Raw genomic sequence first — 57,671 nt, forward strand, 5'->3', positions numbered from 1 at the left:
AATTTGTTAGAAATTATGTCCCAGCCTCATTTTATTTACAATACTGCGTATTGTTGACTCGCTTTCTTAGGGCACAGCTTCAGCCTGTAGTCTTTAGCATATCCTATTGCCTCAAGAGTCTCACCAAAACACTTTGTATTTATATGTAATTTTACATTGAATTATTTTTAAAAAACAAGGCCCTAAAACCCTTTCGTATAATTTAAAGTCAATACATATAATTTATATCATATGTATTGACTTTTATTATAAATCTTAAATATCTTCTATGTGCTGTGCTTCAGATAAAAATTCAATGGTTTTTTTACTTTCTTCACGTCGTTCTTTTCTTCGTTGAACACGTTTTGGTGCTCCTTCATAGAACCACTTTTCTATTTTAGTTTCAGGGTACACTTTAGGAATACGTGTTGGTTTTCCATTTTCATCTAGGGCAACAAATGTTAAAAAGCTCAATGCTGCTAAATGTCTTTCCTTATTTAGCACATCTTCAATAATAATTTGCACACAAATTTCCATTGAACTTGATCCTGCGTAACTTACCATTGCTTCATAAGACGTAATATCCCCTGTTTTTATAGGTCTTAAAAAATCCACCGAGTCAGTAGAAGCAGTAACCACTTGTGCATTCGCATGTTTCATAGCTGTAATTGCAGCTATTTCATCAATATTAGCCATCAATGATCCACCAAACATTGTATGGTGATGATTGGTATCTTGAGGAAATACTTGTCGTGTTTTAATACTTTTTGATTCAGACATAGATTTTTTATTAACTTGAGAATTTGACATACTTTATTTCTCCTATTCCTAATTTAAATGAGTTATTGTGCCCAATTCCCATTTTCGAAAACTAATTCTTTAGAGCCGTCTTGTAAAATACCATATATCGTTAGATCTGAACTTCCAATCATAAAATCCACATGAACATTAGAATCATTTAACCCACTTGCTATTTTTTCTTCAGTAGACATTTCTGTGCCACCTTTAATATTAAACCCGTAGGCTGAACCAATAGCAAGATGACAAGATGCATTTTCATCAAATAGAGTATTATAAAAGATAGTATTACGATTTGAAATTGGCGAATCATCTGGAACTAGAGCAACTTCTCCTAATCGCTTAGAGCCTTCATCTGTGCTAATTAAATCTTTTAAAACTTCTTCACCTTTTTCTGCTTTAACATCGATAATTTCACCATTTTTAAATGTTAAAGTGAATCCATCAATAATATTACCATTATAACTTAATGGTAATTTATTAGTTACATAGCCATCTACATGATTTCTATCTGGTGCAGTAAATACTTCTTCCGTTGGGATGTTAGCAATAAATGGTTGTTGATTTCCATTTACATAGCTTGTTGCATCTTCCCAAATATGTCCTTTTGGTAGTCCTACTGTTAAATCAGTGCCTTCAGACATATAATGTAATGCCTTATAATTTTTTTCTTGAAGTTTATTTGCATGTACACTTAGAGATTTCACATGTTGCTCCCAATTTGTTATTGGGTCATTTCCATCCACACGTACAATTTCGAATACTTCATCGATAAATTGACTGTATGCTTCTTCTTCAGGCAAATTAGGATATACACGTTTTGCCCATGCTTTAGATGGAAATGCAGCTACTACCCATGGAAATGCATTTTTTTGGCTACCTTCCATATACCCTTTGAATGCTTGTCCATAATTAAACTGAGACGCTTTTAATTTTTCTGCATCAATGCCATTTAATAAATCTGGATCACCGGAAATAAGTGCTAAATTCGCTGCTCCTCTACGAGCATAATCCATACGCTCTTCAACATCATAAGCTTTAACAGCATGATTTTCAAAATAATCAACAGCTTCATTTTCATATTTTAAGCGTTCTAAAATAGGATCTGTATATACCACTCTTACATCTGAAGCGCCTTCTTTATAGGCTACTTCGACAATTAAGCGCGTTAATTCTATAGTTTCTACAGAAGTTCTTATAAACACAGGTTGATTTTGTTGAACGTTCATACCTACCTTTACTAATAATTCTGCATATTGTTTTAATTTGTCTTGATAATCTTGATTGGCCATTTAAATTCTCCTTACTCGTGACGTAAATTACCTAATTCATCAGCAATTGCTGTAATTTCACTTGGTGAAAATGAATCTTTAGACATAACAAAATCATGAATGTCTTTAATATCCTTTGTATCTGTATCTTTAAATTTTTCTGGATTAATTAAAGATTGATTTACAATATTTAATTTTTTTCGAATATTTTTAATCATTTGTTCATTATTCTGTGCCATTTGTTTCACCTCTTTATTATCATATTTTATCAAAGTATAAAAATTTATTAAACTTTTATAGAAATTAGTAAAATTATGGCTTTATAAATGTTAAAAATAACTATAAAATAGTTTATATATTAAAGTTTGGAGGAGTACAAGATGGTAGATGTAGCTTTTGTATGTCTTGGAAATATTTGTCGTTCTACAATGGCTGAAGCAATCATGCGTCAACGATTAAAAGAACGCGGTATTTCTGATGTTATTGTACATTCTAGGGGTACTGGACGTTGGAATTTAGGTGAACCTCCTCATCAAGGTACTCAAAAAATTCTGAAACAACACCATATACCTTTTGATGGTATTGTTAGTGAATTATTTGAACCTGATGATGATTTTGATTATATTATCGCTATGGACCAAAGTAATGTGGATAATATTAAATCAATTAATCCCAATCTTAAAGGTCAATTGTTCAAATTGCTAGAATTTAGTAACATGGAAGAGACTGATGTGCCTGATCCTTATTACACAAATAATTTTGAAGGTGTATATGACATGGTACAATCATCTTGTGACAATTTAATAGATTTCATCGTTAAAGATACTAATTTGAAAGAGGGGTAACTAAAATGGAAAACAAATTTGTTCCAGGTATTATTATTGGTGCTATCGTTGGTGGAGCTGCTACTTTAGCAGATAAATCAACACGTAATGCATTAGTACAATCATTCAAAGACATTAAAGAAGGTAATCGTTCTCGTAAACCTTCTAAAATTACTTCAATTAAAAATGAAGTATTGTATTGGAAAGATACGATCGAAGAAATTCGTCGTAATAATCCAGAATTAGAAAAATCAATTAAAGATGCTAAAGATACATTTGTAAATCGTAAAAACAATCGTCTTAGCTAATCAAATATAATTGACAGAAAATAAAGGCAAAATTCCTTTTTACTTAGGTAGTTTTGCCTTTATTTTAGAATTAATTTTTAAGGAGACGTCTATGTCAAAAAAAAATCAATCAAACTCTAAGTACCTTAACTCTATTAAGGAAAAAGAGACAGAAAATAAAGAGAAAATAAAGGTTGATCGTACATACGTAGAACCTCAGGAATTTCAATCAAAGAAGTCTAAAAAAGATAAACAAGTTTTTTTCGTTTCTAGGTTGAATAAACCTGCAAAATACACTAAAAATTCTAATTTTTTATCTTATCTTATTTATCGTATTGGTAAAGATGATGCTTCAGGTTTAGCGGCTCAAATGACGTATCACTTTGTATTAGCTTTATTCCCAATGTTAATCTTTTTATTAACTTTATTACCATTATTCCAAATTGATCCTCAGCAAATTAAAGACTTAGTTAGTCAAAATGCTCCTGCTGAGACTGCTGACGTTGTTACTAAAATTTTTAAAGATATTACAAGTAACTCTAGTGGTAGCTTATTATCAGTTGGTTTGATTTTAGCTATTTGGTCAGCATCAAATGGTATGACAGCAATTATGAATTCATTTAATGTTGCTTATGATGTTGAAGATGCTCGTAATCCTATTGTTCTTAAATTATTAAGTATTTTGTTTACAATTGTTATGGCTATTGTATTAGCTATAGCTCTAACATTACCTACATTTGGTAATTTTATTAAAGATCATCTATTTGGTCCGTTAGGTTTAGATCAACAAGTCGCTTGGATATTTGATTTAGTGCGTATATTGTTACCACTTATTGTTATTATTATTTTATTCTTAACATTATATTCAGTAGCACCTAACGTTAAAACTAAGTTTAAATCTGTATATCCTGGTGCAATCTTTACTTCTATTGTATGGTTATTAGGATCATTTGCATTTGGTTGGTATTTATCTAACTTTGGCAACTATTCTAAAACATATGGTAGTCTTGCTGGAATCATCATTTTATTACTATGGATTTACATTACATGTTTCATTATCATTATTGGTGCTGAAATTAATGCAATTATTCATCAAAGACATGTCATTAAAGGTTCTACACCTGAAGAAGCTGCCTTAAAACATGATGATAATAATGAAAATCATTACAATGAGAATACAAAATATGAATACGATTCTACAGCATCATCTAAATATGAAAAAAATTATGATGTGGATCCTACACCCAATGATAAACATAGTGAACAAGACTCTTTTGTTGATAAAATTAAAGATAAATTTGATAAAGATAAATAGCTATAGAAAAGAAAACTTTTAACGAAAAACCTCCTTATGAGATAGTCATTTTTTGACTTCTTTATAAGGAGCTTTTTATTATTGAATTAAATTATGTTGGAATGCATAAATAACCGCTTGTGTTCTATCTTGTACCTCTAGTTTACTTAAAATATTACTCACATGTGTTTTTACTGTTTTAATTGTAATATGTGAAGCACTGGCAATTTCTTGATTAGAATAGCCTTTAGCAATTAATAACAATATTTCCATTTCACGTTCAGTGAGCATTTCATATAATTCTGCTTTCTTCTTCATTCTATTTCTCATTTTTACTAAAACTTCTGGCTCGAATACAGATTCTCCACGATATGTTTTTCTAACTGCTTCTGCAATATCACTGGCACTTGTCGTTTTTAATATATAACTATCAACCCCTGCATCAAGTGCTCTATATACTTCTTTATCTTCTATAAAACTTGTTAACATGACTACTTTGATATGAGGCAAATCTTTTTTTATTTGTGTCGTCGCTTCTACACCGTCCATATCATTCATTAACAAATCCATTAAAATTAAATCAGGATTTAACGTATGTGCTTTTTCAATTGCCTCTTTTCCTGATGATCCTTCTCCTACTACTTCAATATCAGATTGAGTAGATAAATAACTTGAAATACCAATTCTAACCATTTCATGATCGTCTACAAATAATACTTTAATCGTCATATTAACCCTCCTCTTTCGTTAAAGGTGCTTTTACCTCTATTCTAGTTCCTGAATCTGGTAGAGATACGATATGAAACGTTGCACCTATTTCTAATGCACGTTCTCTCATATTTTTCAATCCATAACTTTGTTCTACTTTTTCATCTACGTTAAAGCCTTTACCATTATCTTGAATTCTTAATAATAAATAATCTTGATGATTAAATAATTCGACTGTCACTTTAGTTCCATCAGAATGTCTTAATGTATTTGAAATTGCCTCTTGTGTAATTCGAAATAGATGATCTTCAATTCCTTTAGGCACTTTAAAATCTTGTATATCATAAATGACTTTCATAGGTACTTTCTTTTGTAAATCAATGACTAAATCTTTAATACCTTCCCCTAATGATTTATCCTTGAGTCCTAAAGGTCGCAAATGTAGTAACAGCGCTCGCATCTCTAATTGAGATTCTTGTATCATTTTCTCAAGTACTGGAATTTGTTGGTTAAGGGGTGGTTCTAGTTCTGTTTCTTTTATCGCTGATAACATCATACTTGCTGCGAAAAGTTGTTGACTTACTGAATCGTGTAATTCCCTTGCTAAACGCTGACGCTCATCTTCTATAATTTTTTTTACTTTAATGTCATTCATATTGTAGTTTTCATTTGTTAAATTTTGAGTTTTGATTCTTAATCGCTGTAATTCTTGATTTAAAGGCACTAACATTTGATAAATATCAATTGTTTCATTATATAGTTCTATGTTTTTATCATTAATACCTACCGTTTCACCTTCAATGGCGTGTTCAATTTGATTCTTTATCCAATCATTTTGCTGATTTATTTTATAAGCTAATACAGAGCCAACGATAATACAAAGTAAAATAATCACTAAATTAAGAAATAGAAACACAGGTATACCAAATATTTGAGTATAGAACATTCCTTGAAAATATATAATATTTACAAAAACTTTATCTATAAATAAAAACGCAGTTAGCATGCTATACACTAAAATAAGCATGGATCCTATTGCTCTTAAATAGTGATTCATCGATAAATCACCTCAACATCACCAATAAATGTTGATACATATATATTTACACTATAATTTTCTTCTTTCGGTTTTTCTTCTACTTGGACATGATTATTTTCTACTTTATATGCTTCTCCATTTATATAAGCGGTACCATAAAATGATGCCATGTGAAGATTAATATTATAATTAACTGGAACAATCAGTTGTACTTTACCTAAAATATGTCTAACTACAATCGTATTATTTTCTTTGATGTTTGCTGCTTTTGTCATATCAATATGAATATCTCCAACCCCATGTTGAATTTGCACATCTTCCCATTTATATACATATACTGGAGTACGTTGTTCACCTAGCCAACGTTGTTTAATAAATTGAGGAGAGGTCACTTCTTCTTCCGAGGCCACAATCTTCAAAGGTTTAAATTTAAAAACTAAGTATCTAATAATGATTATTACTAAAAATATAAATAAAATAATAATCGTATATTTGTTGGATAACAAGGTAAACGCTATGAGTAGTGCTCCTATCCAAAACGCCAATAACCCTCTTACTTTATGAAAGTAAAGGTACCCTACATAAATTAATATACATCCTAATAATAAAATAAATAAATATCCAATTTTTTCAAAAAAGATGTAATAAAAGTTAGCGATAATCATTAGCGCTGTAAAAATAATTAATAATTCAGTAGATATATATTTACGTGTCAATGTGTCGCCTCCTGATTTTAATTAAGCTACATAACTCATTTGTTCAATTATTGCATATTGTTCTTCTGCAGCAATACGTTCTTTCGTACAACGATGAATACTAGCTTCAATTTTGGCATAATATGCTTCAAATTTATCTAATCGTTGTTTTAATAAATCTATTTCATTATTATGAACTTCCTGAGCATTCTTTATATTGTACATATTTATCATATCAATATACTTATTCTCTAGTGTAGCAGATAAACTGTCAATTAAAGTATTGATTTTTTCTTTTTTATTTTTTAAATATTTTATATATCGTTCCATACTCTGAAGCTTATCATCTAATAATGAACGATAATCATTAATATTATTTTTTATAATTATTTTTAAAAAGTGTTGTAAATATAAATCTAAATAATTCATAGAACCACCTCGTTGTTTACTAAACTTTATTATAAATGAGTGGAATCTTACTTAATATAGTCCTAGGAACCATTTTCTTCTCATACTTAAGTACGATTAATTTTAATTTAAAAATAAGGATATGAGTTGAATACTATTGAAAAGAGTGATTTAAGGTGGTATCCATATATCTTAAACATTTTTTACTTCACATGTTCAAATTTAGTTTTTCATTTATCGCTGATACTAACTATTTATTATTTGGTGTTGTGTTTTTAAAGTCTATTCTTTTAGGTGTTTCAGTAAAATGTGTATTTTGTAATATTGTTCAGTCGATTCGCTTTGACTAATTAAGCTATTTTTTGGTAGCTTTATTTTTGATTACATGTTTTATGTCCACTCTTATTTGGAAATTTGGCAAAGTAGAACAACGTTGGTCATAAAAAAGCCTAAGACATCATTGTTGTCTTAGGCATAGAAATTGTCTTTTTTCATTTATCCAGAAACTTTATGTTCCGGACTCTTTTTAATATACTAATAATTCTTGAAAATACATTTTATCACAAGTTTTTTCAACATCATCAGAGACGCTGAATCCCAACATAGAGACGTTCTTTATGGAACATCTCTATGTTGTGGAATCATTATCAGTATGGGACGACGACATCAAAATGACTTCTTTTCAACTTCATTTTTCTTAATCAATTTTTGTTGTTAACATCGGACCATCTTTCGTAACAATGACAGTATGCTCAATTTGGGCCACAAAGCTTTTATCTTTAGTTTCAAATGCCCAGTCATTTTTGCCTTCAGTAACAAATGTTGCTTTAGATGAAATAAAAGGTTCTACTGCAATGACTACGCCTTCTTTTAAAAGCGTCTTATCTTTAGGATCATAATAATTCATAACATGACTTGGCGCTTCATGTAAAGATTGTCCTACACCATGACCTGTTAAATTTTTAATAACAGTTAAATCATTTTTACGTGCTGTAGCATGTACCGCTTTACCAATATTACTTAGTTTTGTACCTGGTTTTACTTTAGCCATTGCTGCATCAAATGCTTCAAGTGCTACATCACATACTTTTTGTTTTAAAGGGTTATCCGCTTCTCCTACTACAAAAGAAATGCCAGTATCTGCATAATATCCATTTTTTAATGCTGAAACATCTATATTAACTAAGTCCCCTTCACGAATAACACGTTTACCAGGTATTCCATGAGCGACTTCTTCATTAACACTAATACAAGTTTGACCTGGGAATTTTTCATCATGAATAGGTGCTGAGATTGCACCATGTTCTTCAAATAATTCTTTAGCGATATTGTCTAATTCTTTTGTAGTAATACCAGGTTTAGTTGCTTCTTGCATTGTATCTCGCACTTTTGCACATATATATCCTATTTCTTTTAACGCTTGTAATTCTTCATCTGTTTTTACAATCATATTATCCCGTTCCTTTTTAAAAAATATTCCACCTTATTATACCAAAAATTTTTTGATATACTAAATAAGAAATGTAATATCTACTGACTTGATGTCTCACTACATCAAACTTGATATTAAACTTATTCTAACATTATAATCATCACGTTCGTTCTTTGAGAGGATTTAACAATATGAATCAATGGTATAAACATATTATAGGCGCTAGAACAATAAAAACGGGTCTAGCTACTTTTCTAACAACTTTATTTTGTTTACTATTAAACTTAACTCCTATATTTGCTATTTTAACAGCAATTGTTTCGATTGAACCAACTGCTAAAGCTTCTTTACGAAAAGGTTATCGTCGACTTCCTGCTACCGTCATAGGTGCATTGTTTGCAGTTATTTTTACTTATATCTTCGGCGATCAATCTCCATTTACTTACACCTTTAGTGCTATTTTTACTATTTTAGCGTGTACAAAATTAAATCTCCAAGTTGGTACAACTGTTGCAGTATTAACTTCAGTTGCTATGATACCTGGTATTCATGAAGCCTATCTTTTTAATTTTTTCTCAAGACTCTTAACAGCTTTAATTGGTCTAGTAACTGCTGGATTAGTAAATTTTTTCGTATTACCGCCTAAATATTATCATCAAATCGAAGAGAACTTAATTCATTCAGAAAATAATTTGTATGAACTATTCGCTTCTAGATGTCATGAATTATTATTAGGAAAATTTGATTCAGATAATAGTAATACATCATTAGCAACCTTATCTGATATGAATAAAAAAACAGATACTTTAATGAATTATCAACGAGATGAATTACGCTATCATAAAAATAACGAAGATAAATGGAAACAATTAAAAGATATGTCAAATAGAGCATATATTGATAGACTTCTTGCTACACATTTATCAAATATTATTTATTTACCAAAAAACGTAAATATTTGTTTTACTACTGAGGAAAAAATGGCAATTATAAAAATTAGTAATAGTATCAACAATATTCCTTTAGATGGAGTTTTTAAAAGAGAATCTAAGTCTGTATCTACTTTAAAATCTTCAGTCAAAATATTAGAAGAATTCGATAAGAATCAAATTAAGAGTCATGTTATTTATGAAATTTTACTTATCTATAATTTACTAGATAATCGATTTGTTAAAGCATAAAAAAAAACGTTGGATGAATTGAAATAATTCAAGTCATCCAACGTTTTTTTATTTTTCTGAACGTTCAATAATAACATATTTCGCAGCTTCTTCTTCAGTATTATCTAACTGTTTAGGTGTAAATGGAATCCCTTTACGTTCACATGCCTTCTCTAATAAATAATCAGTAAGTTCATGATTTTTCGGTAATATAGGGCCATGCAGGTAAGTTCCTAATAAGTTTTTATAATGAATACCTTCTTTTTTATCATCATCATTATTTCCATACCCAGTTACCACATGACCTAATGTATCAAAGTTATGATATGTACGACCACCGTGATTTTCAAAACCTACTATTGTTCCAAATGTATCACTTTTAATTACGATATCCCCTGTTAAACGATCTGTTTTTGATTTTGTATAAAAGTCTAAAATTCCAAGTCCTTCTAACTCTGTACCATCAGGAGTAATATATTTAGTACCTAAAAATTGATATCCACCACAAATGGTTAAACCTGGCATTCCATCTTCTATTGCATCTTTTAATATTGTTTTAATTTTACTTAACTCTTTAGTAGCGATACTTTGTTCTCTATCACTACCCCCACCAATAAAGAAAATATCGCAATTTTCTAATGTAACTCCCTCAGTTTCATTAATTTCGATAACTTTTAAATTAATATTGCGTTTTTTTGCTCTCTGTTTTAAAGCAATAATATTTCCTATATCACTATATAAATTTAATTTGTCCGACATAAAATGAAAAACTGTTAATTCGTACATATCTAACGTCCTCCTGCAAATGAGCGATTAAGTTGTTCTAACATAGGTGAAAGTGACGTATAATTTGGAATCGCTACTGTAAAGCCTGCATAATTCATAGTTAAAGCTGTAGCTTTATAAATATCTTTCTCTAAAATAATTGGAACATCTACTTCAGCTAATTTCAGTCTAAGTTGTAATTCTTCTGCTCTTGTACCCGTTACAATAATTTTTTCTATATTTTGATTACGTAACTTTTCAAAATCCGCATCGTAAATCCAAGATGTATCTCTGCCATCAGCAGCATTATCATTCAGACTGATAACATATACTTTTTTTTCTTTAAGTTGATCTCCGACTGATAGACTCACATTCATGCCAGCAGGATTTTTAGCTAAATTAATCATTGCTTCTTTTTGACCACGCTTAAAGTATTGCATTCGACCATTATTTGAAGTGTATGTTTTAAATCCTTTACGAATTGCATCATTATTTAAGCCTAACTCTTTTAATACTGAATATGCAGCAAGTGCATTAAAAGCATTAAAATCACCAGCAATTTTCATTTCAAAGTGCGCATCGTTCACATCCATATCAATAAATGGTTGCACCTCAAATTGTGAAACTTCATATTTAGGTGTTTCACGCTTAAATCCACATTCACAATGATAATGTCCTAATTGATTATAATGGGTATAATCATAAGTTAATAATCTACCACAATTCGGACAATATTTACTTTCATTCATAGTACTTTGTTCAAATTCATGTGCATGGGCTTTCATTCCGTAATATACAATTGTATCACTCGCTATTTTCAAACGACTTACAAATGGATCATCGGCATTTAAAATTAATTTAATCCCTTTATTACTAATTGATTTTGCAATATTATTAACCATAATATCAATTTCACCAAATCGATCCATTTGGTCACGAAAGAAATTAGTAAATACCATCATTGAAGGTGTAACTTCTTTTAATACTTTTGGAATTGAACCCTCATCAATTTCAATGACCGCTACTTTAATATCTTTTACATTTTTCATGATGAATGCCGAAGTAATTCCAGCAGCCATGTTAGCACCTTCATTATTATGTATAATTTCAATATTATTTGCTTTTAAAGTGTGCCCAATCAAATTAGAAGTTGTTGTTTTACCATTTGTTCCACTGATAAAAACAATATCATCAACTTGTGAAGCTAACTTTCGTAAAATATTTTGATCTACTTTGCGAGCAATTTGACCTGGTAAATCAGTTCCTTTTTTTCCTGCTGCGATACTTATCTTGCGTGCTAGTTTAGCCAAGTGTGTTGCTGTCCATTGTCTCATGTCTTTCCTCCTCGCATAATTCACTCGAGTAATTATATCATGTATCTAAAGTAACAAAAAATATTCTCAATTAAAAGTAACAAAATACACTTCTAATTATAACTTTTTCCCTTTAAATTCCGTATCTATTTTTTACTCTGTTATCTATAGATTATGAAAAAAGCAATTATTTATATTTAAATCGTACTTTCTGTTAAACTGTGAATAATTCATTTTAAATATTTAGAAAGGAATATAGAATGCTTAAAAATTCATTTATAGCTTTGGATTTTGAAACTGCAAATAAAAAAAGAACAAGTATTTGTTCTGTTGGCATGGTAAAAGTAGTAGATAACGAAATAGTCGAAACGTTTTACACGCTTGTTAATCCTCATGACTATTTTTCGGAAACAAATATTCATGTTCATGGTATTCATCCTGAGGATGTTAAAGGTGCGCCAGATTTTAAAGAAGTCTTTCCATATATGTTGCAATTTATAAATCAATTACCCGTAGTGGCACATAATGCTGCTTTTGATATGGGTGTATTACATCAAAGCTTAAAACATTTAAACATAGCTGTTCCCTCACTTACCTATTTCTGCTCATATCAACTTGCTAGACGTACGATCAAAGCTTATCGATATGGATTAAAACATCTAATGAACCATTACAACTTAAATTTTCATGGCCATCATGATGCCCTGAATGACGCAAAAGCTTGCGCAATGATTACTTATAGATTATTAAAACACTATGATAGCTTACAAAGTGTGCTTCAATTTCATGGTAAAAATTTAAAAGATAGAAATAGATAATTTAAAACATCTTATCTATTTCTATCTTTAAATGAAATCATAAATGGTCATATTTTGATATGTTGATTGCTCTAGATGACCTACTGTAACACCAATTAATCTGATAGGTACATCAGGGTCTTTTAATTCATGATATAAATCATAAGCTATATTATAAATATCAATGTCTTTACTTACCGCTTCTCTCAAACTTCTTTGTTTAGAATAAGTTTCAAAGCGATGCGTTTTAATTTTGACAGTAACTGTTGTGCCAGACTTTTGCAATTGAGTTAATCGTTCAGATGTTTTACGAGAAAGTTCCCATATTTTTTGTAGAATCTCTTTATCATCATTAATATCTGTTGAAAAAGTACGTTCGGTTCCTACTGACTTACGAATCCTACTTACTTTTACTTCACTATCATCAATGCCTCTTGCTTTTTGATAAAGTCCTCGTCCTTTTTTTCCAAACCAGCGAATCAATTCAAATTCCGATTTGCTATATAAATCTTTACCAGTATAAATATCATGTTCATGCATGATTTTTTTAGAAGCTTTTCCAACGCCTGGAAAATCACCTATATCTAAGTTCATTAGTATGTCATGCACATTCTGATAATGAATAACCATCATTCCATTAGGCTTATTCATTCCACTAGCTAATTTAGCTAAATATTTATTATAAGAAACACCAGCAGAAGACGTTAAACCTGTTTTATTGAAGATATCTTTACGTATGTTTGAAGCAATTTTTGATGCTGATCGATGAGGTTTAACTAAATGAGTAATATCTAAATACGCTTCATCTAGTGCTAAAGGTTCTACAATTTCAGTATACTGTTTAAAAATTTCCATTATCTTACTTGAAACTTCACGATATACATCAAATCTTGCTCTAACATAGTACCCATTTGGACATAGTTTATGTGCTTGCGACATAGGCATTGCTGAATGAACACCATATTTACGTGCTTCATATGAAGCGGTTGAAACGACTCCTCGATGACTTGCTTTTCCACCTACAATGACAGGTTTTCCTTGTAATTTAGGATTATCTCTCATTTCTACCTGAGCGTAGAAACAATCCATATCAATATGAACGATTCTCCTTTCTGTCATTGTCTCACTCCTTTTTAAATAAAATAAGCCTCAATACTATTATACTGCACCCTAAAAGAAAACACTTTATAAATGCATTTATAATAATATTAAGACTTATGCAGATGTTTATTCATAGTCATTATTTATAGATATAGGCAAATGATGATACATAAAGATACCTTCATCAGTAGAACGAATATATTTAAATTTGTTAATAATTGTTATACCTGCTAGATATATATCAATCAAACAATATCCGATGTGTATGCTTGATATAAATATAATAGAAGAGTAAGCAAAGTGGTAAAATGAAATCATTAACCCTATTGTAATGATTACTAATGGTGCAAGCATGACTGCACAAAATTGCCATTTATTAAAGTATTTAGATGACAAATAAATGAGCAAAATTCCATTTTTATATTTAAATTGTGGTTTCTGTCCTTTAGAAAAGATAAAAAATAAACATTTATGTATTAATTCGTGAATAATTAATACTCCAATAAAACCAAGTATTCCATAAATGACATTTGTCAAAAAACGTTGTTCAATAATATCAACATAATTAACTGCCCACTTATATGTAAATAAAATTGCAAATAACATCATAACAACTTGAATGGTAAGTAATTTTGATATTTTGATTCGATTGTGTGATAAATCAATTTTGTGCATCTGTCAACCTCCACTCATTTCACTAAAACTCTTTCATAGTATACATGTAGAAGTGTTAGAATGAAAGCGATTATAAATAACTTAAACCCTTTGTAATCTTATTTTAATAAACTTCTCCTCATTTACTTTAATTTAATTACACTGTTTTTCTTTCGAATAAGGCCACAGTTTCAATATGTGTTGTATGTGGAAACATATCGACTGGTGTTATTTCTTTTAAATGATATAGATTAGCTAAAAGTTGAGCATCTCTTTGTTGTGTTGAAGGATTACATGAAATATAGATAATGCGCTTAGGGGCTAACTCTAATAATGTTTCTATAAAGACTTGATCGCATCCTTTTCGTGGAGGATCGACCATGATAACATCAGGTTCTATTCCTTTTTGTTTCCATTCAATTATCACTTCTTCTGCTTTACCACATTCGAACGTTGTATTATCAAAATGATTAATTAAAGCATTTTGCTTGGCATCTTCAATAGCTGATGGCACAATTTCGACACCATATACATGTTTAGTCACTGGTGCCATGTAAAGCCCAATCGTTCCTATACCACAATATGTATCTAAAACAATTTCATTTCCACTTAATTGAGCATAGTCAATAGCTTTCTGATATAATTTTTCTGTTTGAACAGAATTAATTTGATAAAACGATTGATCACTAATTTCAAAAATAGTTTCACTTAACTTATCTGTAATTTTATCTTTTCCATATAAAGTCATCGATTGCTTACCCATTATGACATTTGAATGTGAATTATTAATATTTTGTTTAATACTTGTTATGTCAGGATATACCTCTGTTAGTCTATGTACTAGCGTTTCAGCTTCTTTAAATTTAGAACCATTTGTTACAAATATAATCATAACTTCATTTGTATAATGACTTGTTCGAATGACTACATGACGTAATAACCCTTTTTTATTTTTTTCATTATAAATGCTTACATTCAATTCATTTAACCACTGTTTTATATCATTCATTAGTTCTTGTTGTTTTTCATCTTGAATTAAGCAACTATCCATATCAATGATGTCATGACTTCTTTGACGATAATATCCCATTATCGTTTTATTATTTTTATCTTTACCTACAGGAAGCTGGGATTTATTTCTATACCGCCAGGATGATTCATACCAATAGTATCGTGAATCACTGTTTCCTCTAATTTCGCCTTTTTATGAAATAAATTAACAACTTGTTGTTTTTTCATTTTTAGCTGAGATTCATAAGACATATGTTGTAACTGGCATCCTCCACATTTCTCATAATATATACAAGGAGGTGTTACTCTTTGCTCACTTTGTTTTAGTACTTTTAATAGTTTACCAATAGCAAAGTTTTTCTTTACTTTAATTACCTTAAACTCTACTTCTTCATCAATTAACACATTAGGAACAAAAATAGGATAACGATCTAATTTAATCACACCATGTCCTTCATGCGTTAAATCTATCACTTTTCCTTTTATTACATCATTTTTATTAATCATCACTATTATTTTTTCACTCCATATGAAAAAGAGGTACGTATAACTTCTTACCTTTTCAAACCAGAAATTATAGATAACCTCTTTTTAACTTCTTATTTCATTTTCCCTAATTCGTTTAATTCTTAAATACTTTAATGATTTTCAGATAGCTCATCATTATAAATATCTTTAGGCGTACAAACTTCAATATGCTGTTTTAAATTTAAAAAGTTTGCAGGTAATTTACCACCATATTCTCCATCTACATTTAATTGCATATCTGTAAATGATGAAATATTAATTGATTTTGCTTTTTTATATATTACTTTAGGATGTTTGGTATGTTCACCTCTAGAAGCTAATGTCATGATATGGCCTAATTCAGCTAAGTTTGCTTTCTCAACGATAATTAAAGTATAATACCCATCATCTAACTTAGCATCAGGTACAAGTTTTTCAAAGCCTGCCATTGAATTGGTAAGCCCTAGTAAGAATAATAGTGCTTCTCCTTGGAATACCTCATTATCATATTCAATTCTCAAATCGACTGCCTTCATTTGCGGCAACATTTCGAAACCTTTTATATAATATGCAAAAGGTCCAACAATAGATTTTAAGCGACTAGGTGTTTCATAGGATACTTGCGTGAGCTTACCTCCAGCAGCTAAATTTATAAAATATCGGTTATTCATTTTTCCAATATCTACTTTTGTCGTATGACCTTTAATAATAACATCTACTGCACCCATAATATCATTTGGTAAATGTAAAGCTCGTCCAAAATCATTCACTGTACCCATAGGTATAATACCTAATTTAGGTCTATTGGGTTGTTCAGCAATTCCATTTACAACTTCATTTAAAGTGCCATCACCGCCAGCGGCTATAATAATATCATAGTTTTGTTCAAGTGCACGTTCCGCTTCAAGTGTAGCATCTCCTTCTCGTTCAGTTGCATAAGCACTTGTTTCATAACCTGCACGTTCTAATTTTATTAAAACATCTGGTAAAGTGCGTTTAAATAGCTCCTTTCCAGAAGTTGGATTATAAATGATTCTTGCTCGTTTTCTCATAAGTTATCCCTCTACTTTTTATTACATAACACTATATTAAATGATTTATGAATGAGTTAAAAGTATTTATACCCATTCTTTTAAATTTTTGTAGGTATCATTTTGTTGTACAATTGTTGTAATAAACTAACCGAAGTAAAGAATATCTCATTCTTTTGACACTAGGAACAAACTAAATACTTTGCTTATCTATCCTATTGAAATCCAATATCCTTTTCTTTAGAAATATGAATAAAAAACTGTTCACAATCTCAAACACTTTGTGAACAGTTTATCTTAAACTTATATTTAATACCTCATATGAGATGAGCTATTATCTTTTATCCAATTCTTGTTTTAATAATTGATTGACTTTTTGAGGATTAGCTTGACCTTTTGAAGCTTTCATAATTTGACCCACTAAGAAGCCCATAGCTTTGCCTTTACCATTTTTATAATCTTCAACAGATTGTGGATTATTATCTAAAGCTTCATTAACAAATTTTAATAGTGTAGCTTCATCTGAGATTTGAACTAAACCTTTATCTTCCATAATTTGTTTAGCATCTCCACCATTTTCAGCTAATTCTGGGAATACTTTTTTGGCAATTTTACTACTCATTGTTCCATCTTCAATAAGCTTAATCATTCCAGCAAGATTTTCAGGAGTTAATTTTGTATCTTCTAAATCTACTTGATTTTTATTAAGATATTCATTAACGCCACCCATCAACCAGTTAGATGTTAGTTTAACATCTGCGCCATGTTCAATCGCACCTTCAAAGAAATCAGACATTTCTTTAGTAAGGGTTAATACATGTGCATCATATTCAGGTAAGCCTAGTTCATTAACATATTTAGCTTTACGTTCGTCAGGCAATTCTGGAATGGTTTGTCGCACACGTTCTTTCCACTCATCATCGACATATAAAGGTACAATATCTGGTTCTGGGAAGTAACGATAATCATCAGAACCTTCTTTAACTCGCATTAAAATAGTTTTACCAGTAGATTCATCAAAACGACGTGTTTCTTGACCAATCGTACCACCGTTTAATAATTCTTCTTCTTGACGTTTTTCTTCGTATTCTAAACCTTTTCTAACATAGTTAAATGAGTTTAGATTTTTCAATTCAGTTTTAGTACCGAATTCTTTTTGACCGTAAGGACGTAATGAGATATTAGCGTCACAACGTAGTGAACCTTCTTCCATTTTACAATCAGATACACCAGTATATTGGATAATTGAACGTAATTTTTCTAAATAAGCATATGCTTCTTTAGGAGAACGAATATCTGGTTCAGATACAATCTCTATTAATGGTGTACCTTGACGGTTTAAGTCTACTAAAGAGTAACCATCTTTATGAGTTGATTTACCAGCATCTTCTTCCATATGAAGACGAGTAATACCAATACGTTTCGTTTCACCATCAACTTCAATATCAATATATCCATTTTCACCGATTGGTTGATCAAATTGAGAAATTTGATATGCTTTCGGATTATCTGGATAAAAATAGTTTTTGCGATCAAATTTAGAATTTGTAGCAATGTCCATGTTTAGAGCCATTGACGCACGCATCGCCCAATCTACTGCTCTTCTATTTACAACAGGTAAGACACCCGGATAAGCTAAATCAATAACATTAGTGTTTGAGTTAGGTTCAGCCCCAAAATGCGCTGGTGATGGAGAGAACATTTTTGAGTCTGTTTTTAATTCAACGTGAACTTCAAGTCCGATAACTGTTTCAAAATGCATTATTTCCACTCCTTATAATTTTTCGTATGCGTCGTGTAAGTTAAATTGTGTTTCATATTGATATGCCACACGATATAATGTTTTCTCATCAAATGGTTTACCAATAAATTGTAAACCTATTGGACGTCCGTTTGATTGGCCACATGGCACAGAAATGCCAGGTAAACCAGCTAAGTTAACAGGCGTAGTTAATAAGTCATTTGCATACATTGTTAAAGGATCATCAATTTCTTCGCCTAAATTAAACGCTGTTGTTGGAGCTGTAGGTCCTACAACAACATCATAATTTTCGAATACTTTATCGAAGTCATTTTTAATTAATGTTCTAACTTTTTGAGATTTATTATAAAATGCATCATAATAACCAGAACTTAATGCGAATGTACCTAAGAAGATACGACGTTTAACTTCGTCTCCAAAGCCTTCAGAACGAGACATTTTGTATAATTCTTCTAATGTTTGCGCTTCTTTTGAATGATAGCCATAACGAATACCATCGAAACGTGCTAAGTTTGCAGATGCTTCAGATGATGCAATTACATAATAAGAAGGAATACCATATTTAGTGTTTGGTAATGATACTTCATCAACTTCTGCACCAAGTGACTTTAATGTTTCTACTGCTTGTTTTACAGAGGTTTTTACTTCCTCACTAACACCTTCTCCTAAGTATTCTTTAGGAAGTGCAATTTTAAGACCTTTGATATCTTTACCAATTTCAGAAGTAAAATCAACGTCTTCAACCGGTGCACTTGTAGAGTCATTTTTGTCTGCACCTGCAATTGCTTCTAATACCATCGCATTATCTTTAACATTACGAGTGATTGGCCCAATTTGATCTAATGAAGATGCAAAAGCAACTAAACCAAAACGTGATACACGGCCATATGTAGGTTTCATACCTACTACACCACAATATGCAGCTGGTTGTCTGATTGATCCACCAGTATCAGACCCTAAACTAAATGGTACTAGTCCTGCTGCTACTGCTGCAGCTGAACCTCCAGAAGATCCTCCTGGAACTGCTTGATGATCGAATGGATTGACAGTTTTTTTGAAATAAGATGTTTCTGTAGAACCACCCATTGCAAATTCATCCATATTTAATTTGCCGATTAACACTGCATTTTCTTGATGTAATTTATTCATCACTGTTGATTCATAAATCGGTACAAAACCTTCTAACATTTTACTTGCACAAGTTGTTTCGACATCTTTAGTGATAATATTATCTTTAATTCCCATTGGGATTCCAAATAATTTACCTTCAAATTGATCTTTAGCTTGTAACTCATCTAATTCTTTAGCTTTTTTAATTGCATTTTCTTTATCCAAAGCTAAAAATGATTTAATTGTTGGATCTGTTTCTTCAATAGCATCATAAATATCTTTAACTACTTCAGAAGGTTTAATTTTTTTACTCTTAATCATTTCTGAAAGTGTTTCAACAGATTCATAACGAATACTCATCTTAAGCGTCCTCCTCATTCATGATAGCTGGTACTTTAAATTGACCGTCTTCTGTTTCTTTCGCATTTTTTAATGCAAGTTCTTGAGGAATACCCTCGATTGCTTTATCATCACGTAACACATTTTGTAAATCTAAGACATGATATGTTGGTTCCACACCTTCAGTATCTGCTGAATCATTTTGCTTTGCAAAATCTAAGATACTTTCAAGTGTATTAGCCATTTCTTCAGTTTCTTCAGGAGAAATTTGAAGTCTTGCTAAATGTGCTATATGTTCAACTTCTTCGCGTGTAACTTTAGTCATTATTAAAAAAGCCTCCTTATTACTCATTCATCATAAAATTGTATCAAATTTTCAGTTAAAAATCTAAATATTTATTATACTCAGTGTATTAACTATTCTTAGCAAAGTTAAGTATTAAAATAACTTTCTTATGTAACTCATTTATATAGTTATCTATAAATATACATTAATTTCTATTAATAATTTATTAATATTAAGGTTATATAATAAAATGAATTATTTTTTATCTATACTCTAATTCTCGTTAACACTTATCATTACATTGAAATAGACTGTTATTTATAGATAAAATTTTACTTCTCTAATCTATAAATATCATTGTATAATATTACATGTAACTAATTTAAAAATCGTCACTTCTTTTTTCAGTACAATGTTGTTGAAAAACATAAATTTAAAAGTTTTAAAGGGGGTAATTACAATGTTTGTATTAGGTGCAAATTTAGGTACTCATGCTAACACAAGCTGGCAGACTTATATTATGATTGCAATCTATTTTATTATTCTGCTAGTGATTGGTTACTATGGTTATAAACAGGCAACCGGCAATTTAAGTGAGTATATGTTAGGTGGGAGAAATATAGGCCCATATATTACTGCTTTATCAGCCGGTGCTTCAGATATGAGTGGTTGGATGATTATGGGACTTCCAGGGTCAGTTTATAGCACAGGTTTATCGGCAATATGGATTACGATTGGTTTAACTATTGGTGCCTATGTTAACTATCTAGTTGTTGCACCAAGGCTTAGAGTATATACAGAAGTTGCTGGAGATGCAATTACGCTCCCTGATTTTTTCAAAAATCGTCTTAATGATAAACATAATATCATTAAAATTATTTCTGGTCTTATTATTGTTATTTTTTTCACTTTATATACGCACTCTGGCTTCGTTTCTGGAGGTAAATTATTCGAAAGCGCATTTGGATTAAATTATCATTGGGGACTTATTTCAGTCGCAATTATTGTCATTTTATATACCTTTTTCGGAGGATATTTAGCTGTTTCTATTACTGACTTTTTCCAAGGGGTTATTATGCTTATCGCAATGGTAATGGTACCAATAGTTGCTTTGATGCAACTTAGTGGATGGGATACATTCCATCAAGTAGCTGAAATGAAACCAACTAATATGGATTTATTTAGAGGCACTACTTTTTTAGGTATGATTTCATTATTTGCATGGGGATTAGGTTATTTTGGTCAGCCTCATATTATTGTACGATTTATGTCTATTAAATCTCACAAACTTTTACCTAAAGCACGACGCTTAGGAATAAGTTGGATGATTGTAGGTTTACTTGGAGCTGTGGGTGTAGGGTTAACTGGAATTGCTTTTATTTCGAAAAATCATATTAAAATGGACGATCCAGAAACATTATTTATTATAATGAGCCAAGTTCTTTTCCATCCTTTAGTAGGTGGATTCTTACTTGCTGCCATTCTAGCTGCTATTATGAGTACAATTTCTTCACAATTATTAGTGACTTCAAGCTCACTTACAGAAGATTTCTATAAGCTCATTCGCGGTGAAGAACATGCTCAGTCACATCAAAAAGAATTTGTACTTGTAGGCAGATTATCTGTGTTAGCTGTGGCCATTGTAGCTCTTGCTATTGCTTGGTCTCCTAATGACACTATATTAAACCTAGTCGGAAATGCTTGGGCTGGTTTTGGTGCAGCGTTTAGTCCACTTGTTCTTTTTTCTTTATATTGGAAAAAACTAACACGTGCGGGTGCGATAAGTGGTATGATTGCTGGAGCTCTCGTAGTCATTATTTGGATTGTCTGGGTTAAACCACTTGCTAATATTAATGAACTATTTGGTATGTATGAAATTATACCTGGTTTTATTAGTAGTGTAATCGTTACATACCTTGTTAGCATCTTCACCTATAAATCAAACTATTCTATTGAACAACAGTTAAATCAAGTTAAAACCATTGTTCGCGAAAAATAAATTAATTTATTGAATATTAAAAAGAGGCTGTGACACGACGTGTCACAACCTCTTTTTGATTAATTACTATAAATATGGACTTGTGGGTCTTTATCATCTTTTGTTTTACTAATAAGTGCTCTTGAATTGTTACCATCTTTTATACGAATTTCGTAACTATCTATATTATCAAAATATTTCTTAGCTTGTTCTGTTACATATTGTGTAATTCCTATTGTTTCAGCTTGACCATAGTAATCGATTGGCAAATCAATCACTAGTTTATTAGGTTTCTTATCTACAAATTTCACTTTTCCAATTGCTTGAGTAAAATTAGAGAAATAAGATTGAAGATCATCATTAAATTGCTTAAAATTATTATTTAGATTTTTGTCATATTTTTCTGCTTCTGTTGAAGGTAAAAGTGCTGAAATCTCATCAATTTTATTCCATTTATTAATTTTAGTTTGTTTGTCATCAACAGTAGTATTAGCAATAAAGTGTCCTGGCGTAATTGCATCTTGACTCGATTGAACATATATTGCAAAGTGAATTGGAATATTTTTCAAATCTTTATTTGCTCTAAGGCGTGTAAGTAACTCTTGAGCCATTGCTTTACCTTGTTTTTCAATTTCTTTATTATCTAGCGATTTGCTATATGTTTCTCCATCTTTTTCTTTTTGATAATAATAGACACTATTCATAGCAAGACCAATTGTTATGCCTTTAATTGTTTTTCCTTTTGTATCATTTGTATCATAAAAATCTTGTTCTAAGATATTAGATAAATAAGCAGGAGAACTTTCTGCTATTTTTTCTGGTTTAGTTTCTCCATCATGTGATGGATTAAGACCTAAATTTTCAGTAGCTTTTTTTGATTCCTTTTCACTTTCACTCATATTATCAATTTCGTCTTTAGAATACTTGGGATTTAAATATGCGTTAACTGTATTTTTGTCTAAATACTGCCCATCTTGATATAAAAAATTATCAGTTGGAAATACAGACTTACTTAGATGTAATAAACCATTTTCGAAATCTTCACCGTTATAGCTATTAGCCATATTATCTTGTAATACTCCACGAGCTTGGCTTTCTTTAAATGGTAAGATTGTACGATAATTATCTCCTTGAACTTCTTGATCAGTGGCAACTGTTTTTACATTATTTGAATTTTGTTCTTGTTGCTTATTATTTGACTGACTATTTTTATCATTCCCATTGCCACACGCTGTCAATATCATAAGCGACGTTATAACTAATAATAATAACCGCTTCATTACGTTCTCCTCTATTCTGATATTTCATTTTGTTTTTCAATAAATTGTGATTCGGACCATATTTCTGTATCAAATTGTTCAGCTTTAGACAATTTTGAGCCAGCATCTTCACCAGCTATTACTAAATCTGTACTTTTAGTTACACTACTTGTTACTTTAGCACCTTGCATTTCTAACCATGTTGTTGCTTCTTTACGTGTCATTTGTTGTAATTTTCCAGTAAGAACAATAGTCTTATTTTGAAATTCTGGATGTCCTTCAATTTCAGAGGATTTAACACCTTTATATGTCATGTTGACATTTTTATCTTTTAATTTTTCAATAAGTGCTTTAATATCCTCATTATCTAGATACGTTACTACAGATTGTGCTAATTTATCTCCAATATTATGAATCGCTATCAGTTCTTCTTCTGTCACTTTAAGTAAACGATCCATGGTTTCAAATTTCTCTGCTAAAATTTGACTTGCTTTGGCGCCAAGATGTCGTATACCTAAACCAAATAATAAATGTTCTAAAGAATTTTGTTTTGCATGTTCAATAGCGCTTAATAAGTTTTCTACTTTTTTTGTACCCATTCGTTCTAAAGGCAATAAATCTTCTTTATTTAAATAGAAAATGTCACCTACATCTTTAATAAGTTGATGATGATACAGTTGCTGAATAATTTTATTTCCTAGTCCGTCTATATTCATCGCTTGTCGAGAAACAAAATGAATCAATCCTTCCACAAGTTGAGCTTGGCATTTTGGATTGATACATCTAAGCGCAACCTCTCCTTCAATACGCACTAATTCATGACCACAACTTGGACAATGCGTTGGCATACGGTATGGTTTTGCATCATTTGGACGACGGTCAATAATACTTCTTACGACTTCAGGAATAATATCTCCAGCTTTTTTCACTATAACGCTATCACCGATTCTAATATCACGTTCTTTAATCAAATCTTCATTATGAAGCGATGCTCTTGAAACTGTAGTACCCGCAACACGAATAGGTTCTAAAATGGCTGTCGGTGTAACGACGCCAGTACGTCCTATACTTAATTCAATATCTTTAAGTTCTGTGACAACTTCTTCGGCTGGAAACTTATAAGCTATTGCCCAACGTGGAGATTTTTGAGTAAATCCCATTTCGTCTTGTTGATCAAGATCATTCACTTTAATAACAATTCCATCAATATCATAAGATAACTGTTCACGTTGTTTAGTCCACTTTTTAATATATTCTAGTACACCCTCTATATCTTCTACGCGTGCACGTTCATGATTAGTTTTAAAACCTAAACGATCTAATTCATCTAATGCATCACTTTGAGTAGTAGCGTTAAAATCTGTAAAATCATTTACACTATATAAAAAGACACTTAGTTTACGTTTAGCAGCTAATTTAGGATCTAATTGTCTTAAAGAACCTGCTGCTGCATTACGTGGATTAGCAAATGGTTGTTCTTCATTTTTTTCTCTCTCATCATTCAATCTCATAAAGGAACGACGTGGCATATATGCTTCTCCACGAACTTCGACATTTAAAGGTTCTTTAATTTTAAGAGGAATCGCATGAATAGTACGTAGATTTTCTGTAATATCTTCTCCTGTGGTACCATCTCCTCGCGTTAATCCCTGCACAAATCGTCCATCTTCATACTTTAAAGAAACTGCTAAACCATCAATTTTTAGCTCACACATATATTCCACTTTACCAATATGTTCTCGAATACGTTCATCAAAACGTCTTAATTCTTCTTCATTAAAAGCATTACCTAAACTAAGCATAGGTGTTTCGTGATTTACTTTTTCAAATGATGATTGAGCTTCTCCACCAACCCTAACTGTTGGAGAATCGTCAGTTTTTAGTTCAGGATGTGCATTTTCAATGTCAATTAATTCACGTAATAATTTGTCATATTCACTATCAGGTACAGATGGATTATCTTTTACATAATATTCGTAACTATATTGATTTAATAAATCATGCAGTTCATTGACACGATTTTGAATGTTATCCATTTACTAATCCTCCTTTTTTTCGATAGGCGCAAATTGAGCTAATAAACGCTTAGGACCTTCAGATTTAAATATAATATCTAATTCAACAGAGCCATTTTTTTCACTTACATTACTCACCATACCTTCGCCCCATGATTTATGTGTCACTTTATCTCCTACCTTCCAATCTGAAGCAGATACTTGTTTTTTAGTAGAAGTCGTACGTTTACTAAAACCACGTTTTGACGGTGTCGTTGACTTAGAAGTGATTGTTTGTCGTTTTGATTTTGCTGGTGTTTCTAATAATTCTTCAGGTATTTCTTTTAAGAAGCGTGATGGTAGATTTGCTTGTGAACGTCCAAATAACATACGAGAAGTTGCATGTGTAATATATAACACTTCTTCTGCACGTGTGATGGCTACATAACAAATTCGTCTTTCTTCTTCCATCTCATGTTCGTCATCACTTTTAATTGCTCTAATATGAGGGAAAAGTGATTCTTCCATACCCATTAAGAATACAATTGGGAACTCTAATCCCTTTGCAGAATGCATGGTCATTAACGTTACACCACTATCAATTTGTGCTTCATCAATATCTGCGACAAGTGATAAATCAGTTAAAAAGTTAATCAATGATTGTTCTTCTAAAGGTGTATCTTTTTCATAGTCTTTAGGTACAGACATAAATTCATCAATATTTTCAAGACGACTACGTGATTCAATTGTTTGTTCATGTTCTAACATTTGACGATATCCTGATTTTTCAAGTATTTCCTCAACAATCTCACTAATTTCTAAAAATTCTTGTTCTTTAATTAAGTTTTGAACCATTTCATAAAATTGTATACATTCTTGAGTCACTTTTTTAGAGAGCCCTATAAAATCCACTTCTCCTAATGCATCAAACATACTAATATTGTTATCTAGTGCATATCGTTGAATTTTATCAACTGATGATGGTCCTATCCCTCTTTTAGGAACATTAATAATTCTTTGAAGACTAATATCATCATTACTATTTGCTACTATTCTTAAATAACTTAATAGATCTTTGATTTCTTTACGATCATAGAACTTTTGGCCTCCAACCATCGTATAAGGAATATTTGATTTCATAAATGTTTCTTCTAACACACGTGATTGTGCATTTGTTCGATACAAAATTGCCATATCATTATAGTCTTTTCCAGACTTACGATGTTTAATAATTTCACGAACTACATATTCTGCTTCGTCACGTTCAGTCATCGCTTCATAATATTTAATCTTTTCTCCACCATTATTTGCGGTCCATAACCCTTTAGGCTTCCGTTCAGTATTATGTTTAATCACTTCATTTGCAGCTGTTAAAATGGTTTTTGTTGATCGATAATTTTGTTCTAGGAAAATGGTCTTTGCTTCAGGATAGTCTTCCTCGAAAGATAATATATTTTGAATATCTGCACCACGCCATCCATATATTGATTGATCAGAATCACCTACAACACATAAATTTTTAAATTTACTTGCAAGTAATTTAACAAGTGTATATTGTGCTTTATTTGTATCTTGATACTCATCTACATGGATGTATTGAAATTTATTTTGATAGTATTCTAATGCATCTGGTACACGTTCAAATAAACGAATCGTTTTCATGATTAAATCATCAAAATCCAATGCTTCATTTCTAGACAGTTGACGTTGATATCCACTATATACTGTTGCAACCATTTGTGAATGAAAATCATTTGCTTCTTTCATCGCATCTTCGGGCGTTTTCAATTCATTTTTTAAATTACTGATGGCACCAATAAACATTCTCGGTTCAAAACGTTTACTATCAATATTTTCATTTTTAAGTACATCTTTAATTACAGATTTTTGATCAGTTGGGTCAATAATGGTAAAGTTGCGTTCAATGCCAATACGATCTGCATCTCTTCTTAAAATCTTTACACACATTGAATGGAATGTTGACATCCAAATCACTTGAGCTTCTTCACCAACCAAGTGTTCCACACGCTCTTTCATTTCTTTTGCAGCTTTATTAGTAAAGGTAATAGCTAAAATGTTATACGGAGAAACATCTTTTTCATCTAATAAGTAGGCTATGCGATGTGTTAACACCCTTGTTTTACCTGAACCTGCGCCAGCCATGATAAGCAGAGGACCTTCTGTCGTTCTAACTGCTTCACTTTGTTCTTTATTCATATTACTTACTAGAGCATTCATTATTTCGACTCCTTCTTTATTTTTACAGTTTTTAAAGCTTTTTTAATATCTGAGTATATAATATTACCTACAATAATTGTATCGGCATAGTTTTTCATTTCTTTAGCTTCAGTTAAAGAACTAATACCGCCACCATAAAATAATTGTGTATGGGTTAACATTTGGGAAGCGGCTTTGACGATATCTTTATCTCCATATGTACCACTATATTCTAAATACAAAATTGGCAACTTATACATTTCTTCAACGAGTTGAGCATAAGCTTCAATATCTTCAACATCTAACTGAGTATTTGATTGCGTAAGTTTGGCTACTTTACTATCTGGATTAAGAACGACATACCCTTCAAGCATCACTTCTTCAAAATTAATCATATGACCATATTGTTTTAATGCTTTATGAAGCAAACCATTATGATACGTCACATCATTACTATTTAATATTGAAGGTATAAAATAAAAGTCAAAGCCAGGCATTACGCTATCTAAATTTGAAACTTCTAGTACTAAAGGTAATGGATATCTTCTAACTCTACTCATAAGATGAATGACATTATCTTCAGTTACATCGTCTGTCCCACCAATCATGATGGCATCAGTATCTGACATACATAAGGCTTCTAAATTTTCGTCGCTAATCTCTTTGGCAGGATCAAGTTTAAATACATGCTGCCACTTTCTAATGTCATACATTATCCATAACTCCTTCTTTTAACATACACTAAATTATAGCATTTTTACCTTTGCAATTCTAAATCAATACACTAAGTTTATACTAGTATAAATTGTAAAAATTATATTCACAAAAAAGAGACAATTGCTATTTTTAGCTAAGCAATTGTCTCTCTTTATTTATTCTTTTGTTTCAACATTTAATCTATCTAAAATCATTGTATACGCATCATTACCCCATTGCAGTGAGCGTTTAACTCTAGATATCGTAGCTGTTGATGCACCAGATTTCTTTTCTATAGTTGCATAAGTAAAACCTTGCTTTATCATTTTAGCAACTTGAAGTCTTTGAGATAAAGATTGAATTTCATTGACTGTACATAAATCATCAAAGAATTGATAACATTCTTCTCTATCTTTAAGTGTTAAGATGGCATCAAATAATTCATCCAATGCTTCTCCTCTTAATTTTTCAATTTGCATCTCAAGCAACCCCTATTTTCAAATTAAATATAACTATATTTTAACGTATTAATTAATTAAAGTGTAGTTATTTCAATTGAAAATACTAAAACTATATTAGTAAACTTATTCTAAATTAGCACGTTTAAAAATGGTATCAACTTGGTTCAAATGATGTTTTGGATCAAAACACTCGTCTAATTCTTCTTTAGATAAAACATTTGTAATGGTTGAATCTTGTTCTATAAGTTCACGGAAAGGTGTTTTAGTTTCCCAAGATTTCATTGCTTTAGGTTGTACTCTATCGTATGCTTCTTCACGAACCATACCTTTATTAATCAATGCAAGTAAAACGCGTTGTGAGAAAATAAGACCAAATGTTTTATTGATATTATTTCTCATATTATCTTCAAATACTGTTAAACGGTCGATAATATTAGTAAATCTGTTTAAAGCATAGTCTAAAGCAATTGTTACATCTGGTAACATAATTCGCTCTGCAGAAGAATGATAAATGTCTCGTTCATGCCATAATGGGACATTTTCATAAGCAGTCGTAATATAACCACGAATCACTCTTGAAATACCTGTAATATTTTCTGAACCGATTGGATTACGTTTATGCGGCATTGCTGATGATCCTTTTTGACCTTTTGCAAATGCTTCTTCAACTTCTCTCGTTTCAGTTTTTTGTAAATTACGAACTTCTACAGCAAATTTTTCTAATGATGTCGCAATTAACGCTAAAGTTGCAATGTAATAAGCATGACGATCACGTTGAAGTGTTTGAGTTGATACAGGGGCTGTGTCAATTCCAAGATGTTTACAAACGTAACTTTCAATTTCAGGAGGGATATTGGCAAATGTTCCTACTGCACCACTCATTTTCCCAACTTCAATTTCTTTACGTACCTCTTTAAAACGTTTTAAATTACGTTTCATTTCTGTATACCATAATGCCATTTTTACGCCAAAAGTAGTTGGCTCAGCATGAACACCGTGTGTACGACCCATCATTAATGTATATTTGTATTTTTTAGCTTTTTCTTCAAGTACTTTAATAAAGTGTTCAATATCTTTTTCAATAATTTCATTCGCTTGTTTAATTACATAACTTAATGCAGTATCTACAACATCTGTAGAAGTTAATCCATAATGAACCCATTTACGTTCTTCTCCAAGTGTTTCAGATACTTGTCTTGTAAATGCTACTACATCATGACGTGTTTCTTGTTCAATTTCTTTTGCACGATTGACATCAACTTTAGCATTTTCACGAATTTTTTTTACATCGTCCTTAGGAATATACCCTAATTCGCTCCAAGCTTCACAAGCAAGAATCTCCACTTCTAACCATGCTTCATATCTATTTTGGTCTGTCCAAATACTAGACATTTCTTCTCTTGAATAACGTTCAATCATTATTAAACTCCTATCTTATGTAATTATTTTTATAAAAAGCTGTACATTAAATCGTTTTTAAGTAAAATAGTTCGTATTTAACTCTATATTTATAGTTTAACAGATTCTATACTAAAAGTATAAAGATTTTTTATTCTAATTGAATATAGGTTTACGAACTTTATAAAAATATTAAAAGGTCTCTGACTTCTAAAGTGTCAAAGACCTATATATGAGCAGTTATTAAATGTCGTTTTCGATTTTCTTACCAACAAATTGAATATCTTGTCGTAATATCTTTATATTTCCTTGTTTATCTTCAAAGTAAACAGGTTTTTCAATACGTCTGACTGGCATGTATCCTTCTTTTCTCATACGTGCAATACAATCTGAAATAGTTTCATTTTCATTTACCTTGAACTTCACTATGTTCCACAACACTTTCTATTTCTTCTACTTCATATGCTTTTACTTTCTTAGTTCGAACACCTTTAGTCCAGAATCCACCGTGAATGGCTCTAGGTTCATACGCAATGATAAATGCTTTTTCATCTAAACTACGAACAGTTTCCATTAATTTTCGTTCATAACGTCTAGGTGTTAAAATTTGCATTACCATTCGACTTCCATCTCTACCATGTGCTTCATAGTGAGTAACACCATAACCTAAATTTCGTAACTCTTTAGGTAAATCAAGCTCGTATTCTGCAGATGTTACGTTTACAACTGTATAGCCTAATGCAAGCTTTTCTTCAATTTTCATTCCAACAATGATACCTATTGAGAATCCAAAGGCATATGCAATAATATTTTGAATTTGATCTAAACTAGACATCACTAGCCCTAATCCAACAACATATATTAAAACTTCAAGAAAACTTACTACTGCTGCCATATAACGATATCCTTTTAACGTTAAAATCGTACGCATTGTAAGAAATGTAACATAAACAACGTTAATGATGAATATCGCTAATACCATTATCCATGGATTTGACGTAATTACTGACATATTATTCCTCATTTCATTTAACTAAAATTCGAAATAATTTTATCAGTCACAAATAATTTTGTCACTAAAAACTAATAGTAATTAAATCATTTAATTATTAACGTATTCATTTATTCTTTTGTATGTGAATGTTTAGGCCAAGTATAGCGAGTATATGCCAATTCTCTTTTATGTGCATTTTTAACATAATGATTCTCTATCGTTGTTTTTGCATCACTTGGTACTTCTTTGCCCTCTAAGTAGTCATCAATTTGATTATAAGTTACCCCTAATGCTTCCTCATCAGGTAATTGAGGTTTATCATCTTCTAAATCAGCAGTAGGCACTTTTTCATATAAATGTGTTGGCGCTTCTAAATATTCTAAAAGCTGTCTACCTTGGCGTTTATCTAGTCCAAAGATAGGTGCAATGTCAGCAGCACCATCACCATATTTAGTATAAAAACCTGTGATATTTTCAGCTGAATGGTCCGTTCCTAAAACAATACCACTACGATTTGAAGCAATAGAAAATTGTACTTTCATGCGCTCTCTTGCTTTTTCATTTCCTCTTTGGAAATCTGTAAGTTCAATACCCGCTTCTTTCAATGATGCTACACTTTGATCTACTGCTGGTTTAATATTAACTGTAATCACTTCATCAGGTTGAATAAAATGAAGTGCATCTTCTACTTCATCAGCATCCTTTTGTTTACCATAGGGAAGTTTAACTGCTATAAATTGGCATTCTCTTCCTTCTTTACGGAGTTCTTCAACTGCTAATTGCGCTAATTTACCAGTAAGTGTAGAATCTTGACCACCAGATATACCAAGTACTAATGACTTAATAAATGTATGTGATTGAACATAATTTTTTATAAATTGGATAATCTCACGAATTTCTTGTTGACTATCAATATGTTTTTTTACTTTCATTTCTTTTACTACAATATCTTGTAAATTAGTCATTGTCTTCCTCCATTTCCTTAACATGTTCTGCCACTTCAAGAATGCGCTTTTGTTTATTATTCCAACAACTTGTGCTTAAATCTACTGGATATTCTTGTGGATTTAAATAACGTTTATTTTCTTCCCACAATCGTGATAATGATTGTTTTAAATAATCTTGAGTTTCTTTTTCACTTGGTAAGTCATAAACTAACTTACCATTTTCGAAAATTGAATGATGTAAATCAACCGCTTCAAAATGCTTAACATGTTTCATTTTATAAGTATGAACTGGATGGAACATCTTTAATGGTTTTTCTTTATTAGGATTTTCATGTTCAAGCGTGATATAGTCACCTTCAGCCTTGCCAGTTTTAGTATTAATAATACGATATACTTTTTTCTTACCAGGCGTAGTAACTTTTTCCGCATTATTTGATAGCTTGATACGATCTACATATTCACCCTTATTATTTTCAACAGCGACAAGTTTATAAACTGCTCCTAAGGCTGGTTGATCATAACCCGTGATCAATTTAGTCCCTACACCCCAAGAATCTACTTTTGCACCTTGTGCCTTTAAACTGGTAATTGTTTGCTCATCTAAATCATTTGAAGCAATGATTTTTGCGTCTTTAAAGCCTGCATCATCAAGCATACGACGAGCTTTTTTCGATAAATATGCAATGTCACCAGAATCTAATCTTATACCTATAAAATTAATGGAATCTCCTAATTCTTTTGCAACTTTAATTGCAGTTGGTACCCCAGATTTTAAAGTGTGGAACGTATCTACTAAAAACACACAATTTTTATGTCGTTCTGCATAAATCTTAAATGCTTTATACTCATCACCATATGTTTGAACGAGTGCATGAGCATGAGTTCCAGAAACTGGAATACCAAATAATTTACCTGCTCGGACATTACTTGTTGAATCAAACCCACCAATATATGCTGCACGTGCTCCCCAAACTGCGGCATCAATTTCTTGTGCACGTCGTGTACCAAATTCCATTAACGTATCTTGTGGTGCAACTTGACGAATTCTACTAGCTTTCGTTGTAATAAGCGTATGAAAATTTACAATATTAAGTAAAATTGTTTCAATAAGTTGAGCTTGAATTAATGGCGCTTCTACTCGTAATAATGGTTCATTCCCAAAACACAATTCCCCTTCTTGCATCGCGCGAATATTCCCTGTAAATTTCAAATTTTTAAGATATTTTAAAAAATCATTTTTATATCCTATTGATTGTAAATATTCGATATCAGAATCACTAAAATGGAAGTTTTCTATAAATTGAATCATTCTTTTCAACCCATTAAAAACAGCATATCCACTTCCAAATGGCATATTTCTGAAATACAAATCAAACACTGCATTTCTTTCATGAATACCATCATTCCAGTAACTTTCTGCCATATTTATTTGATATAAATCATTATGTAACATTAAACTATCATCTTCGTAACGATACACTCTCATCTCTCCTAACAACCTTTTTGTATATTTTATCACAATTCAATAATAGTGAGTATTTTCGATAATAGTCTTTAATTTAAAAATTAATTTTTTTTAATTCGACAAATTCATGACATAAGTATTTATTGTATGTGTTATATCAGTTACTCGCTTATAATACTATTGAGGTGTTTATATGCTATTAGAAGAAGCTAAAAAATTTATACAAACTATGTATGGTGAATTAAATTACTCAAATCATATTATTTCTAAACGTATCACTGAGATAGAAAAAGAAATCAATCAAACAGGTACCTATACACATACTTATGAAGAACTAAATTATGGTGCTAAAATGGCATGGCGTAATTCCAATCGATGTGTCGGACGCTTATTTTGGGAATCGTTAAATGTTGTGGATGCACGAGATATTTATACAGAACAACATTTCTTAGATGCGCTTCATAATCATTTAAACAAAGCAACAAATGGCGGTAAAATCAAACCATATATCACTATATTTTCTTCAACTGATGCACCTAAAATATATAACAATCAATTAATACGTTACGCAGGATATGAAGATAAAGGCGATCCATCAGAACGCGAGATAACACAATTAGCTAATCATTTGGGATGGAAAGGCAAAGGTACAGACTTTGACGTGCTTCCTCTTATTTATCAATTACCAAATTCACCTATAAAATATCATGAATTTCCAGCTTCATTGATTAAAGAAGTAGATATAGAACATGATCAATTTCCAAAGCTGAAAGATTTACATTTAAAATGGTATGGTGTTCCTATTATTTCTAATATGGATTTGAAAATAGGTGGAATTACATATCCAACTGCTCCTTTTAATGGTTGGTATATGGTCACTGAAATTGCAGTTCGTAATTTTACTGATACTTACCGCTATAATTTGCTTGAAAAAGTTGCAGAAACATTTGAATTTGGTACACTTAAAAATAATTCATTTAATAAAGATCGTACATTAGTAGAATTAAATTATGCAGTTTATCACTCTTTTAAATCACAGGGTGTTTCTATTGTTGACCACTTAACTGCTGCTAAACAATTTGAATTATTTGAAGAAAAAGAGGAACAGCATCATCGTAATGTTACTGGAAAATGGTCATGGTTAGCCCCACCGTTATCGCCAACGTTAACTGCTAATTACCATCATGGATACAAAAATATTATTAAAGATCCTAATTTCCATTATAAAAAAGCGACACCGATGAAATGTCCATTCCACTAATGTACAAGATTCATGAGGTGACAATTCATCATGCATTTATATTATTTAGGTCCCGAAGGTACATTTTCATATTTAGCTGCTAAAAAATATTTTTCAAAAGATAACTTTAACTTCATACCAAAGTCTAATTTATATGAAGTCATTAAGTCAGTAAATAGTGACGCTCAATCTGTAGCAATTGTACCCATAGAAAATTCAATTGAAGGAACTATAAACATTGTGGCAGATGCACTAGCTCAACAACATGTTTTTGCACATGGGGAAATACATTTAGATATTAATTTTGGTTTATATGCGACAAGGGACTCAAAGATAGAAAATATAAAAAAGGTATACTCTATCGCACCAGCCATCAGTCAAACAAGCCAATACATTCAAAAACATCAATTTTCTTACGATTATGTTGACAGTACGATTCAAGGATTAGAAAAAATCTCCTCGGATGTAGCAGCCATTGTCCCTGTAGGTAGTGGTGAAATGTACGGATATACTGCTATAGAGAGTAATATTCAAGATTACCCGCATAATGTTACACGTTTTTTAGTCATAAAAAATGATAATGACTTTGAGTCTAAAACGAATAACACAATGCTATTAATTACCCCTAAGTATGACAAAGCTGGATTACTGGCAAGTATACTGACTACATTTGCATTATTTGATATTAATTTATCATGGATTGAATCAAGACCACTGAAAACTCAACTGGGTATGTACCGCTTCTTCGTACAAGCAGATACCGGGCTATCAGATAATTTGAATAAAGTTATATCAATATTAGAAACATTAGATTTTTCAGTGAAAATTATTGGTGCTTTTCATCGTCAATAAAAGGGAGTGGACAATATTTGTGTTGAATGTATCCTTTCATTCTGAAAACCTAGCCGCATCATATTAAAAATGCCTAGGACCACTCATGAACTCATGATGTCCCAGGCTCTTTTTATATATTTATTTAAAATATTAAGATAAAACATACATAATAAATATATGATTTCAAGATATTTAATTTTATTTTAAATTTAATGTATCAGAAATATCAAATCCTAAAATATATGGCATTAAGAAATAAACAACTACTATAATAATCACTGCAGAAATTAAATTAACCCAAACTCCTACTTTAGCCATTTCTTTAATACTCAACTTACCTGATCCAAATATAATAGCATTTGGGGGTGTTCCTACTGGTAACATGTAAGCACAGTTTGCTGCCATAGCTGCGGGTACCATTAATAACATTGGATGTACACCTACTGCTACAGATAGCGCAGCAAGAATAGGTAAAATCATTGTAGCAGTTGCTGTATTTGAAGTCACTTCTGTTAAAAATAACACAAATATTGTAATGACAATAACTATTACTAGTGGATGCATCCCATCTAACATTTTTAGTTGCTCACCTAGCCATTTTGCTAAACCACTTTCTGAAATTCCTTTTGCTAAAGCTAAGCCTCCACCAAATAATATAAGTACACCCCATGGTAATTCTTTTGCCACTTCCCAATCAATAATTCGCTTATGCTTTTCTTTACTTTTAGCCGGAAATATAAAAAGTAAAATAGAAATAAATATTGCAATTGTACCGTCTGCAACTTCAGATGTTATTGAAAAATTTTTTAAAATAAATTCTCTTGTTATCCATAGTAAACTTGCAAGAATAAAAATAGCTTGAACCACTTTTTCTTCATAAGACATTTTACCAAGACGATTGAGTTTATCTTCAATCAATGTTTGACCACCTGGTAAATACTTCAAATCATGTCTAAATGCGATAAATCTTAAATAAGCCCATGCTAATGCTATTAAAATAATGACTGTAGGAATACCAACAATCATCCATTTAGCAAAGCTAATTTCTTGTCCAAAATGTTGTTCAAATTGTCCTTTTAGTATAATGAGTGGCGGTGTTCCAATAAGTGTACCTAATCCTCCGATGGTCCCAGAATAACCAATAGCTAAGACAAGTGATTTTTCAAACTTCGAAATACTATCTGATTTAACGTCATCATCTTTCAACTCATTCGCTTCTTTAATAATTGCTAAACCAATAGGTATCATTATCATAACAGCCGCTGTATTTGATACAAACATTGATAGGAATCCTGTAGCAATCATGAAGCCTAATAATATTTTACTCGTGCTTGCGCCAATATATCTAATAATAGTTAAAGCTACACGTGTATGTAAATTCCATCTTTCCATAGCAATTGCAAGAATAAAACCACCTAAAATAAAAAGATAATATCATTACCATATTCAGAAGAGACTTGTTCAGGCGAAAGTACATGTCCTAAAGGCAAAAGTATGAGTGGTAAAAAACTCGTTGCAGCAATTGGTATCGCTTCTGTAATCCACCAAATAGCTATCCACACCGTAATTCCTAAAACATATACCCCCTTGAAAGGAAGTTCTACTGGATGAAAGAATGATAAGATAAGAACAAACAATAACGGTCCTAAAATGAGCCCCAATAATTGCCCCATAGAATAAGATTGATTTGTATGATCTTTTTTAGAAAAAAATGTTAAGTATTGTGCATTTCTTCGAAAACCTGATTGTTTAGTCATCTAATTCTCCCCCTTTAAAATTAGAAACTTAACTTAATATATTCTATTTTTAGAAATATGGCATCATCTCAACAAAGTTGATTTGATACCTATTATATTGCAAACAAGCCTCATAGAAATCTGACTTTTTTGAAAATATATAATGATATTATAACATAAAAGAAAACGCTTTATTATATATCATAATAAAGCGCGTATCATTTATTTTTCATCTATAATTATACCTTTTTTAAATTAAATACTAATCAATATTAATTTTTTTAACTTTAACTTTATCATTTTGATTAAATGTCAAATTAGAAATATCTTCTAAATGTAATCTTTGTGTCGAATGATTAAACGAATTACCTGCAATAAAAACATTAGTATGTTTTACATTATTATAACTTCTCACGTGTATAGCATCTCTTTTCATTTCTCCTTCGAAATGATTACCGGTTACAGTCAAATTATCTCCAGCTTGAGTCTTTTGAACTTGTCCTGTAGAAACATCAGCCGCATTTTTTCCATCTTTAACTCCAAGAAAACGAATACCACCATTACAATTTATAAAGGTATTATTTGAGATAAACATTGTCTTTGATTTTAACGGAGTTAATGCATATTCATTCATTCCGTTAAACACATTATTCCTTATATGAATATTTTCGTAAAAGCAATTATAACGACTGGCATGAGAGCCTATCGCTCTATTCCAAGCTTGCATTTTATATTGGTTTGAATTTCCAAAATAGCAATCTTCAATGACAACATTTTTGGTAATCGTGCCATCAGTCGTACCAAATTTAGGAAATGACCCAGGCACTTGAATGTCTAATTGAATTGCTTCAGAAAATGAGCGATCACCATTTACATCAAAAAAGCCTTTAAACTTACAGTTCTTAATATATAAACCATTGATTCCACAAGCATCTAGTGCATGTCCACCTACAACATCAAGTACTGTAATATCTATTAACTCGATATCTTCAGCATGACCTATAGACATTGCGGTATTATTGTAGGGGTACTTTGAACCGTTCATATCAAATATACCACCTTTTATTTTAATATGCCCATTTCCTTGATATCCATGATAGAAACCAAATTTTTTACCATTTTTTAACAATGCATCTCTCGAGTGACGCTGCAAGATGGTATCATCTTCTAATATTAAAGTGGTATGATCATATATCACTAATGCTTTACTAATATAATAAGTCCCAGATGGTATATAAACTGTATGTTCTCCGTATCTTGCGGCATTAAGTGCTTTTTGTATAGCTTTAGTATCTCTTCGTTTATGTTTTCCTTTTAAACCAAAATCCTGTGCATTGATCAATATTTTTTATCCCCTATCTTATGTTGTTATTAAATATATTTGTAACCATAATGGTGTATAGCTATACTATATTTATAATTTAATATTATACATTTTTTAAGGTATTCAAACATTTATTAAGAAAGGGATGTTTATTATGACTAACAAAGCATTGATTGTTGTAGATTATTCTTATGATTTTATCGCTGATGACGGCCGATTAACTTGTGGTAAACCAGGCCAAGATATTGAACAGTTTATTGTAGAAAGACTCAATCAATATCAACATCAACATGATAATATCTTTTTCATGATGGATTTACATTTTGAAGAAGACCCGTATCATCCTGAAACTAAATTATTCCCACCACATAACATTGAAGGCACTTCAGGTCGTCAATTATATGGTAAGGTAAAATCATTTTTTGATAAATATAAAAATGAAGATACTGTACATTATTTAGATAAGCGACGTTATGATTCTTTTTATGGTACTGCTTTAGATAGTTTATTAAGAGAAAGACATATTGATACTGTTGAAATTGTAGGTGTATGTACTGATATATGTGTACTCCATACAGCAATTTCTGCTTATAATTTAGGCTATCATATTATTATCCCTGAACAAGGTGTTGCCTCATTTAATGAAGAGGGTCATCAGTTCGCTTTAGCTCATTTTAAAAACTCATTAGGTGCAAAGGTAGAAGTTATCAATTAAAACATGCTAAAATAAGGATAAATTTAAAAATTAAGGGTGAATAAATCAATGACAAAAACTTATATTTTTGGACATCAAAATCCGGATACAGATGCAATATCTTCAGCTATTATCATGGCTGATTTTGAACAACAAACTGGAAATTCTGAAGCAACTCCTTATCGCTTAGGTGAAGTGAGTGCTGAAACAAAATATGCATTAGATCATTTTAAAGTTGATGCACCAACTTTATTAAATGATGATTTAGAAGGTCAAGACGTTATCTTAGTTGACCACAATGAATTCCAACAAAGTGCTGAAACTATTGCTAAAGCGAATATTGTGAATGTCGTAGATCATCATAGAATTGCGAACTTTGAAACAGCAGGTCCTTTATACTATCGTGCAGAACCTGTAGGTTGTACTGCTACAATTCTTTATAAAATGTATAAAGAACGTAACTTTAAGATTAAACCTGAAATTGCTGGATTAATGATTTCAGCTATTATTTCAGATAGTTTATTATTTAAATCTCCAACATGTACTGAAGAAGATGTAAATACTGCTAAAGCATTAAAAGACATTGCTAATGTCGATTTAGATGAATATGGTTTAGAAATGTTGAAAGCAGGTGCTTCAACAACTGATAAATCTGCTGAAGAGTTATTAAATATGGATGCTAAATCATTTAATATGGGAGATTATGTTACTCGTATTGCTCAAGTCAATACTGTAGATATTGATGAAGTCTTAAATCGTAAAGATGAATTGGAAAAAGCAATGTTAGAAACAAGTGCAAACGAAAAATATGATTTATTTGTATTAGTTGTCACTGATATTATTAACAGTGATTCTAAAATTTTAGTTGTCGGGGCTGAAAAGGATAAAGTTGGTCAAGCCTTCAATGTTCAATTAGATGATGGTATGGCTTTCTTATCAGGTGTAGTTTCTCGTAAAAAACAAGTTGTACCTCAAATCACTGAAATTTTAACTAAATAATTCATATTTTAATTCATATATAATAAGGCTGAGATAGTAGGTTACTTAACTCTCAGCCTTTTTTTAATTTATTTTAATCATTCATTCAAATGTTTTAACCTTGGATACATTTAACTAAAATTATATAGTCAATCACACCTATAACGGTATTGGGATTGACTGTACAGGAGGTACTACAATTGAATTTAATAGAAAAACAATTTCAAGAAAGTAAACAGTTTTTTAAAACACATCAAACTAAAGATATCAAATTTCGTAAACAACAATTAAAACTATTAAGTAAAAGTATTAAAGACCATGAAACAGAATTATTAGAGTCGTTAAAAATAGACTTAGGGAAAGGTTCAGTAGAAGCGTATGCTACTGAAATTGGTATACTTTTAAAAAGTATAAAAACAGCTCGTAAAGAATTAAAAAACTGGGCTAAAACTAAGCAAGTAGATACACCCCTATTTATGTTTCCATCAAAGAGTTATATTAAGCCTGAGCCTTATGGGACAATATTAATTATCGGTCCCTTTAATTATCCTGTACAACTTTTATTCGAACCTCTTATTGGTGCTATAGCAGCTGGTAATAACGCCATCATTAAACCTTCTGAACTTACTCCTCATGTTGCACAAGTAGTGCGAAAAGTGATTGAGGATGTATTTACAAGCGATTTTGTAGCTGTCGTTGAAGGTGGCGTTGAAGAAACTCAAACATTAATCAATCTTCCATTTGATTATATATTCTTTACTGGTAGCGAAAATGTAGGTCGAATTGTTTACGAAGCAGCAAGTAAAAATTTAGTTCCTGTCACACTTGAACTTGGTGGTAAATCACCAGTGATTGTAGATGAAACTGCTAATATTAAAGTAGCAAGTGATCGTATTAGCTTTGGTAAATTCACCAATGCTGGTCAAACTTGTGTAGCACCAGATTACATTTTAGTGAATAGAAAAGTTAAAAATGAATTAATTCAATCATTTAAACAATCTATTGAAGAATTCTATGGCAAAAATATTCAAAATAGTCCTGATTTTGGACGTATTGTTAATACAAAACATTTCAATCGACTTTCTGAATTATTAGCAATACATCGTAATGAAGTGATTTTTGGTGGGCATACGGATGAAAATGAACAATATATCGAACCTACAATTTTAGACGGTATTACTCCACAATCTAAAATTATGGAAGAAGAAATTTTTGGTCCATTATTACCCATCATCGTCTACGATGATTTTAATGAAGCGATAGATATTATTCAAAGTAAATCTAAACCTCTAAGCTTATATTTATTTAGTGAAGATGAAAATACAACGAACTGTGTGCTAGAAGAATTGTCATTTGGTGGCGGTGCAATCAATGACACTTTAATGCATTTAGCTAACCCAAATTTACCCTTTGGTGGCGTAGGTGCTTCAGGAATTGGCGAATATCATGGCAAATATTCATTTGATACATTTAGTCATATGAAATCATATATTTTTAAATCTACTCGACTAGATTCGAGTATTATCTATCCCCCTTATAAAGGTAAATTCAAATATATTAGAACATTTTTCAAAAACTTATAAAAAAATCCCTATAATGGCTCACTTTACAAGTGTTTACATTATAGGGTATTTTTTATCTATAACGATGAATTCAAGAAATCAACAAATACACCTTCAGGTGCGGTATACTGATTGTCAGTAGCAATCAACATACCACTATTTGTATCACGTCTAAATACTGTTAGCGCGTAATTTCCTTCTTGATGTGCACATACAAGGTATTCATCTGACTCAGTAATATTAAAATCTCTTGGAAATTCTCCCCCGCTTTTTACTATTTCAACCGGGTTAATTCCTTTTCCATCATCAACTACTGTAAATATCGCTATACTATCATGTCCGCGATTACTAATATATAGATTTTGTTGATCATGAGATAGTCTCACAGCTGCTAATTTAGTTTCTCCAGTGAAATCTTCAGGAATCGTTAAATGACGTTCAATTTCTTCAAATTTTCCATCATGATATTGTACAACGCTTACTCTATTAGATAACTCATGAACAACATACGCGTATGTCCCATTATTATGGAATTCAATATGACGCGGTCCATCTTCAGCATGGAATTTTGATACTGCATGTTCTTTAAACCCTTCAACTCCGAATGTATATGTTACAATTTTATCTGCACCTAAATCAGTCACAGCTACATATTTATGGTCAGGGGTTTCTCTAATAAAATGAATATGATTATGATCTTGACGCTCATGTGTTCCAGTTGGATAACTATGTTCTAACTCTTCAATTAATTTTACCACTTCGCCTGTCTCTGGATTAAGTTGATATATACGTGCTATTCCAGCAGTATAAACCGCTTCGAATAAGAAGTTATGATCACTAGAAACAGAAATATAACACCCTGTTCCATTCTCTGAAGCTAAACATTTATTAATGAGTGTAAGCTGTCCATTCTCGTCTTTTTTAAATGCAGCCACACCACATGCCTCATTCTCTTTAGTAATTGCATACAAAAATTGTTCAGTTTGAGCAAGATAAGTCGATGCTTCGATATCATATCCTGTATCTACTGATTGTATTTCTCCATTATCTTCATTAAGTTCGAATATATAAATACCCTTACCTTCTTTTTTTGTATAAGACCCCACATAACCTTTGGTTGTCATTTTAATACCTCCATTATATTCAATATTATTAACATTTATACTAGCCAATTGTATTTATTTAAGAGTAATAAAAAAAACCAGTAACTTCAAATGAAATTACTGGTATATGGTACATCGTTGCATTAAGCATTATTGCTTTCAATATCAGATACGATTTCTTTTGTTTTTCTTTCGATATCTTCAAAGTCTTTTTTGAAAATAAAGCCAAATACTACTACTACTACACCAACAACTAGTGCTGTAATAGCTGTAAAGCTTAATAAGAATTTAAATAAACCTTTAATGAAATCCCACATTTATGTTTCACCCCTGTACTTAAAATAAATACGTTTACATTAAATCATTTTAACATAGTTAACGTTATGATTAAATACATACCTTTTTATATATTATTTCAAACCTAAAATTAAAGATTTTTAAAAAATCAAATATTTTTTCTTTATTTATAATGAATGACATTTGTCTTATTTACACAGTGAATTACTATCATATATAAATAAACATTATAAGACTTTAAATTTAATATAAATTATTGTTCAATATAAATAATAAAACAAATGATAGGAGGATTTTTCATGCAAGAAGTTAAGTCAGATATTATGACCTTTCGCGGATCACATTTTGATTTAGGTATCAAAACTGCTCAGTGGTTAAAACAGACGCCCTTACTAGAAAATAGAGAACGTGAATGGAAGAAGCGTATACCTCGTTTTGACATTGATGTTAATGAAACATATAGCATTTTCCAAACGTATGCACCAGAAATCTGGGAAGAATTATTAGGAATGCAAGAGATATTAAATTTACCGACTAAACAAATGATTTTAAATTTCGGTCACTATCGTTTTACTGATTTAAATGAAAGTGGATGTACAGTTTTTCAAGGTAAAGATTATATGGTTCGTAATTATGACTATCATCCTGCTACATATGATGGCAGATATCTTCTTTATCAACCAAATGATGGTGGACTCGCGCAAATAGGACCAACCTCTAGAGTAACTGGTCGTATGGATGGTATGAATGAAGCAGGTCTTGTGATGGGATATAATTTTATGCACCGTAAGCATCCTGCAAATGGATTTGTATGTTATATGGTAGGACGACTTGTCTTAGAATATTGTAAAGATGTAAAAGAAGCAATTCAATTTCTAAAAGAGTTACCCCATAGAAGTTCATTTAGTTATATTTTAATGGATAAGCATTTAAATCATGCAATTGTTGAAATTACGCCACGCTCATTTGATGTTAGATATGATAAAGTTTGTACTAATCACTTTGAAATATTAACACATGAAAATCGTAACTATACCAAAGAATCTAAAGAACGTCTTGCTCGCACAATTAGTCAAACTTCAGAAGATATAGATAAATATACTGCGTTTAAACTTTTTAATGATCCTAAATATAATATTTATAGTAAGTTATTTAAAAGTTGGTCAGGAACGATTCATACATCAATGTATGAACCTAAGCATTTAAAAGCTTGGATGACATTAGGTGAGAACAGACCCCCTCTATCTATCGACTTTCAATCATGGTTAGATGGTCAAGAACTTGACGTACTAGAATTTACTGGAAAGCTAGATACTGATTTAACATTTGCTACGCATTAATGAAAAAAGATTAGATAAACGTTTTAAAATTTAATTAGTCAACGTTTTATCTAATCTTTTTCATTCTATTTAATATTTATATCACCTTTAACGTTATAACACTCTATAATATTATAACTCTTACCTACTTTGCTATCTTTAAAATAAGGATTCTTGATATTATTGTCACCCATTCCTGGATGTAGTTTTAACAAGGTGTCTTTAGGCTTGGTTTTATAATCAATGTTTATATCACCTTTTTTACTTGAGCTCTTCATATCAATTTGACTTGGCATGTTTTTAAAGTCAAGCTTTCCTTCATTTGTAATGAATAACCCATTTTTCAAGGTACAATGATTAACCACAATATTAGAATTTATTACTTTAAATTGACTATTTTTAATATCACTATTTTTAATATTAATTGTTCCATGATCGCTATAATAATCAATATGATCAAGTTTAGCTTCTTTGATATTTAAATTTTCTCCGTCTTTTCTAATTCTAGCTTTTTTGATATCTATGTTATTAATATTTAATTTTCCTAATTTAGCATCAATATTTAATTGTTTTAATTTATCAGGTGGAATGGTTATATGTATGTTAAACTTGCTTCTTTTAAAAGGGTTTAAATTAAAACTATATCCTCTTTTAGAAGAACGTGATTCTTTTACATTTAAGCTGTCTTTTTGAGTGTTCACTTTTATACTATTGTCCCCGTAATATTTCACTCTAAATGAAGAACCTTGAGTAATAGTGATATCAGAACTATAACTATCTATATTCAATTTGGAGATAGATGATTGATGAAACGTTTCATTATATTTCAATCGTTTATAAATATCTTTATCATGAACAAACCATACCAACGTTGCTGCTAGAAAAAAAACAACAAATATAACTAATCCACTTATTGTTAACTTTTTCATCACTGGATTCTTCCTTTAATTATTTTTATATACCATGATAAATATTTTAAAACAAGTTTATATAAATTCTGAACAATTTTTATTATTGCAACGAACACTAATATACCTATACCAGCATAAGAAATACTATAAAGAAAATTACTTAAAGAGTCAGGAGTACCTTTAAGAATACTAATAATAATTAATAAGATAGGTAAACAAATAAGCACAATTGAAATGACGAAAACAAAGGCTAGAAATATTAAGAATATTATAATTGGGATAACAATTAAGAAGAAAGAAATAACGCCCAAACTTAATGATGCCATAATAGCTTTTACAATATTACGAAAGTTAGGTGTAACTTTAGCATGTGAAATTGCTTCTTTAGCTTTTATTTCTTTTCCAATAGTATAAGGATTTTTCAAATCATCTAATATTTGAGCATCTGTCTTGCCTTTTGTTTCTTGATTATAAAAGATATCTTCATATTCATTCATAACTTTATCTTTTTCTTTACGTGGTAAATCATCAAGTTCCGTTTCCAGTTCATTCAAAAAAGTAATTTTATCCATTTCTCTTTCACATACTTTCTTAAAACATAAATTTATTTTTATTAACTATCAACGACTAAAGAATTCAATTCGCTTAACAATATTATCTTTATATAAAATTGATAATTTCATGTGATGATCTTTATCAAGATACACTAAAGCATCATAACCTTTACCTACCTTATCTTTGTCATAGTTATAACCTAGATTATCTATAACAGCATCGATTGGGTCACCTATATGAACATCAAAATTTGTGTTAACAAAAGTATCTTTAACTAAGATAATTCCTTTAATTTTGTGATGTTTTTTCTTGACTTTTATTGTTAAATTTTTATATTTATTATGATTATAAAAAACATACCTATCTAATTTCACATGCTTATTTAAACTATATTCTGAGTTATCAAACGTTTCATTAAGCTTTAAATGATTAATTTCTACATCACTTAAATCAACCGTTTTTTCATTTTTATAAATTGTCAATCCTAGTACAACTAATAAAGAAATGACAATAAATAAAATTGAGATAACCCATCTATTTTGAATATGCAATAGGACCACCACTTATATACTTATTTTTTTTAATATATCATAACTATGATTATATTCAAAAAATATTAAAGTACCTTTCAATGCAAATAAAACTGGCGACAAAAATTGAACGTATCGTCGCCAGTTTTATTAAAAAGTTATTAATTTAAATGTCTCGTTTAGCAGCATAAAGTACATCAGCGATAAATAAAATAACAATAGATGCAATAGAAATGAACCATTGCCAATTCGTAAATTTAATACTACCTGATGATGATTTTTCTGTTAAGTAACTAAAAGGTATATATTTGAGTGATTTTTGAATATTATCGCCCCATTCAGGGATTAAGCCTAAAAATGGTTGTAAAAATGGTACGATAAACACTAAAAAGATACCTAATGTAAAAATGACTGCTGGTTTTTGGACAATTAAAGTAATTAAGAATAATAATAGTCCAAAAAATAGTAAGAAGATAAGATAGAACCAAATATTCGTTAGGAATTTATCTCCATTTAAATTTTTACCATCTGTAAAAGTCTGAATAACTAAAAGTGTAACATACGTGATAAGTGTAAATATGAACGAAAAAATAATAATCGAAATCGTTTTCGCTATCACATAACCTACTCTATTTTTCACTTTATTCATATAAAGTTGAATCGTTCCTTGAGAGTAGTCACGTGTAATTGTTTTAATAACAACGAGTAAACCAAAGAATAGAAACATCCAATTTGCCATTGGTAATATCATTGAATAATCGACTTTATCATTATTTTTTGCTAATAGTACAGTCATTGCTGTGATGATACCCCAGATACATATAAGCGCGATATATGTTAAATAACTTTTAAAAAAACTTAATATATCATATTTAACTAATTGTAAACTCTTCATCTAATGGTCACCTCTTTGATTAATATTAAAGTACGTATCTCGAAGCGAATTTTTACGTGTTTCAATATATTTAGGATACACATTAATATGTGCGAGCGCTTTAAGCAATGTTCGATAATCTCGTTCTGCTTTAATAAGAATTTCTCCATTTTGTTTATAAGAATGAATAACATTAAAATGTTCTTGTAAATAATTTAGCGCTTGATCAAAATCATCATTGTCCAACGTAATAGAGGTACTTTCTTCTGCACTACCATCTTTCATATTGACATCTTGAACGAAATGTCCATCTCTTAAAAAGACAGCTCTATCACAAATCAATTCGATGTCTTCTAATTTATGACTTGAAATAAGAATTTTCATATTTAATTCATTTACTAAAGATTGTATCGTTTCTAGAACATCGATTGAGCCATCTGGATCCATACCATTCGTAGGTTCATCCAAAATAAGATATTTTGGTTTGTTCATTAATGATACGGCAATCGCTAATTTTTGTTTCATACCCATTGAATATTTTTTAACTTTTTTCTTAATATAGGGACGCATACCAAAAGCATCTATAATTTTATCTGAATATACTTTATCAAATCCTTGACCAAGCACCTGAGCAAAGAGTCTTAAATTATAAAGCCCTGTTTTATTATCATAAAGTTTTGGATGTTCAATGAGATAGCCAATATTTTCATCATCTTTTAAATTAACTTTACCTTTGTAATTAATAATATTTCCATTCATCACTTTCATCAGTGTAGTTTTACCTACACCGTTTTTACCAATGAGTCCTACAATTTTGCTATCTCCAAAATCAAAATCTATATTGTCTAAAACATTATGATTACCGTATGTTTTAGTAATATTTTCTAATTTCATAAAAGTCCTCCTTTTTTCTAGCGACGATTAATACGTGCTATTTGAATAAAATAATTTATAACTAGCCAAATCACACTTATAATAACTAATCCAATACTTAAATATTTATTAAATACATTTGGATCAAGTGCATTATGAAAAATGAATAAATTAATAGTCAAAAAGATAAATGCAATTGCCATCGGTATAGCAAGTACCATTAAAATAATATAAACAGTGTAAGAAATATATTCTCTTTTTCTTTCTGTACTTTTACTAAAGGCAATAGGAATGCTAAATAAATTTACACTTAAAAATGAAAGTGCTGTTGAATAACGCAACTCATTTACCTGAATATTTGTTGATTGAAAATTATATAATCCAATAATCAATGTTCCTAAAATCGTTAATATAATACATGTCAGATAATTTGCATTAAGCAATTCTTTCTTAGTTATTGGTAAGCTTTCATAAAAAAGATACGACTCTTTTCCACCTAATCGTCTATGTACTCTAAATAATTGTCCTGAATCTAAAATGCTTATAATCATTAATGTAATGGCAAGTGGAGTATATACAACGAAACCATAGCTTGTTTTTGAAAAAAATAGAGTATAAATAGGATTAATAACAATAAGCACTAAATAAATGATAAGTGTCCAACGTCTTAACTTAAAATTTCTTATTATTAGTTGCTTCATGCCATCAACCCATTTCTATTTTGAGTTTCAACATCATTAGTTTCTTTCATTTTCTCAAGGTAAATCATTAATTCTTCAATCGTTGGATGTTTTATTTCAACTTGTTTTCCAAATAGTTCCTTAAATGCTTGACCATGTTTTGTAAAACCAACATAACCTGTCTGCTTTTCTTCTTTATATAAAAGGAGTTGATTTAATTCATCATCTAAATCTTTGTTATCACCTTTTACGATAAAATATTTCTCTTTTATATCATCACAATAGCCTTCAAGTACAAGATTGCCTGTTTTTATATATACAAGATAATCTGCTATTTTTTCTAAGTCTGAAATAATATGAGTCGAAATAAAAACCGTTTTATTTTCATCTATTAATTCTTGTTGCAATATTTCTAGAACTTCATTTCTTACAATTGGATCTAAACCTGCTGTTGGTTCATCCAATATAAATAACTCAGCGTGATGACTTAAAGCAATGGCTAAAGATAACTTCATTTTCATTCCACTAGAGAAATGCTTAATTTTAAGATGACTTGGTATATTGAATCGCTCTAAATACTGATGGAATATATGACTATCCCACTTAGAATAAAAAGGAGAAATCATATTTTCTAGTTTTTTTATATTCCATTGTTGGTTGAAATACATTTCTGAGTAAACAAAACCAATTTTATTTTTAATCCATTTTGCCGACTCTTTCATTTGTCGTCCTAAGATTTTAATTTCTCCAGTATTAGGTTCAAGCAAATCCATCATTAATCGAATCATTGTTGTCTTGCCAGCACCATTACTCCCAATAAAGCCCGTAACAAACCCTTGAGGAATACTGAATGAAAGATCTTTGATTTGGAAAGTTTTAGTGTTATAACTTACGTGTTTAACTTCAATCGCTTTCATTCATCTTCCTCCTCGTAAATTAAAGCTAAAACTTCATTTAATTCTTTTAGAGGCATACCAATTGTTTTTGCTTCTTTTACCATGGAACGTGCAAGATGTTCAATTACAAAAAATTGTTTTTCTTTTAAAATTGAACTGTCTTGTTCTTTTACGAATGTTCCTTTACCTCTTATTGTTGTGACAAACCCTTCTTTTTCCAAATCTTCATAGGCACGCTTTGTTGTAATTAAACTGACTTGCAAATCTTTCGCCAGTTCCCTCATAGATGGTAAGTGACTTCCAGCTTCAACGTAACCTTTTAATATATTTTCTTTAATTTGTTGTTTAATTTGTTCATAAATGGGCTGTTCACTGGTGTTTTTTAGAATAACTTTCATTTATGTCCCCCTTTACAACTGTATATAAATAATATATACAGTATATACAGATTTGTAAAGTGAAATAATAAAAATAAGATAAAATCAGTATTCTTAAGACATAAGTTGTATATACACTATAAACATAGTTAAACAAAAAAACTATGATACAGTATTACAGTGGTAATTGCATCATAGTTTTCATATGTTACTTTTTATTTTTACGTCTGTCATTGCTACGATTAATAAATGCACATATCATAAACATAATGGCAGCCAATAATAACTTTATACCTTGACTTTCATGTCCAGTGGCTTGTAGATAATATCCAATGACAAACAAAACAATAGCTAAACCTACAAAAATTTTTGTTAGGTGTTTCATCATTTTTAGTCACCTCATTATAATAATTATATCAAATTTTTTATTTTATATGCATTAATCATTTATTTAATTAAAATTGAATTGTATATGCTCTATGTTAAGATAGTGTTATATCCACAAATTACATTACACACCCCTTAACTTGCCACATCAAGTTAAGGGGTTTTTGTGTAAGGTCATCTTATTTATTTTTCCACTTAGTTTCTAACCAAACTCGAAATATAATAAGCATACTCCCTGTTATAAGTGTGACTAAACCTTCTAATAACCACGACATTACACTACACCTCCACAAAGTAAAGTGTCATATCTCATGATGACCTATATATATTTTAACACACAAACAGAACATATGTTCCGTTTGTGAATAAAACACTTCTCTGATTTATTTTTTATTAGAAAACTTTATATTTTGTTTAATTCAAGATAATATATAATGTGAATAACAATTTAAAGCGAGGTTATGAAAATGAATCCTTTAGCACAACATTTAAACGATCAACTAGTCGATGACAGTCCTGAAATATTAAGCATGTTATCGAGATTAGGTCAATCTATGTTTTATCCCAAAGGTATTCTGTCTCAGTCTGCAGAAGCCAAATCAACAAAATACAATGCAACAATTGGTATGGCAACTAATGATAAAGGAAAAATGTATGCAGACACATTATTTGATGTCTACAATCATCTTTCTCCGGATGAGATTTTCCCATATGCTCCGCCACAAGGAATTGAAACTTTAAGAGATTTATGGCAACAAAAAATGTTAAAAGAAAATCCTAGTTTAAAAGCTTCATCTATAAGCCGTCCAATCGTGACGAATGCATTAACACATGGTTTATCTTTAGTTGCTGACTTATTTGTAAATGATGAAGATACAATTTTATTACCAACACATAACTGGGGAAACTATAAACTTATTTTTAATACAAGACATAATGCAAATATTGAAACTTATGCTATTTTCGATCAAGATGGACATTATACAACAAATTCACTTGTATCTACTTTAGATAATTTTAAACAAGATAAAGCAATTATTATCTTAAATTATCCTAATAATCCAACAGGCTATACACCTACTCAAGAAGAAGTTCATACAATTGTCTCAGCAATTGAACGCTTAGCAGAAAAAGGAACTAAGGTGATTACAGTCGTAGATGATGCATACTATGGTTTATTTTATGAAGATGTCTATACACAATCTATTTTTACTGCAATTACTCAATTAGATTCAAAAAACATTCTACCGATACGCCTTGACGGTGCAACTAAAGAATTTTTTGCTTGGGGTTTACGTGTTGGCTTCCTTACATTTGGATTAAATAATCAAAAAGCTAAAGACGTATTAGAGGCTAAAGTTAAAGGATTAATTAGAAGTAATATTTCAAGTGGAGCAATGCCTTCTCAAAGTGCAATTAAATATATACTAGAGAACCATGAACAATTTGATAAAGAAATACAAGCTAATGTAAAAACACTACAAGAGCGTTATGAAGTAACAAAAGAAGTAGTTTATGATGAAAAATATAAACAACATTGGCAAGCATATGATTTTAACTCTGGATATTTTATGGCACTTAAAGTAATCGGTGTTAACCCTGAAGAACTTCGTGTTCATTTAATCGATAAATACTCAATTGGTATTATTGCACTTAATGATACAGATATTCGTATTGCTTTTAGTTGTGTTGAAAAAAACGATATTCCACATGTTTTTGATTCTATTGCTAAAGCAATTGATGACTTAAAATAACATAAAAGTATAATAGCGAGAGACCTAACCAGGAAGGCTCTCGCTATTTTTTAATGACTTGTAATAAAATCTAATAATTTAAACATTACTTCTTTATTCTCTTTTGGTACTTCTTGGTTAAGAATCTGTTCTGACGTTTGATTTAATACGGAATCAACCGCGTATGAAGCATCATTCATGACAATCTCTTTTATATCATGAGCATCTGGTTCAAAATGAAATTGTAGTCCAATAATATTATTATTCAAAATAAATCCTTGATTTTTTAAATATTGACTTGAAAATAATAATTGTGCATTTTTAGGTATATAAAATGTTTCTTCATGCCAATGTAATGCCATCAATACTTTTGGAATATTAGGAATGATCGGTGACTCAAGATAAACTTTATCCCAACCGACTTCTTTTACTGGAGATTTTCCTACAGTATATCCTAGTGCTTTAGTAATTTGTTGAGCGCCAAAACATATACCAAATATTGGCTTATTTTGCTGTATTAAATTGCGAATTAATTCTCTTTCTTCAAAAATCCATTTATCCTCATTATTAGGACTCATGGGTCCTCCTAAAATAATAAGTAAATCTGTTTCTTTAACATTGGGAATGATACCGCCATTAAAATAAGGATGATAAATATATAATTCATGGTGATGCTCGGTAGCCCAATCTCTGATAACTCCAGGACCTTCATTAGGGGTATGTTGTAAAATATTAATCCTCATTGTTGATTCTCCTTTAAAAGTCAATGTTTATTTATATCTTTGCTATCATTATACTTCGAAACACTTAAAATAAATATCATAAAAATTATATAATTTTTATATTTAAAAACTTTTATAAGCAATCCAATATATATAAAGAATCTAAGACAATCATTTTTTGCCATAGACTCCAATATAAAACTCATACTTTTCTATTCCCTATTAAGTCACTATAGTATTTAATAGGGTTCATTCCATCTTTCCATGTAGTATAAATCAGTGTTCCACCTTGTTTTTTGAATTTTTCATTACTAGCACCACGTTCAAATGAAGACGCTAGTTCAATATTCATATTAGGATTAACATTTAATAAATTTGCATACTATTTAGCCCACACATCACCTTTAACTGGATTATTTTGAATTAACTAATCAATATTTCAGTACAGATTCACTCTATAATCAAAACCGTCAGAAAATTAAATAACAACATAAATATAAAAAGCAAGAATTCTTTTATCACTATATTAATCTATATTATTATTTTGATTATTAAATTTAGCATTTTTATTTATTATCTTTTTCTTTTTTTCAATTTGTATATTAAATAAAATTGTTGAAAATCAAAAGATGTAAAATTTCGACAAGTTTTATGTAAAAAATATTTAAATTATATTTAAAGATATCAGTGAAGCTAAACAAATAATTAAAGAATATGTCCATTTTTTTAATATAAAAAACTAACATTAAAAATGGCTGATTTTGCATAAAACAAAACCAACCATATCTTTTAATTATTTACTTGTCTATTTGACAAAGCACACTTCAAAATGAACTTATCAGTCTTTTTATTATATTTCCTAAATTTCTATAACTAAATTATGACCAGTAAAAACACAAAACATTGATATATCAACATTTATAGGCGTTTTTACATCATACCTGGCATACCGCCCATTGCAGCATTATCATTACTTTCAGGCTCTGGGATATTTGCAACTACCGCTTCAGTAGTTAAGAACATTGCAGCAACACTTGCAGCGTGTTGTAAAGCTGAACGTGTTACCTTAGTAGGATCTACAATACCTTCTTCAAGCATATTCACCCACTCGTTTGTAGCAGCATTGAATCCGACACCTGCATCAGCATGTTTAAGTCTTTCAACAATAACTGAACCTTCTAATCCAGCATTTTCAGCAATTTGACGTACTGGTGCTGATAAAGCTTTAAGTACAATATTAACACCTGTCGCAACATCGCCTTCCGCTTCTATTTTTTCAACTTTATTATAGATATTAACTAATGCTGTACCGCCACCTGCAACAATACCTTCTTCAACTGCAGCGCGTGTAGAATTTAACGCATCTTCAATACGTAATTTACGTTCTTTTAATTCTGTTTCAGAAGCAGCACCTACTTTTATCACTGCTACGCCACCAGCTAATTTAGCAAGACGTTCTTGTAATTTTTCTCTATCAAAGTCTGAATCAGTTTCTTCAATTTGTGCTTTGATTTGACTTACACGTGCATCAATACTGTTATCGTCTCCATCACCATCAACAACAGTTGTATTATCTTTTGTTACTTCTACTTTATTTGCAGTACCTAACATATCAATAGAAGCATCTTTTAATTCTAATCCTAAATCATCTGTAATCACTGTTGCGCCAGTCAATATTGCTAAATCTTCTAACATTGCTTTACGACGATCACCAAAGCCAGGTGCTTTAACAGCTACAGCAGTGAATGTTCCTCTCATGCGGTTTAATACAATATTTGTTAATGCATCACCTTCGACTTCATCTGCCACAATTAAGATTGGTCGACTTGATTGAACAACTTGTTCTAATAAAGGTAGTATATCTTGGAATGATGAAATTTTCTTATCTGTAACTAAAATATATGGTCTTTCTAATTCCGCAATCATTTTATCAGAATCTGTTACCATATATGGAGATTGATAACCTCTATCAAATTGCATACCTTCTACAACTTCTAATTCCGTATCAAGTCCATTAGATTCTTCAATTGTAATAACACCGTCATTACCTACTTTATCCATTGCTTCAGAAATATATTTACCAATTTCTTCATCAGCAGCAGAAATTGCACCTACTTGTGCGATTTCATTTTTATTTTCAACTTTTTGAGAAATGTCATGTAATGCTTCAACTGCTACTCTGACTGCTTTATCAATGCCTTCACGTAAACCAACTGGATTTGCACCACTTGTTACGTTTTTCAAACCTTCTTGAATCATTGCTTGTGCTAATACTGTAGCAGTTGTAGTACCATCACCAGCAATTTCATTTGTTTTATTTGCTACTTCTTGAACTAACTTAGCACCCATATTTTCATATGGATCTTCTAATTCAATTTCTTTGGCAATTGTTACACCATCGTTTGTAATTAAAGGTGCAACATATTCTTTATCTAATACAACATTTCGACCTTTAGGACCAATTGTTACTTTAACAGCGTTTGCTAATTTATCCACACCACGTAACATTGCTTGTCGTGCATCTTCTGAAAATTTAAGATCTTTAGCCATTTATACAACCTCCATTAATATTAATCCTGTTTTTCGACAATTTTATATAGTTATTTTTACTTTTCTATAATTGCTAATATATCTTCTACATTTAAAATTAAATAAGTTTCTTCTCCACGTTTAATCTCTGATCCAGCATATTCTTGAAATACTACTGAATCACCTTCTTTTACTTCGGGAGCAACTGTCTCACCATTATCAAGAAGACGTCCGCTGCCTACCGCAACTACAACACCTTCGTTAGATTTTTCTTTTGCGCTATCAGTTAAAACGATTCCACTTTTAGTTGTTTCTTCTTGTTCTTTTCTTTCGATAATCACACGGTTTCCTAATGGTTTAAGCATGATTGTTCCTCCTTAGCAGGGTCTATTTAGCACTTTAATATAATGAGTGCTAACCTAATTTTTATAATAATCAAATTTGGTCAATATTTCAAGTAAAAACATTCTCTTACTTTTGTACATCTGAGTTTTTTACGATAAAATAAGAATTATTGATATTTAATCTGGAGGTTTCAAATGGCAAGAATTTGGGTGGCAATACTAACATTATTTATATACGCTTTAGCACAATTTTTACCCTTAGTTCTAGCACAGACGCCTATATTTAATCGTTTATCAGGTATGGCTTTAGCTAGGGCTGGAGTGTATACTCAAGTTATCTTATTTATACTTGCAGCAATTTTAATCATCTTTCTTCATTTCAAAATTAAGAATCCTACAAACTTAGAGCAAGAACATAAAGAATCAAAACGTTATATTATCCCATGGGCTGTACTTGGCTTTTTCATAGTTATGTTATATCAAGTTATTGTAGGTGTGATTAACATATGGATTTTCGGTCAACCACAACAAAGTCCAAATACTCAACGAATAATGGCTGTAGCAAAACAACTCCCTATTTTTATTATATTAATTTCTGTTGTAGGCCCTATTTTAGAAGAATATGTATTTAGAAAAGTGTTCTTTGGTGAACTATATGATCGAATTAAAGGAAATAGAATCATTGCCTTCTTAATTGCTTCTATCGTAAGTTCTTTACTTTTTGCATTAGCTCATAATGATATTAAATTTATTCTTATTTATTTTGGTATGGGGATGATACTTTCATTAGCTTATACTTTAACAAAACGAATTTCTGTTCCGATACTTATTCATATGTTTCAAAATGGCTTCGTTGTAGTAATGCAAATTTTCCTTGGCGATTCATTAAATCATTTAAAACAACAAACTCAATTTATTATTCATTTGTGTAACTAGCACATAATTTATCTTAATAAATAAAAGCATCGAATGCTCTAGACATTTGATGCTTTTACTTTTTTTTCGTTTTTAACTTTTGATATACATAAATTATCATTACAGTGGAAGATATTAAAATTAAAGTAGGAATCAGTATCATATTCAAAGTTTTTATATATGATTTTGATTCTGTTTTTTTATGAGAAGAAGTAATGACTTTTTTGTGTTGTTCTTCTTCCACTTCATCCTTATGAATTGTTTTTGGCTTTTTTAAA

The 57,671-nt window shown here is 30.5% G+C and carries 56 protein-coding genes and 3 pseudogenes (1 of these 59 running past the window's edge); 14 read left to right on the forward strand and 45 right to left on the reverse strand.

Going from position 1 to position 57,671, the window contains the following annotated elements:
* Positions 1-255: 255 nt before the first annotated feature.
* Genes HMPREF3131_RS02045 through HMPREF3131_RS02055 form a run of 3 tightly spaced genes read right to left on the reverse strand, consistent with a single transcriptional unit; the run spans position 256 to position 2,287 of the window.
* Positions 256-789, reverse strand: a complete 534-nt coding sequence (locus HMPREF3131_RS02045; protein ID WP_017175224.1) for an acyl-CoA thioesterase — start codon at positions 787-789, stop codon at positions 256-258.
* Positions 790-821: 32 nt separating this feature from the next.
* Complete coding sequence (locus HMPREF3131_RS02050; protein WP_017175225.1) at positions 822-2,069, reverse strand: aminopeptidase; 1,248 nt, start codon at positions 2,067-2,069, stop codon at positions 822-824.
* 11 nt (positions 2,070-2,080) lie between these two features.
* Complete coding sequence (locus tag HMPREF3131_RS02055; protein ID WP_002450082.1) at positions 2,081-2,287, reverse strand: DUF1128 domain-containing protein; 207 nt, start codon at positions 2,285-2,287, stop codon at positions 2,081-2,083.
* Positions 2,288-2,428: 141 nt separating this feature from the next.
* Between HMPREF3131_RS02055 and HMPREF3131_RS02060 the strand changes: the two genes are divergently transcribed.
* From HMPREF3131_RS02060 to HMPREF3131_RS02070, 3 genes are all read left to right on the forward strand, one after another.
* Positions 2,429-2,893 carry a low molecular weight protein-tyrosine-phosphatase gene (locus HMPREF3131_RS02060; RefSeq protein ID WP_017175226.1) on the forward strand — a complete coding sequence of 155 codons (465 nt, stop codon included), beginning with the start codon at positions 2,429-2,431 and terminating at the stop codon, positions 2,891-2,893.
* A 5-nt stretch (positions 2,894-2,898) separates the two neighbouring features.
* Positions 2,899-3,180, forward strand: a complete 282-nt coding sequence (locus tag HMPREF3131_RS02065) for a hypothetical protein (RefSeq protein WP_002450075.1) — start codon at positions 2,899-2,901, stop codon at positions 3,178-3,180.
* Positions 3,181-3,271: 91 nt separating this feature from the next.
* Positions 3,272-4,474 (forward strand): YihY/virulence factor BrkB family protein, encoded by a 1,203-nt coding sequence (locus tag HMPREF3131_RS02070; RefSeq protein ID WP_070436412.1) that lies wholly within the window; start codon positions 3,272-3,274, stop codon positions 4,472-4,474.
* 78 nt (positions 4,475-4,552) lie between these two features.
* On the opposite strand, the gene vraR is transcribed toward HMPREF3131_RS02070, so the two are convergent.
* The 5 genes from vraR to map all read right to left on the reverse strand — a co-directional run bounded on the left by vraR (position 4,553) and on the right by map (position 8,753).
* A complete protein-coding gene (gene vraR / locus HMPREF3131_RS02075; RefSeq protein WP_002450048.1) occupies positions 4,553-5,182 on the reverse strand; it encodes a response regulator transcription factor VraR in 630 nt (209 codons plus the stop codon).
* Between the two features lies 1 nt (position 5,183).
* Positions 5,184-6,218, reverse strand: a complete 1,035-nt coding sequence (locus tag HMPREF3131_RS02080; RefSeq protein WP_017175228.1) for a sensor histidine kinase VraS — start codon at positions 6,216-6,218, stop codon at positions 5,184-5,186.
* On the reverse strand, positions 6,215-6,916 hold the full coding sequence (gene liaF / locus HMPREF3131_RS02085; RefSeq protein ID WP_017175229.1) for a cell wall-active antibiotics response protein VraT: 702 nt from the start codon (positions 6,914-6,916) through the stop codon (positions 6,215-6,217). The genes HMPREF3131_RS02080 and liaF overlap by 4 nt, the downstream gene beginning before the upstream one ends.
* A 21-nt stretch (positions 6,917-6,937) precedes the next feature.
* Complete coding sequence (locus HMPREF3131_RS02090) at positions 6,938-7,324, reverse strand: hypothetical protein (RefSeq protein ID WP_017175230.1); 387 nt, start codon at positions 7,322-7,324, stop codon at positions 6,938-6,940.
* Between the two features lie 676 nt (positions 7,325-8,000).
* On the reverse strand, positions 8,001-8,753 hold the full coding sequence (map, locus tag HMPREF3131_RS02095; protein ID WP_017175231.1) for a type I methionyl aminopeptidase: 753 nt from the start codon (positions 8,751-8,753) through the stop codon (positions 8,001-8,003).
* Between the two features lie 173 nt (positions 8,754-8,926).
* Here map and HMPREF3131_RS02100 point away from each other — a divergent pair, with 173 nt between their 5' ends.
* Positions 8,927-9,916 (forward strand): FUSC family protein, encoded by a 990-nt coding sequence (locus tag HMPREF3131_RS02100; RefSeq protein WP_048761636.1) that lies wholly within the window; start codon positions 8,927-8,929, stop codon positions 9,914-9,916.
* Between the two features lie 48 nt (positions 9,917-9,964).
* Here the strand turns inward: HMPREF3131_RS02100 and HMPREF3131_RS02105 are convergent, their stop codons facing one another.
* Complete coding sequence (locus tag HMPREF3131_RS02105; protein WP_002450023.1) at positions 9,965-10,681, reverse strand: lipid II isoglutaminyl synthase subunit GatD; 717 nt, start codon at positions 10,679-10,681, stop codon at positions 9,965-9,967.
* 2 nt (positions 10,682-10,683) lie between these two features.
* Entirely contained in the window at positions 10,684-11,994 is a 1,311-nt protein-coding gene (locus HMPREF3131_RS02110) for a lipid II isoglutaminyl synthase subunit MurT (RefSeq protein ID WP_049415628.1), read from the reverse strand.
* A gap of 239 nt (positions 11,995-12,233) precedes the next feature.
* Here HMPREF3131_RS02110 and HMPREF3131_RS02115 point away from each other — a divergent pair, with 239 nt between their 5' ends.
* Complete coding sequence (locus HMPREF3131_RS02115; protein ID WP_017175235.1) at positions 12,234-12,791, forward strand: 3'-5' exonuclease; 558 nt, start codon at positions 12,234-12,236, stop codon at positions 12,789-12,791.
* A gap of 27 nt (positions 12,792-12,818) precedes the next feature.
* On the opposite strand, the gene dinB is transcribed toward HMPREF3131_RS02115, so the two are convergent.
* The 7 genes and pseudogenes from dinB to gatC form a co-directional block, all read right to left on the reverse strand.
* On the reverse strand, positions 12,819-13,889 hold the full coding sequence (dinB, locus tag HMPREF3131_RS02120; RefSeq protein ID WP_049382581.1) for a DNA polymerase IV: 1,071 nt from the start codon (positions 13,887-13,889) through the stop codon (positions 12,819-12,821).
* A 108-nt stretch (positions 13,890-13,997) separates the two neighbouring features.
* Positions 13,998-14,546 carry a DUF3267 domain-containing protein gene (locus HMPREF3131_RS02125; protein ID WP_017175237.1) on the reverse strand — a complete coding sequence of 183 codons (549 nt, stop codon included), beginning with the start codon at positions 14,544-14,546 and terminating at the stop codon, positions 13,998-14,000.
* A 136-nt stretch (positions 14,547-14,682) separates the two neighbouring features.
* Positions 14,683-16,043 (reverse strand): annotated as a pseudogene (gene rlmD, locus HMPREF3131_RS02130) (23S rRNA (uracil(1939)-C(5))-methyltransferase RlmD).
* 131 nt (positions 16,044-16,174) lie between these two features.
* Positions 16,175-17,095 (reverse strand): diacylglycerol kinase, encoded by a 921-nt coding sequence (locus HMPREF3131_RS02135; RefSeq protein WP_048761651.1) that lies wholly within the window; start codon positions 17,093-17,095, stop codon positions 16,175-16,177.
* A 313-nt stretch (positions 17,096-17,408) separates the two neighbouring features.
* On the reverse strand, positions 17,409-18,836 hold the full coding sequence (gene gatB, locus HMPREF3131_RS02140; protein ID WP_017175240.1) for an Asp-tRNA(Asn)/Glu-tRNA(Gln) amidotransferase subunit GatB: 1,428 nt from the start codon (positions 18,834-18,836) through the stop codon (positions 17,409-17,411).
* Between the two features lie 12 nt (positions 18,837-18,848).
* Positions 18,849-20,306 carry an Asp-tRNA(Asn)/Glu-tRNA(Gln) amidotransferase subunit GatA gene (gene gatA / locus HMPREF3131_RS02145; RefSeq protein WP_048761656.1) on the reverse strand — a complete coding sequence of 486 codons (1,458 nt, stop codon included), beginning with the start codon at positions 20,304-20,306 and terminating at the stop codon, positions 18,849-18,851.
* A 1-nt stretch (position 20,307) separates the two neighbouring features.
* Positions 20,308-20,610 carry an Asp-tRNA(Asn)/Glu-tRNA(Gln) amidotransferase subunit GatC gene (gene gatC / locus HMPREF3131_RS02150; RefSeq protein ID WP_002450027.1) on the reverse strand — a complete coding sequence of 101 codons (303 nt, stop codon included), beginning with the start codon at positions 20,608-20,610 and terminating at the stop codon, positions 20,308-20,310.
* 421 nt (positions 20,611-21,031) lie between these two features.
* Between gatC and putP the strand changes: the two genes are divergently transcribed.
* Entirely contained in the window at positions 21,032-22,570 is a 1,539-nt protein-coding gene (gene putP, locus HMPREF3131_RS02155) for a sodium/proline symporter PutP (RefSeq protein WP_049379620.1), read from the forward strand.
* 59 nt (positions 22,571-22,629) lie between these two features.
* Here putP and HMPREF3131_RS02160 read toward each other — a convergent pair whose 3' ends face one another.
* From HMPREF3131_RS02160 to HMPREF3131_RS02205, 10 genes are all read right to left on the reverse strand, one after another.
* Positions 22,630-23,829, reverse strand: a complete 1,200-nt coding sequence (locus HMPREF3131_RS02160) for a CamS family sex pheromone protein (RefSeq protein ID WP_017175243.1) — start codon at positions 23,827-23,829, stop codon at positions 22,630-22,632.
* An 11-nt stretch (positions 23,830-23,840) separates the two neighbouring features.
* Positions 23,841-25,844: an NAD-dependent DNA ligase LigA gene (gene ligA / locus HMPREF3131_RS02165; protein ID WP_070436413.1), complete on the reverse strand. Its 2,004-nt coding sequence runs from the start codon at positions 25,842-25,844 to the stop codon at positions 23,841-23,843.
* Between the two features lie 3 nt (positions 25,845-25,847).
* Complete coding sequence (pcrA, locus tag HMPREF3131_RS02170; protein WP_019835663.1) at positions 25,848-28,040, reverse strand: DNA helicase PcrA; 2,193 nt, start codon at positions 28,038-28,040, stop codon at positions 25,848-25,850.
* Positions 28,040-28,732, reverse strand: coding sequence for a heptaprenylglyceryl phosphate synthase (locus tag HMPREF3131_RS02175; protein ID WP_017175246.1), 693 nt, complete (start codon positions 28,730-28,732; stop codon positions 28,040-28,042). Before HMPREF3131_RS02175 ends, pcrA begins: the two co-directional genes overlap by 1 nt.
* A gap of 159 nt (positions 28,733-28,891) precedes the next feature.
* A complete protein-coding gene (locus HMPREF3131_RS02180) occupies positions 28,892-29,194 on the reverse strand; it encodes a YerC/YecD family TrpR-related protein (RefSeq protein WP_017175247.1) in 303 nt (100 codons plus the stop codon).
* A gap of 105 nt (positions 29,195-29,299) precedes the next feature.
* On the reverse strand, positions 29,300-30,595 hold the full coding sequence (purB, locus tag HMPREF3131_RS02185; RefSeq protein ID WP_070436414.1) for an adenylosuccinate lyase: 1,296 nt from the start codon (positions 30,593-30,595) through the stop codon (positions 29,300-29,302).
* A 222-nt stretch (positions 30,596-30,817) separates the two neighbouring features.
* On the reverse strand, positions 30,818-31,000 hold the full coding sequence (locus tag HMPREF3131_RS02190) for an NETI motif-containing protein (protein ID WP_002455112.1): 183 nt from the start codon (positions 30,998-31,000) through the stop codon (positions 30,818-30,820).
* The gene (locus HMPREF3131_RS02195; protein ID WP_070436415.1) at positions 30,981-31,586 is read right to left on the reverse strand and encodes a DUF2179 domain-containing protein; all 606 of its coding nucleotides are present in this window, start codon (positions 31,584-31,586) and stop codon (positions 30,981-30,983) included. Before HMPREF3131_RS02195 ends, HMPREF3131_RS02190 begins: the two co-directional genes overlap by 20 nt.
* 110 nt (positions 31,587-31,696) lie before the next feature.
* Positions 31,697-32,533, reverse strand: a complete 837-nt coding sequence (nadE, locus tag HMPREF3131_RS02200; protein ID WP_049382579.1) for an ammonia-dependent NAD(+) synthetase — start codon at positions 32,531-32,533, stop codon at positions 31,697-31,699.
* On the reverse strand, positions 32,526-33,995 hold the full coding sequence (locus tag HMPREF3131_RS02205; protein ID WP_049382578.1) for a nicotinate phosphoribosyltransferase: 1,470 nt from the start codon (positions 33,993-33,995) through the stop codon (positions 32,526-32,528). Before HMPREF3131_RS02205 ends, nadE begins: the two co-directional genes overlap by 8 nt.
* A gap of 178 nt (positions 33,996-34,173) precedes the next feature.
* On the opposite strand from HMPREF3131_RS02205, the gene HMPREF3131_RS02210 reads away from it, so the two are divergent.
* Positions 34,174-35,241 (forward strand): nitric oxide synthase oxygenase, encoded by a 1,068-nt coding sequence (locus HMPREF3131_RS02210; RefSeq protein WP_070436416.1) that lies wholly within the window; start codon positions 34,174-34,176, stop codon positions 35,239-35,241.
* 30 nt (positions 35,242-35,271) lie between these two features.
* On the forward strand, positions 35,272-36,072 hold the full coding sequence (locus HMPREF3131_RS02215; protein WP_070436417.1) for a prephenate dehydratase: 801 nt from the start codon (positions 35,272-35,274) through the stop codon (positions 36,070-36,072).
* A gap of 180 nt (positions 36,073-36,252) precedes the next feature.
* On the opposite strand, the pseudogene HMPREF3131_RS02220 reads toward HMPREF3131_RS02215, so the two are convergent.
* Together HMPREF3131_RS02220 and HMPREF3131_RS02225 are read right to left on the reverse strand one after the other, a co-directional pair.
* A pseudogene (locus HMPREF3131_RS02220) lies at positions 36,253-37,811 on the reverse strand (DASS family sodium-coupled anion symporter).
* Between the two features lie 241 nt (positions 37,812-38,052).
* Positions 38,053-39,135, reverse strand: a complete 1,083-nt coding sequence (locus HMPREF3131_RS02225) for a glycosyl hydrolase family 28-related protein (RefSeq protein ID WP_070436418.1) — start codon at positions 39,133-39,135, stop codon at positions 38,053-38,055.
* Between the two features lie 133 nt (positions 39,136-39,268).
* On the opposite strand from HMPREF3131_RS02225, the gene HMPREF3131_RS02230 reads away from it, so the two are divergent.
* The 3 genes from HMPREF3131_RS02230 to HMPREF3131_RS02240 all read left to right on the forward strand — a co-directional run bounded on the left by HMPREF3131_RS02230 (position 39,269) and on the right by HMPREF3131_RS02240 (position 42,369).
* Positions 39,269-39,829, forward strand: coding sequence for a cysteine hydrolase family protein (locus tag HMPREF3131_RS02230; RefSeq protein ID WP_002450084.1), 561 nt, complete (start codon positions 39,269-39,271; stop codon positions 39,827-39,829).
* Positions 39,830-39,877: 48 nt separating this feature from the next.
* Positions 39,878-40,807, forward strand: coding sequence for a manganese-dependent inorganic pyrophosphatase (locus HMPREF3131_RS02235; protein ID WP_069723709.1), 930 nt, complete (start codon positions 39,878-39,880; stop codon positions 40,805-40,807).
* 179 nt (positions 40,808-40,986) lie between these two features.
* Positions 40,987-42,369 (forward strand): aldehyde dehydrogenase, encoded by a 1,383-nt coding sequence (locus HMPREF3131_RS02240; protein ID WP_048761664.1) that lies wholly within the window; start codon positions 40,987-40,989, stop codon positions 42,367-42,369.
* Positions 42,370-42,425: 56 nt separating this feature from the next.
* Here the strand turns inward: HMPREF3131_RS02240 and HMPREF3131_RS02245 are convergent, their stop codons facing one another.
* Positions 42,426-43,472 (reverse strand): 6-phosphogluconolactonase, encoded by a 1,047-nt coding sequence (locus HMPREF3131_RS02245; RefSeq protein ID WP_070436419.1) that lies wholly within the window; start codon positions 43,470-43,472, stop codon positions 42,426-42,428.
* 122 nt (positions 43,473-43,594) lie between these two features.
* Entirely contained in the window at positions 43,595-43,768 is a 174-nt protein-coding gene (locus tag HMPREF3131_RS11150; protein ID WP_002450085.1) for a hypothetical protein, read from the reverse strand.
* Positions 43,769-44,047: 279 nt separating this feature from the next.
* Here HMPREF3131_RS11150 and HMPREF3131_RS02250 point away from each other — a divergent pair, with 279 nt between their 5' ends.
* Positions 44,048-45,088 (forward strand): C45 family autoproteolytic acyltransferase/hydrolase, encoded by a 1,041-nt coding sequence (locus HMPREF3131_RS02250; RefSeq protein WP_070436420.1) that lies wholly within the window; start codon positions 44,048-44,050, stop codon positions 45,086-45,088.
* Positions 45,089-45,153: 65 nt separating this feature from the next.
* On the opposite strand, the gene HMPREF3131_RS02255 is transcribed toward HMPREF3131_RS02250, so the two are convergent.
* From HMPREF3131_RS02255 to HMPREF3131_RS02295, 9 genes are all read right to left on the reverse strand, one after another.
* A complete protein-coding gene (locus tag HMPREF3131_RS02255) occupies positions 45,154-45,996 on the reverse strand; it encodes a DUF4097 family beta strand repeat-containing protein (RefSeq protein WP_070436421.1) in 843 nt (280 codons plus the stop codon).
* A complete protein-coding gene (locus tag HMPREF3131_RS02260) occupies positions 45,996-46,550 on the reverse strand; it encodes an HAAS signaling domain-containing protein (RefSeq protein ID WP_017175261.1) in 555 nt (184 codons plus the stop codon). The genes HMPREF3131_RS02255 and HMPREF3131_RS02260 overlap by 1 nt, the downstream gene beginning before the upstream one ends.
* A gap of 48 nt (positions 46,551-46,598) precedes the next feature.
* Positions 46,599-47,084 carry a hypothetical protein gene (locus HMPREF3131_RS02265; RefSeq protein ID WP_019835506.1) on the reverse strand — a complete coding sequence of 162 codons (486 nt, stop codon included), beginning with the start codon at positions 47,082-47,084 and terminating at the stop codon, positions 46,599-46,601.
* A 145-nt stretch (positions 47,085-47,229) separates the two neighbouring features.
* Complete coding sequence (locus HMPREF3131_RS02270; RefSeq protein ID WP_017175262.1) at positions 47,230-47,958, reverse strand: phenol-soluble modulin export ABC transporter permease subunit PmtD; 729 nt, start codon at positions 47,956-47,958, stop codon at positions 47,230-47,232.
* Entirely contained in the window at positions 47,959-48,831 is an 873-nt protein-coding gene (locus HMPREF3131_RS02275; RefSeq protein WP_070436422.1) for a phenol-soluble modulin export ABC transporter ATP-binding protein PmtC, read from the reverse strand.
* A gap of 17 nt (positions 48,832-48,848) precedes the next feature.
* Entirely contained in the window at positions 48,849-49,511 is a 663-nt protein-coding gene (locus tag HMPREF3131_RS02280) for a phenol-soluble modulin export ABC transporter permease subunit PmtB (RefSeq protein ID WP_070436423.1), read from the reverse strand.
* Positions 49,508-50,407 (reverse strand): phenol-soluble modulin export ABC transporter ATP-binding protein PmtA, encoded by a 900-nt coding sequence (locus tag HMPREF3131_RS02285; RefSeq protein ID WP_070436424.1) that lies wholly within the window; start codon positions 50,405-50,407, stop codon positions 49,508-49,510. The genes HMPREF3131_RS02280 and HMPREF3131_RS02285 overlap by 4 nt, the downstream gene beginning before the upstream one ends.
* The gene (locus HMPREF3131_RS02290) at positions 50,404-50,784 is read right to left on the reverse strand and encodes a PSM export ABC transporter transcriptional regulator PmtR (RefSeq protein ID WP_002450053.1); all 381 of its coding nucleotides are present in this window, start codon (positions 50,782-50,784) and stop codon (positions 50,404-50,406) included. The genes HMPREF3131_RS02285 and HMPREF3131_RS02290 overlap by 4 nt, the downstream gene beginning before the upstream one ends.
* A gap of 187 nt (positions 50,785-50,971) precedes the next feature.
* The gene (locus HMPREF3131_RS02295) at positions 50,972-51,148 is read right to left on the reverse strand and encodes an SE1626 family protein (RefSeq protein ID WP_002455099.1); all 177 of its coding nucleotides are present in this window, start codon (positions 51,146-51,148) and stop codon (positions 50,972-50,974) included.
* A gap of 469 nt (positions 51,149-51,617) precedes the next feature.
* On the opposite strand from HMPREF3131_RS02295, the gene HMPREF3131_RS02300 reads away from it, so the two are divergent.
* On the forward strand, positions 51,618-52,904 hold the full coding sequence (locus HMPREF3131_RS02300; protein WP_017175267.1) for an aminotransferase class I/II-fold pyridoxal phosphate-dependent enzyme: 1,287 nt from the start codon (positions 51,618-51,620) through the stop codon (positions 52,902-52,904).
* A gap of 50 nt (positions 52,905-52,954) precedes the next feature.
* Here HMPREF3131_RS02300 and HMPREF3131_RS02305 read toward each other — a convergent pair whose 3' ends face one another.
* The 4 genes and pseudogenes from HMPREF3131_RS02305 to groES all read right to left on the reverse strand — a co-directional run bounded on the left by HMPREF3131_RS02305 (position 52,955) and on the right by groES (position 56,499).
* On the reverse strand, positions 52,955-53,626 hold the full coding sequence (locus tag HMPREF3131_RS02305) for a type 1 glutamine amidotransferase (protein WP_048678809.1): 672 nt from the start codon (positions 53,624-53,626) through the stop codon (positions 52,955-52,957).
* A 181-nt stretch (positions 53,627-53,807) separates the two neighbouring features.
* Positions 53,808-54,017, reverse strand: a pseudogene (locus tag HMPREF3131_RS02310) (hypothetical protein); the annotation flags it as partial.
* A gap of 518 nt (positions 54,018-54,535) precedes the next feature.
* Positions 54,536-56,155, reverse strand: coding sequence for a chaperonin GroEL (groL, locus tag HMPREF3131_RS02315; protein WP_017175271.1), 1,620 nt, complete (start codon positions 56,153-56,155; stop codon positions 54,536-54,538).
* Between the two features lie 56 nt (positions 56,156-56,211).
* On the reverse strand, positions 56,212-56,499 hold the full coding sequence (gene groES, locus HMPREF3131_RS02320; protein WP_017175272.1) for a co-chaperone GroES: 288 nt from the start codon (positions 56,497-56,499) through the stop codon (positions 56,212-56,214).
* A gap of 174 nt (positions 56,500-56,673) precedes the next feature.
* On the opposite strand from groES, the gene mroQ reads away from it, so the two are divergent.
* Complete coding sequence (gene mroQ / locus HMPREF3131_RS02325) at positions 56,674-57,414, forward strand: intramembrane glutamic endopeptidase MroQ (protein ID WP_037541691.1); 741 nt, start codon at positions 56,674-56,676, stop codon at positions 57,412-57,414.
* Positions 57,415-57,469: 55 nt separating this feature from the next.
* Here the strand turns inward: mroQ and HMPREF3131_RS02330 are convergent.
* On the reverse strand, positions 57,470-57,671 hold part of the coding region annotated (locus tag HMPREF3131_RS02330) for an SdrH family protein (protein ID WP_070436425.1) (this coding region is incomplete at its 5' end). 835 nt of the annotated region lie beyond the right edge of the window; 202 of 1,037 annotated nt are visible.

The sequence above is a fragment of the Staphylococcus sp. HMSC14C01 genome, assembly GCF_001808085.1.
Lineage (GTDB): Bacteria > Bacillota > Bacilli > Staphylococcales > Staphylococcaceae > Staphylococcus > Staphylococcus hominis.

Coding starts and splice junctions, on each gene's coding strand:
- HMPREF3131_RS02270 (WP_017175262.1), bottom strand. CDS start 47,958: ATGAAGAGTTTACAATTAGTTAAATATGATATATTAAGTTTTTTTAAA.
- HMPREF3131_RS02210 (WP_070436416.1), top strand. CDS start 34,174: ATGCTATTAGAAGAAGCTAAAAAATTTATACAAACTATGTATGGTGAA.
- groL (WP_017175271.1), bottom strand. CDS start 56,155: ATGGCTAAAGATCTTAAATTTTCAGAAGATGCACGACAAGCAATGTTA.
- HMPREF3131_RS02250 (WP_070436420.1), top strand. CDS start 44,048: ATGCAAGAAGTTAAGTCAGATATTATGACCTTTCGCGGATCACATTTT.
- HMPREF3131_RS02245 (WP_070436419.1), bottom strand. CDS start 43,472: ATGACAACCAAAGGTTATGTGGGGTCTTATACAAAAAAAGAAGGTAAG.
- HMPREF3131_RS02255 (WP_070436421.1), bottom strand. CDS start 45,996: ATGAAAAAGTTAACAATAAGTGGATTAGTTATATTTGTTGTTTTTTTT.
- map (WP_017175231.1), bottom strand. CDS start 8,753: ATGATTGTAAAAACAGATGAAGAATTACAAGCGTTAAAAGAAATAGGA.
- HMPREF3131_RS02260 (WP_017175261.1), bottom strand. CDS start 46,550: ATGGATAAAATTACTTTTTTGAATGAACTGGAAACGGAACTTGATGAT.
- ligA (WP_070436413.1), bottom strand. CDS start 25,844: ATGGATAACATTCAAAATCGTGTCAATGAACTGCATGATTTATTAAAT.
- HMPREF3131_RS02115 (WP_017175235.1), top strand. CDS start 12,234: ATGCTTAAAAATTCATTTATAGCTTTGGATTTTGAAACTGCAAATAAA.
- HMPREF3131_RS02160 (WP_017175243.1), bottom strand. CDS start 23,829: ATGAAGCGGTTATTATTATTAGTTATAACGTCGCTTATGATATTGACA.
- HMPREF3131_RS02280 (WP_070436423.1), bottom strand. CDS start 49,511: ATGAAGCAACTAATAATAAGAAATTTTAAGTTAAGACGTTGGACACTT.
- HMPREF3131_RS02045 (WP_017175224.1), bottom strand. CDS start 789: ATGTCAAATTCTCAAGTTAATAAAAAATCTATGTCTGAATCAAAAAGT.
- HMPREF3131_RS02090 (WP_017175230.1), bottom strand. CDS start 7,324: ATGAATTATTTAGATTTATATTTACAACACTTTTTAAAAATAATTATA.
- HMPREF3131_RS02215 (WP_070436417.1), top strand. CDS start 35,272: ATGCATTTATATTATTTAGGTCCCGAAGGTACATTTTCATATTTAGCT.
- HMPREF3131_RS02060 (WP_017175226.1), top strand. CDS start 2,429: ATGGTAGATGTAGCTTTTGTATGTCTTGGAAATATTTGTCGTTCTACA.
- HMPREF3131_RS02300 (WP_017175267.1), top strand. CDS start 51,618: ATGAATCCTTTAGCACAACATTTAAACGATCAACTAGTCGATGACAGT.
- HMPREF3131_RS02055 (WP_002450082.1), bottom strand. CDS start 2,287: ATGGCACAGAATAATGAACAAATGATTAAAAATATTCGAAAAAAATTA.
- mroQ (WP_037541691.1), top strand. CDS start 56,674: ATGGCAAGAATTTGGGTGGCAATACTAACATTATTTATATACGCTTTA.
- HMPREF3131_RS02290 (WP_002450053.1), bottom strand. CDS start 50,784: ATGAAAGTTATTCTAAAAAACACCAGTGAACAGCCCATTTATGAACAA.
- HMPREF3131_RS02050 (WP_017175225.1), bottom strand. CDS start 2,069: ATGGCCAATCAAGATTATCAAGACAAATTAAAACAATATGCAGAATTA.
- gatB (WP_017175240.1), bottom strand. CDS start 18,836: ATGCATTTTGAAACAGTTATCGGACTTGAAGTTCACGTTGAATTAAAA.
- HMPREF3131_RS02135 (WP_048761651.1), bottom strand. CDS start 17,095: ATGAGAAAACGAGCAAGAATCATTTATAATCCAACTTCTGGAAAGGAG.
- groES (WP_017175272.1), bottom strand. CDS start 56,499: ATGCTTAAACCATTAGGAAACCGTGTGATTATCGAAAGAAAAGAACAA.
- HMPREF3131_RS02295 (WP_002455099.1), bottom strand. CDS start 51,148: ATGAAACACCTAACAAAAATTTTTGTAGGTTTAGCTATTGTTTTGTTT.
- gatC (WP_002450027.1), bottom strand. CDS start 20,610: ATGACTAAAGTTACACGCGAAGAAGTTGAACATATAGCACATTTAGCA.
- gatA (WP_048761656.1), bottom strand. CDS start 20,306: ATGAGTATTCGTTATGAATCTGTTGAAACACTTTCAGAAATGATTAAG.
- dinB (WP_049382581.1), bottom strand. CDS start 13,889: ATGACAGAAAGGAGAATCGTTCATATTGATATGGATTGTTTCTACGCT.
- vraR (WP_002450048.1), bottom strand. CDS start 5,182: ATGACGATTAAAGTATTATTTGTAGACGATCATGAAATGGTTAGAATT.
- HMPREF3131_RS02180 (WP_017175247.1), bottom strand. CDS start 29,194: ATGCAAATTGAAAAATTAAGAGGAGAAGCATTGGATGAATTATTTGAT.
- HMPREF3131_RS02065 (WP_002450075.1), top strand. CDS start 2,899: ATGGAAAACAAATTTGTTCCAGGTATTATTATTGGTGCTATCGTTGGT.
- HMPREF3131_RS02195 (WP_070436415.1), bottom strand. CDS start 31,586: ATGTCAGTAATTACGTCAAATCCATGGATAATGGTATTAGCGATATTC.
- HMPREF3131_RS02100 (WP_048761636.1), top strand. CDS start 8,927: ATGAATCAATGGTATAAACATATTATAGGCGCTAGAACAATAAAAACG.
- HMPREF3131_RS02235 (WP_069723709.1), top strand. CDS start 39,878: ATGACAAAAACTTATATTTTTGGACATCAAAATCCGGATACAGATGCA.
- putP (WP_049379620.1), top strand. CDS start 21,032: ATGTTTGTATTAGGTGCAAATTTAGGTACTCATGCTAACACAAGCTGG.
- purB (WP_070436414.1), bottom strand. CDS start 30,595: ATGATTGAACGTTATTCAAGAGAAGAAATGTCTAGTATTTGGACAGAC.
- HMPREF3131_RS02070 (WP_070436412.1), top strand. CDS start 3,272: ATGTCAAAAAAAAATCAATCAAACTCTAAGTACCTTAACTCTATTAAG.
- HMPREF3131_RS02110 (WP_049415628.1), bottom strand. CDS start 11,994: ATGAGACAATGGACAGCAACACACTTGGCTAAACTAGCACGCAAGATA.
- nadE (WP_049382579.1), bottom strand. CDS start 32,533: ATGACTAATTTACAAGATATTGTAGTAAAAGAAATGAAAGTAAAAAAA.
- HMPREF3131_RS02080 (WP_017175228.1), bottom strand. CDS start 6,218: ATGAATCACTATTTAAGAGCAATAGGATCCATGCTTATTTTAGTGTAT.
- pcrA (WP_019835663.1), bottom strand. CDS start 28,040: ATGAATGCTCTAGTAAGTAATATGAATAAAGAACAAAGTGAAGCAGTT.
- HMPREF3131_RS02105 (WP_002450023.1), bottom strand. CDS start 10,681: ATGTACGAATTAACAGTTTTTCATTTTATGTCGGACAAATTAAATTTA.
- HMPREF3131_RS02305 (WP_048678809.1), bottom strand. CDS start 53,626: ATGAGGATTAATATTTTACAACATACCCCTAATGAAGGTCCTGGAGTT.
- HMPREF3131_RS02230 (WP_002450084.1), top strand. CDS start 39,269: ATGACTAACAAAGCATTGATTGTTGTAGATTATTCTTATGATTTTATC.
- HMPREF3131_RS02285 (WP_070436424.1), bottom strand. CDS start 50,407: ATGAAAGCGATTGAAGTTAAACACGTAAGTTATAACACTAAAACTTTC.
- HMPREF3131_RS02275 (WP_070436422.1), bottom strand. CDS start 48,831: ATGAAATTAGAAAATATTACTAAAACATACGGTAATCATAATGTTTTA.
- HMPREF3131_RS02125 (WP_017175237.1), bottom strand. CDS start 14,546: ATGCACAAAATTGATTTATCACACAATCGAATCAAAATATCAAAATTA.
- HMPREF3131_RS11150 (WP_002450085.1), bottom strand. CDS start 43,768: ATGTGGGATTTCATTAAAGGTTTATTTAAATTCTTATTAAGCTTTACA.
- HMPREF3131_RS02175 (WP_017175246.1), bottom strand. CDS start 28,732: ATGTATGACATTAGAAAGTGGCAGCATGTATTTAAACTTGATCCTGCC.